Raw genomic sequence first — 57671 nt, forward strand, 5'->3', positions numbered from 1 at the left:
GCGCACCAAAATCTTTAAATGCCAACGTTGGGCCGTGGAACAATTCGAGGCAAGCGCGCTGCTCGTCAACAGCAATCAAAGGTAAATCAAAGTTAAAGGCGCGCTCAACCAATTTATCGACCGCATCTTGCCCTAACTCTGAGGCGAGCCATGCGCCGAGCACTTTTTTACTGCGCTCAACAAATGGCAGCGCCAGTAACCCTTCAATATCATCTAAGACCGGTATTTGGGTTGGAAAAAACAAACCTCTGTCTTTACCTAACCCTAATTGCACCGCTTCTTTAAAGCTCACTTTTTGTGAAGGATGTTTTAAATTATATAGTTCCATACTCACTCAACCTTTTGATGCTAATACTTAAACACTGATTTTTGATATTTAACCGTGATATTTAGTCTTAATGCTAAAACAAGCATTAATCGACTCTACGCGTGCCTTGCTCATCAAGGCGACACACATGGGCAAAGCCACCCGCTTCGGTTAAATAATGCTGTTCTAACCAAGCTTTAGCGGCATTGGCTGTGGTTAAATCGTCAGTAATCGAAAACAGTGTTGGGCCGCTGCCCGAAATACCCGTAGTCAACATACCTAAATCGGCTAAGGCAGCTCTAGCATTGTCGTAACCTGGAATGGCAGCAGCGCGATAAGGCTCGGCTAGTACATCCTTTAATACGCTGATGGCCAGCTTAGCGTTTTGCTGATAAGACGCATGTACAAAAGCACTTAAATAACGTCCAAAATCAATAGTGACACTTTTATCGTATTGATTAGGCATGAGTTTACGCATCATCGCCGTTGAAAGTGAAATCCCTGGATAGGCCACTACCCAATACCAGTCTTTAAAACTCGGTATCGCTTCACAAATTGTGCCTGGCACATTAAGCATCAATTGCATGCCACCCAAATAACAAGGGGCCACATTGTCGTAATGCACACTGCCGCTAATTTTACCTTCAAACTCACCCATCAACTCAAGCAATGCTTGCTCGTTATAGGGCCGATTAAAATGTTCATTCAAGGCATATAACGCCGCTACGACAGAGCTTGCACTCGACCCCAAGCCACTACCGACGGGCAGGTTCTTTTCCAGTGTGAGTGCCACGCCTTCATCTGCTTTACCCTGCGCCGTTAAAAACTCTCGACTAAGAGCTTTTAAGAAAAACTCGGCACACTGAAACACTATATTGTCTTGCGGATTTTCAGGAAGTTTATGGGCCCAAGCGCCAGTTTGCGCCAAACTCACACCCGATTTTGCTGCAGCAATCGTCACTCTGTCACCAAGTAAACTGCCATCGATAGGCGCCAATGCCGCGCCCAGCAAATCAAATCCTACGCCCACATTACCCATAGAGGCTGGTGCGTAAACAGTCAAACTCATACGCTCACCTCACGAGTCCAATTCAAGGTTCTTAACACATCGGCAAACGCACCGGCGGCGGTCACCTCCGTTCCAGCGCCGTAGCCGCGCAGCACAAAGGGGATTGGTTGGTAATAACGACTATAAAATGCCAAGGCATTTTCGCCGCCTTTAACGCTATATAGCGGATCTTGTGCATCGACTGCTGCGATCCGTACACGGCACACATCATCCTCAATTTGCCCCACATAACGCAATACTTTACCTTGCGCCTTGGCCTGCGCCACTTTAGCGGCAATCGCAGCATCAACCTCTGGCAAACGCGCCATAAAGCTTTCAACATCGCCTGAATCATCAAACTCGGCTGGCAATACAGACTCAACCTGCACATCACTGAGCTCTAACTTTAATCCCACTTCACGGGCAAGAATTAACACTTTACGCGCCACATCCATACCGCTCAAATCATCACGAGGATCGGGTTCTGTAAAACATTTATCCCTTGCAAGACCAGTTGCTTCTGACAGCATCATACCCTCATCGAGCATGCCGAAAATAAAGGATAAAGAGCCCGATAAAATACCGTTAAACTTATGCAGTTTATCACCTGCAAATAATAGTTTTTTCAGGTTATCGATAACAGGTAATCCAGCGCCAACCGTGGTTTCGTATAAAAACTGGCGACGCTGTTTTAATGCCGTTTGGCGCAGCGCTTGATAATAAGCATAATCGCGAGTGTTAGACTTTTTGTTCGGCGTGACCACATGTAAACCTGAATTCATCACCTCTAAATACAGATCCGATACTTGCTCACTTGAAGTGCAATCTACCAGCACAGGGTTGAGTAATTGTTGTTCTTGCGCCCATGCGAGTAACGCTGGAATATCACAGGCTTGCTGGCTATCGGCAAGCAAGCTAGACCAGTTATTTAAATCGATACCCGCACTATTAAGTAACATCTTGTTTGAATTGACGATACCGCAAACACGAATGCTGATGTGCTGTTCTTTGAGCATGGAAGATTGTTGTTTTATCTGCTCAAGCAGGCCAGCGCCCACGTTGCCGCAACCGACTAAAAACACATCTAAATATTGCTGCACATCGAAAAAACCTTGATGACAGGCCGCAACTGCATGCTTAGTTTTACGCTGCTCGATGACCGTCGAAATCGACCGTTCAGACGATCCTTGGGCAATGGCAATAATGTTCACGTTTGCCTGTGCTAAAGCTTGGAAAAAACGTGCCGCAACGCCTTTGTGGGTACGCATACCATCGCCAATTAACGAGATTATGGCCAGATCGTGTCGCATTTTAATTGGCTCAAGTAAGTCACTTTTTATTTCTAATTCAAACTCTTGCTCTAAGGCCCATTGCACTTTTTCCGCCTCAGTGGTGGCAACACAAAAACAGATACTGTATTCCGAAGAACTTTGAGTGATTAAAGACACCGACACGCCGCTGCGGGAAATTGCCGCTAAGGTACGGCTCGCCATACCGACCATGCCTTTCATGCCGGGGCCTGAAATATCAAACATGGTTTGATTATCAAGATTAGAAATCGCTTTAACCTGCAGGCCACTCTCATCGGCTTTATCGGATACGAGCGTGCCCGGCGCTTTAGGATTAAAACTATTTTTGATGTAACAAGGAATATGAAACTGGGCGATAGGTGCGATTGTTTTAGGGTGTAATACCTTTGCACCAAAATAAGACAGCTCCATCGCTTCTTGATAACTCAGTTGTGATAATAATTTAGCATCGGCCACAACGCGTGGATCAATATTATAAACCCCATCAACGTCGGTCCAAATCTCACAACTAGAGGCATCTAAACACGCAGCGAGCACAGCGGCAGAGTAATCAGAGCCATTACGTCCTAAAGTAACGACCTTACCGTGAGCGTCTGCAGCAGTAAAACCTGGCATCACCCATACCCGTTTTTGGTCTAGCGGTAATACTTTAAACCTGGGTTTACTCAGCCCAATATCAACCACAGATTCAAGGGGGCTGCCACGACCTAAAAATAAAGCGCGAGGATCAAGCTGAGCCGAAGCGATCCCTTTAGATAGCATGATTTGTTCCATTAAGGCTGCAGATAAACGCTCACCAGCGACCACAATTTCAGCACGGATGCCATCGGGACATTCTTGCAGTAATGCAACACCCCGTAATCTGTCTTGCCAGATGACTAATTGGGCATTGAGCCCTGAGAAAAGCAGCTCGCTTTGCTCACTCGATAACACTGAGTTAACCGCATCTTGGTACAAAGTCGTAAATACTCGCTCGACATGCTGCAAGACTGGCGCATAGTTTTCACCTTTAACCGCAACATCCACCATTTCTAACAACGCATTAGTCACGGTTGCCGGGGCAGATAAAACAGTCGCCACCGACTCAAGTTGGGATGATTGGGCGATGATATCCGCCGACATAGAGAATCGCTGCCAATTTGCAAGCGAGGTACCACCAAATTTCATTACTTTCATCTTATTCTCCTGCACCACGCCCGCCTAGAAACAAAAAAGCCCGCTTCTTTGTGGGAAGCGGGCTCATTATTAAAATTCTTTAGGGTGTATCAGCCCGCCCCCACTATCGTTGTAGTGGTGGTTGTAATAATGGTAGTTACTACGAAACCGAGGCTATTCATACGTTTGGGCTAATCCATGTTAATTTCTGATAAACAGAATTGCTTTTTTTACCTACACTTGTCAACCCCTTAAATTAATTATTTATTAACAATTTACTGCGTTCGATGAAATAACCATTCAAGATTAGATATTGTGAGGTTTTCTAGGGGTAAAAATGCGATTTATTCAATAGTAAACTTTTAACGTCAACGTCAATAAGAGCGAAAAGATCAAGATAAACCCATGCTTTTAAACAACTTATATTTATCACCTTGATTAAGGCCACATAATTTGTTCTACATCATGATTCCGTTAAAATCTATAGGCTAAGTGTCAAAAATCACATTCATTATATTGTCGTATACGCAGCGCTATTTAATTCAAGGATAATAAAGCTGTGCTGTATCTAACATAAGCGACTTCAACTTATCGCCAGCGCTAAGAAAGCACGTTATTATGCGCGCACATTCTGAACCGGAGGCGATATGAAGATCACTCAACACAGCGCGGTAACTATTCATTACCGTTTATCAGATGAAGAAGGCAGACTATTAGAAGACTCTTTCGACTCTGAACCTATGCTATATCTGCACGGCACTGAAAACCTGATCCCAGGTTTAGAAGCCGCATTAGATGGTAAAACTAAAGGCGAAAAACTCGACGTTACTATTAGCGCCGAAGAAGCCTATGGCCCTTACCACGATGGCTTACGCCAAGCAGTACCATTAGAAGCCTTTGGCGATATCGAAGATATCGTTCCAGGTATGCGCTTTATTGCCGAAACTGAAATGGGTCAACGCCCTGTTCAAGTCATGGAAATTAAAGACGATGTGGTTATCGTCGATGGTAACCATCCTTTAGCTGGCCAAGCATTGAATTTCAGCGTTGAAATTATTGACGTTCGTGAAGCGAGTGCAGAAGAAATCTCACACGGTCACATTCATGCAAAAGGCGGTTGTGGAAGTCATGGCCATGATCACGATCATGGTGGTGGATGCTGTGGTGGTTCAGGTAAAGAAGAAGCTGGCGGCTGTTGTGGCGGTTCAGAGCACGATCATGGGCATCACCATGAAGAACACGAAGCCTGCGAAACACCTAAAACAGGTTGTGACGGCAATGGCGGCTGTGGTTGCCGCGGCTAGACAAGGGTTGGTGCAAAGGTTAACTAGAAATAGTGTATCCCTGAGCGATTAAATTGCCATTGTTTAACATTTTAAGATGCATGCCCTTAATCTAAGGTCGTGCATTTTTTATACAAAAAACTGTGTGGTAATGGAAAATGACTAACGGATATAGTGAGTTTTGACTGGAAACTTTCACTCGGACATTAGCTAATCAACTTTTTAATTCTTGATCTATATTCTGGTGACATATTTTTTAGATAATTAGAACAACGTGTAATGGTTGCGATACTCACCTTATATTCAGCCGCTATATGTCTTTGGCTCATGTCACCACTAAGTAACAACTGAAATACCTTTAAACGTCCGGCAACGGCACTACGTTCTTCTTCGGTTAACAATAAATGAAACAACACAGAAAGATCTTCATAATTGCTGTGACTCAAAATCTTTTCTAATACTTGATCCCAATTTGCTCGCATAATAACCCTCCTAAGTACTGCCCAAGCATTACGTTGGGTAGTTTAACAGATTTAGCCTCTATACAAATAACTTGTTACGTTTAGATACTTAACTAGACAAAAACTGACAAGAATGCTTCTAGTACATCAAGTTAATTTGTGTACAATAGCAAGACAATGTCACACTTCAACGCTAATTTGTGAGAATACAATGAAAAAACTACTACTTACTCTCGTTGCCAGTGCTCTATTCGCTTCAGCTGCGCAGGCACACAATTTCGAAGAACCAAAAGATGCGATTGAATACCGCCAATCAGCATTTGGTCTTATTGCCTATAACTTCGGTGATATGGCAGCCATGATGAAAGGTAAAAAACCTTTTGAAGCAGAAACTTTCGCAATGCGTGCAACCAACGTTGCTGCCCTATCAAAAATTCCATTTGAAGGTTTTATTGATGGCTCAGACAAAGGCAACACAGAAGCCTTAGCCAAAATTTGGCAAGACAGAGCAGATTTCGATGCGAAAATGAAAACCTTCCAAGAAAATGCAGCCATTCTTGCTACTGTAGCCCAAAAAGGTGACCAAGCCGAAATCAAGCAAGCCTTTGCGGATACAGGAAAAAGCTGTAAAGGCTGTCACGACGTATATAAGAAAGACTAATTTAATTCTGTTTTTGTCTAACAAAAAGCCTTCTATTAGCAGGCTTTTTGTTGCTTTAGATTAAGTGTAAATTTACAACACTTGCACTATGGGCCAGATTAAATACACAAAGACCACGGCCGCTAATACAGTCAATAGTGCTAAAGCGAGCCACTCTGATTTAAACGTAAGATCGCTTTTCGAGCTTGATGACAATGCCATCTTAGATACCTTTTTATAACCACTGAACATAGCACTAACTAACTTATCTCCTTTTATGGCATGAATAACCACTGCCAGTATATGAATGGCACTTAACAAGAGGATAAGGTTAAAGTTCATTTTGTGTAGCCAGGTCAATAATCCACTGGTATCAGAACTCACATAACTATAGAGCGGACCTTCGGTAAAAATATCATCAGTCGCAAACAAGCCTGTGACTAACTGAAGGCTAATAATCCCAATCAACGCGATAACCATGTAGCCACCAATAGGATTGTGCCCAAGTACAACAGACATACCTTTCGTCTTAACCGCTTTTAAATAGTCCAACACGACTCTTGGATGATGCACAAAATGGTTAAACCTTGCGGTATCACTACCAATTATCCCCCAGAGGATCCTAAATCCAATAAGGATCAATAAACTATAAGCAAAAATCTGGTGCCACTGCATTTCGCCAGCGTCAGCACTCCACCATAAAAGTGCTAATAGACACACCATGCCCCAATGGAAAATTCGCGTGGGTAAATCCCAAACTTTAATTTTAACGTGTTCAGTATTCATAAAATGGGCAAGCTCAACATAAACGAGTGAAATAAGTTCAAGTATTTTATCGGAGTTAAGGGGGGAACTTAAAGTAAATATAAGTAAATAAGGGCAAAGACTGCGGAGTTATCCCATCGAATATGACTCTATTTAGCAGGCAATACAAGGCTTTTGGGCTAAGAATTATTGATATTTGCCTAAGCGATCAAATATCCAGCGAACGATATCTAATCAGCACAAAAATGTGACCAAGGTCTCGTTTTATAGCGTGAACCTTGGTAACCTGAAATCCAAGGAAACAGCAGAGGGTTCGAAATATGCTAAAGATCACTAGCAAACAACTTGAAGTTACAACTCCTATTCGTGAACGTATTGAAAGTCGTTTCGAAAAACTTTCAAGACATGATGTGCAAATGATAAATCCCCATGTGACCATTACAGAGGAGAAACCAGGTTTCAAAATAGAAGCATCGGTTGGCATCCCAAATGGTGAACTCTTCGCTCAAGCAAAACATGAAAATTTATATACTGCGATTAATGCTATGGGTCAAAAATTAGAGAAACAACTCAATCGCATAACACACAAACCTGAAGCTCTGCGCTTCACATCACTAGCACCAACTAATAATATTATTGAAGTTGACGACGAACAAAATGAATATGAGGAGGAAGATGTAATATAGTTTAAGTCCACTTAATACAATAAATGTGTCATCTTGGAAAAATAAAGTAGAAATTTTAATTAGATCACAGTTTTTACAAGTACATAGTGAAATTATATTTAGTAACAAAATGCACATTAACTAAATGGCCACCACACTAAGGGGGAAGTGGTGAAGTATTAAAACGATAAAAAATAAAATCATTTTAAATACGTTAAACCTCAACAATCTAATTCAGGCTTATAACGTAATTTTATATAGCCACTTTTAGATATAACTAAGGAGCAGTGACAATTTATCATCAACGTTCAACTTTTACAGTAAAAAATATATAATTTAAAGTTTAATACACACTACTTAAGAAGGTTAACTAAAAAATGGAGGCTGACATAACTTAACGCTAATACAAGCTAATTACGTTCACTCTCGAATAAGAACAAGGAGTTAAGCGCCACTTTGGTATATGTAAAAATGCTCTATCAATATAAATGTAGATGCAGGAGGTTTTCACAACATAAAAGTCTTTATTACAAATTATCATTGTTACGTAAGGTTAATTGGAATTTAGGTCTAAGCTTTAGTTTTAAACACTTGCAGTTTAAGCACTTGAAAACTGAGGCTGCATTAGTAATATTTTAATTGGGTATCGAAGCTAAACTAACATAGTGACGATCTTAATGAGAGGTAATCTAGCCAAATTATTTATCACACAACAACAGAGTATAATTTACTATAAATTTCAATGAAATAAACACACATCATTCAATTTTTAATTTTAATTTTAATTTTTTACTTGATATTTCAAATGTAAGCATCTATATAATAGTTAACCAACACAAAAAGAGGAGGACATCTAGACTTGATAAAAAATGCAATAGCTACAAATGAAATAGATTTACATGTTCTATGTTTTAATACGTTAGATTTAAATGTAAAGAGCAATAATTTTATAACGTAAGTAACAACACATTAAACGCATGACAAGGCTACGCTGTCTTTTACAGCAAAATGTACTGAGTACAATCAATGAGCCGTAAATCGTTTATTTTAAAATATTCCTTTTGTAAGTGTTATTTTTTAATATTTGTGTAAGTGTTAGTTTTTAATATTGATGTTATAGAAATATGTAAGTGTAAAAATATAAATGTAAGTATGTCAACGTAAGTTCGCTGGTACTGCAAACAGCATAGTTTAAAGGTTATACACTATGCAGCTTAAAGTACTTATTAATGTTCATTGTAAATGCAAATCGTTATCTAGTTAGTTGTTAACGTTTTACTGTTACACGTAAATGTAAGATAAACGAGTGTTTTACCTTGTCCCATATTGACCATAAGGAGGATAAACTCGCTTGACCATATATAATAATCAAACCAGCGCACCCTCGGGTGCGCTTTCTTTTTGGACGTATTTAAGAAAGTTTTGATTGACAGCTAAGCCCCAGCCCTTTAGCTTTAAGACCATGAAAATAATAACTACAATTTTTTTTACTTTCTTTTTTATACCCTCACTTTAGGAGGCGGATTTACTGTGTAAAAACGAAAGTAAAAATCCAAAGCCTCCCAACTGGGGGGCTTTTTTGTATTTAACGATTAATAAAACACATGGCGGCAATTGAGGTCAGAATGCATACACCACAGCCTTTAAATCAAACCCGAGAGCAGATCACCAATCTGGATAATGAACTGCTGGCATTACTCGCAGAGCGTCGTCGTTTAAGTTTAGAAGTCGCTCGTAGTAAAGAGGTCGATATCAGGCCAATCAGAGATACTCAAAGGGAAAAAGAACTGCTCGCTCGACTCGTAAAAGAAGGACGAGAAAAGGGATTAGATGCCCACTATGTCATCTCCCTTTACCAGAGCATTATCGAGGATTCAGTATTGAATCAGCAAGCTTACCTTCACGGTCGTGCCAACCCTGAAATACAGAAACAACAGTATTGTATTGCCTACCTCGGTGCTAGAGGCTCTTACTCATATCTCGCCGCGAGCCGCTACTGCCAACGTCGCCAAGTTGAAATGCTGGATTTAGGATGCCAAAGCTTTGATGAAATAGTGCAAGCTGTTGAGTCTGGGCATGCCGATTATGGCTTTCTCCCGATTGAGAATACATCTTCAGGTTCGATCAACGAAGTCTATGACGTACTACAACATACAAGCCTTTCTATCGTCGGTGAAACGACAATAGAAGTCAGTCACTGCTTATTAGGAAAATCTGGCAGTAAATTAGCAGACATCAAAACAGTCTACGCTCACCCGCAACCTATTAGCCAATGCAGCAGGTATTTAAGTCAACACAAAGACTTGAGGCTGGAATATTGCTCAAGCAGCGCAGAAGCGATGGAGAGAGTAAACCAAAGCGCAGATAATAGTGCTGCAGCGATTGGCAGCGCCGAAGGTGGTGCACTTTATCAGCTAGAGTCTATAGAAGCCAGCTTAGCAAATCAGAAGATCAACCAAAGCCGCTTTATCGTGGTTGCCCGCAAAGCCGTTGCCGTGCCTGAACAGTTACCCGCTAAGACCACATTGATTATGGCGACAAGCCAAAAGGCGGGAGCTTTGGTTGAAGCCCTGCTGGTACTCAAAGCACATCAGTTAAACATGAGTAAATTAGAGTCACGCCCTATTCCAGGAACGCCATGGGAAGAGATGTTCTATTTGGATATCGACGCGAATATCTCCAGTGAATCAATGCAGGCGGGATTAAAGCAACTTGAGCAGATCACGCGCTTTATCAAGGTATTAGGTTGTTATCCTTGCGAAACAGTCAAACCAACACAGTTGAGCAACCGCCAGTTACTGATTGAACCTAGCACATCTAAGGGGCAAATAATTAGTGAGAATGAGGCAAACACTAACCCTATTAGATATAGCAAAGCCTATAAAGACCAAGCGAGTGAGATTAACTGCGGCTCTATGTCCATCGGAGCAGGCCACATAGGTTCCATTGCCCAAATGACGTTGAATAATGAAATTTCACATTTAGCATTATCAGCGTTTGAACAGCATGTGAAACAGCTTAAAGAAGCAGGATTCCAAGCTGTTTTGCTCAATACGATTAATCAAATCGCAATGCCAGAAGTGACGCTAGCTAAATTACGCCAAATCCTTCATCAATATGATTTAGTGTGTATTATCGCTATAGAGCAAGAAGCTGATATGCCGTTAGCCATTCAACACGCTGATATGCTGTTTCTCGCTGGCAAGCAGATGTTTAATCAAACCTTACTCACTCAAGCGGGCACCTTACCTGTACCTTTAATACTTGAACGTAACGAGATGGCAAGTTTTGAAGAATGGCTTACAGCGACTGAAGTGATCTTAAGCCAAGGCAATCAGCAGCTGATCCTCTGTGATTCGGGTATTAGAACCTTAAATAACGCCAATAGCACCTCACTCGATTTAGCAAGCCTGATCCAAATTAAAGCTACCAGTCATTTACCCATTTTGATCAACCCTAGTTATGCCGTAGCTGATGATGCATTGCTCGTGCAAACGCAAGGTATTAAGCAGCTTAAAGTCGATGGATTGATACTCAATTGCCCACTCGATAGCGGTAATGAAAATGAGTCGCTTAACTTAATTAGCACTGTAGTACGGGAACTATATCGGGTTGACTAAAACTTTTATCTTGAGTTAAATGTAGTGAATTCGAAGTCTGTTAGGGGATAAATAATATTTATTTTATCCCTGATTGGCTAAGACAAGCCTGCTAGTTAGCGTGATAACTAACAGGCTTAATATCGTTTAATACCGCAGCCTAATCATCCTTTATGCACTTTTAGAAGAGCCGGCAGCTGTCGATGGTTCGGTAACTGCATTACTTTTACGGATAAGCCCCGTCATAGTGGAGCCCTGCACTAGAATCGAAAATACGACGACGGCATAAGTCATCACTAACAACAATTCCCTCAGCTCCACACCACCAATAGCATCGATAACAATCCCCTCAGGTAAACTCATCGCCATTGCAAGGGCTAACCCTCCCCTTAACCCACCCCAAATAAGAATGGTCTCTGCATAGGGGTTATATGATTTGAACAATCTAAAGCTCAAATAGGGTAATAATACGCTCAAGGCACGTGCCAGCAACACAAGAGGAATAGCCACAAACATAAACCACCACAATGGCGCCTTAAAAGTGACGAGCAAGAGTAATAAACCCAGTAACAGGAAGAGTAAAGCATTGAAGAAAGATTCAATCAGCGACCAAAATGTCAGTAGCTTTACTCGCTCGTGGCGGGTAAAAAACTTAGGCACACTAAAATTACCTATGATGATCCCCGCACTCACCATAGCCAAAGGCCCAGAAACTCCAAACACCTCTGCCATTACATATCCTGCGGTTGGAATCAGCAGCGTGACCAGCATCAATTGTGTTTCTTCTTCACAATAGCGGAAAAAATGATGCAGTAAAAAACCCAGTATGCCGCCATAAATGACCCCGCCAACAGCCTCTTGAATAAATAACTCCGAGATATGGATAAACGTTAGCGGTTCAGTGGAGAAGGCTAATTGCGATATCGCCACAAAAATCACTAATCCGATGCCATCGTTAAATAAAGATTCACCTTCCACTTGAATAGCAATATCTTCTGGTGCGCCCATTTTCTTTAAAATAGCCAAAACGGCGATAGGATCGGTAGGTGAAATTAATGCGCCAAACAGCAAGCAATGGCTGAGTAATAACGGTAAATCCAGCATAGGTGCAAACCAAAATAACAGCCCGCCGACAATAAAGGTTGATAATAATGTGCTTACAAAAGCGAGGATTAAAATCTCCCACTTTTGTTGCCTCAGTATTTTTAAGCGGATCTGTAATGCACCAGCAAAAAGTAAAAAACCTAGCATGCCATTGAGCAACAAGGCTTGAAAATCAAGCTTCTCTAATCCTGAAACAAAATACAGGTAAACGTCACCGCCTAATGCTTTTCCCCCAAGGAGTAACAACAAACTCACTCCGAGGGCGATAGCCGTAATGGCAACGGTTTCTTGCAGTTTATGGACGCGCGAAGAGATAACTGAAGTGACTAACGCCAGGGCGCAGAGGATACACAGAATTTGGTAACTAGACATAGGAGCCTCTAAATATTATCAATTTAGAGACTCTAGCATAAGTTTAGATTTCTAAACCATCCAATAGACTGAGCCACCCTTTAATGATCCTATGGCAAAACCAAATAATTCCAAAGAAGTAAATCGAAAGACTGAGCCAAGTTTGCGGCACACAATAACCGAGCACTAATAACCCTAAAAAGGCGATATTAGAATGCCGTTGCCAACGCAAATGTGATGTTAACAATGGATCACTATGGGATTGGCGTTGGGAAAAATTAATAAACAGACTTAGCAGTACGGGAAGTAATAATAAAGGAAAACCCGACATCAAGGCGTACAACAAATGCCCAAGAGTACGATCTTCAATTTTTGTGGCATAAGTGGTTGTCATTGTCATTGAGAAACTCCAGCCAGACTAATGGACTGGGCGCAAACATCCTACGCCCTTGTCATTAACCTTACGTTCTCACTGAGATAAGCGCAACTAAGGATTAGAAATATTTCCATCCATTTAAAAACGACACAAATAAGCACTGTACTACTGGCACAATTTCACCAGCAAATTAGAGTTTAAGTGTCACATTGGAGGTTAACGTTGTAGAACAAGCCAGTACAAATCCAGCCTCAATTTCAGCAGCGGTAAGAGTCATCACACTCGTCGATGCGGTTTCGCCCGCTAATACTTGGCATTTACATGCACCGCAAACTCCCGAACGACAAGCAGCAATAATCGGTAATCCTTCAGCCTCAATCCCTTCCAGTAAACTTTGTCCTTGTTTTAGCGTTGTACTGTGTTCGCCAATAGACAAGGTAAAAGCCATTTGTTCTGAATTTGCATTGGTTTCATCTGAAGACTTATCTTGCATAAGCTGACTACGCGCGGCGATCGAAGCGGTAGCAAAGCTTTCATGGTGTAACTGACGCATATTGAAACTGAGTTCATCCAATAATGCTTTTACTGCCTTCATATAGGGCTCTGGCCCGCATAAATAGATGGTCCTATCCGCAAAGTCAGGTACTGCAGTTTGTAGCATCTGCGCCGTTAACCGCCCAAAATCAAAGCTTATCATGGGCGAATGGCTGGTAACGGTTTCAGTGACAGTCTCTAATGCATAACTAAGTTTGAAAGTATTAAAGCGATTCGCCATAGTATCTAGTGACGATTTAAAAATAATATCGGCCTCTGATCTCGCACTATGCACAAAGGCTATATCGGCATTGATTTGAGTGTCTGTCAAATAACGAGACATAGAATACATGGGGGTAATGCCACAGCCTGCACTCAAAAAAAGATATTTCTGTGCAGGAATATCAATTAAGTTAAATTGTCCCGTTGGCGGTAGCACTCTTACGCTCTGCCCAGGAATAAGATTATCGATCAGATAGTTAGATACCAGCCCACCCTCGACACGTTTTATCGTCACCATCAAAGAATAGGGCCGTGAAGGCGATGAAGATAAAGTATAGCTACGGCATACTTGCTCGCCGTTGATCTCGAGTACAAAAGTCATAAACTGACCGGGTTTGTAATCGAACTTCATCGGTTCACCCGCTTGAAAACGAAAACTGACCACATCCGCGGTTTCATTCCAGCGCTCAACGCACACCAGTTGATTGACACTTTCTGATCTTTGAGGCGCAACTGATAATGCCCCAGTCCCCGCCATCACGTTCATATTCATAGCATTCTTATCCATACAACACTGCGGTTTTATTAAACAACCTAAAACCGCAGTTAAACAAGATTTCTCAGTTGATTTAAGCCACGTTTAACATGGTTTTTAAATCGGCCTCGACAGTCGTAGTATTACGTAAGCCAAATTTATCTTCCAAAATTTTAGCTAAATTCGCTGTTAAAAATGCAGGGGGGGTTGGGCCTGTACGGATATTTTTAACACCCAATGACAATAACGTCAGTAGAACTACAATGGCTTTTTGTTCGAACCAAGAAAGCACTAAGCTCAGTGGCAACTCATTGATATCACATTCAAACACTTCCGATAACGCAATCGCTAACTGAATAGCCGAATAAGCATCGTTGCATTGGCCCACATCGAGTAAACGTGGAATACCGTTAATCTCACCAAACTCAAGCTTGTTAAATTTATACTTACCGCAACCTAAAGTGAGAATGAGTGAATCTTTAGGTGTCGATTTAGCAAGATCTGTAAAGTAGCTCCTGTCTGCTTTATCACCATCACAACCACCCACGAGGAAGAAATGCTTAATTGCACCGCTCTTAACGTTTTCAACTACGGCGGGCGCTGCTGCCATCAAAGCATTGCGGGCAAAACCTATGGTGATTTGATGTGGGATTTCATCATAGCTAAATCCGTCTAAAGCGAGCGCCTTATCAATTACAGCTGAAAAATCATCGCCTTCAATATGAATAACACCAGGCCAGCCAACAATGCTACGAGTAAAGATACGGTCGCTATAACTGCCCACATTAGGATCGATAATACAGTTAGATGTCATCACTACTGCACCGGGGAAATTGGCAAACTCTTTCTGTTGGTTCTGCCAAGCACTGCCGTAGTTACCAACTAAATGTGCATACTTTTTAAAGGCGGGATACGCTAACGCAGGCAGCATTTCGCCATGGGTAAACACATTAATACCCTTACCGACCGTCTGCTCGAGGATCAGCTCTAGATCCTTCATATCATGGCCAGAAACAAGAATCGCTTTTCCCTTAACCGCTTTAGTATTGACTACTGTTGGCTCTGGGTGACCAAAAGCTTGAGTCTCGCCGGCATCAAGCATCGCCATAATGCGATAGTTCAGCTGACCTATGTCCATCGCGGTGGTAAATAGCTTGTCAGCATCGACACTCGGCTCACCCAAGAAAGACATGATTTCATGAAAACGCCCCGCCACTTCTGCATCGGTCTGACCGAGCACGTGGGCATGTTCCATATAGGCTGCCGCCCCTTTAAGACCATATAAACATAATAATCTAAGCCCCATAATATCTTCATGCACTTCATGCTTATCTTTATTCAGCAGTGCAATCGGTGCCTGTGCCAGCATTTCAATTTTATTGGTTCCTAGCACTAACTGAGCCACTTCTGGTACCTGTTCAGCAGTAATACCAGCTTGTGCACATGCGGCCTCGTAAGATGCCTTCAGCTGAGCGCGATATTTGGCCGCTTGCTGGGCATAGGCCATGATGCGCTCGTCATCAAAATTAACGTTCGTTAGAGTAGAGAAAAAAGCTTTAGGCACAAAACTATCAATTTCGGCATCAATAATGCCCATTTCGCGGGCTTTAACCGCATATACAGAAACACCTTGCAGCATATAAATCAGCAAGTCTTGCAGATCGGACGTTGCCGCCAACTTGCCACACATACCTTGGGAATAACTACAACCATTGCCAGCGGGTGTACGAATGGTTTGCTCACACTGAATACAGAACATGGATAGACTCCTAATTTAAATTCATGCTTTATTTTTGCATGTTTAAAACTAGTCTACCTAAACACAGCATAAGCGACAGCCATTTTTAAGACGGAATGTTAAATATTAGAGAGCGATCACCTTAAGTAATTGCTAATTAAAAACAAAGATATTTATCTGATAGGTATAAAAAACGCCCATTAATAATGAGCGTTTTATGGGAGGGAATATTAATAAACTAGTTTATTTTCATATCATTAACTGATTGCAGCATGAGACGACTTTCGCGCTGAAACTGAGGGGCAAAATCTCCAAACCATTTAGCAACGGTTTCAAATTGTTTAATAAACTCATTTCTATCGCCACGCTTAAGCAGGGCTAATGCTTCACGGTAGTTATCTAAATAGTCACTGATTGCATGTTGGCTGTCTTGCTGTGCAAAAATAATATCAGCATAAAGTTCGGGGCTTTGAGCAAATAAACGCCCTACCATCGCTAACTCTAATCGGTAAATAGGTGAGCTAAATTGCAACAAGGTTTCAATATCAGCCTCTTCTTTACATAAGTTCAAGCCATAAACAAAAGTCGAAAAATGGCGCATCGCCTGCACTAATTGCATCGCATTATCGTGACGCTCAGGTTCTGCTTCTACAATGCGCGCGCCCCAAATAGCAATCTGCTCCAGCAGCCATTGGTACTTTTCCGGTGAGCGGCCGTGGCAAACAACTATAACTTGTTTTGCGAGGCTACCAACATCAGGGCCAAACATTGGGTGAAAGCCAACAACAGGGCCAGAATGTGCCTCGAGCATGGCTTTTACCGGCTCAGTTTTAATCGAAGTCAAATCCGCTAAAATACAGTCTTTAGGTAACTTAGTTAACTTTTCACGGATAAGCTCGCAAGTGATGGCAATCGGCACAGTCACCAGCACCATACCCGCATCGGAAAATAAGCTATCAGCCTGTTGCCAATCGTCTTTATCAAGAATGTTAACCTGATAACCCGACAACTTAAGCATCTGTTGAAACAAGCCGCCCAATTGACCTTTACCACCCACTATGACGACAGAGCCTAAATCAGTTTTGATTTGCTTAAAGCCAACATCTTTCTCATTGAGATAAGATTCACGCATCAGGCGGCGTAAAATATCTTCAATTAATTGCGGGGCTATGCCCATTTTTTTCGCTTCATCACGGCGTTTAGCCAGCATAGCGGCTTCACGCTGAGGCGCATAAATAGGTAGTCCAGCGGCGTGTTTTACGGTGCCAACCTGCGCCACTAAATCCAAACGTTTGCGCAGTAAATGCAATAACTGTTGGTCGGTACCATCAATCAAACCGCGTAAGTGTTCTAAGTCGGCGGTGGTTTTTTCGTTCATCGATTAAGTCCATTAGGCTGTGGCTAATTTAAGCTACGGCGGCGTTAAGTACCACAAAGCGTGTAGGGAGTACTGAAGATAACTTTGATGCCCCGTTACGTAAAATAGTTTCTGTTTTTTGCCAGTTAATACAGGAGTCTGTCACAGAAACACCATACGCTAGCTCATGTAGTGGTTTATCACAACTTTGATTGCCTTCATTTAAATGGCTTTCAAGCATTACGCCGATAATCGATTTATTGCCGTTGTAAATTTGTGCAAACACATCTTCGCATACGCTCTTTTGTCGGCTGTAGTCTTTGGATGAATTACCGTGGCTACAGTCAATAATCAAGCGTGCATTGAGCTTAGCTTTATGTAATTGAAGCTCGCATTCTGCTACGCTGGCGGCATCATAGTTAGGCGTTATGCCGCCCCGCAAAATAACGTGACCATCAGGATTGCCCGCCGTTTGTAATAAGGCCACTTGGCCCTGCTGATTAATACCCATAAACCTGTGGCTGCTGGCGGCAGATTTTAGCGCGTTAATCGCGACCTCGAGCTTACCATCAGTACCATTTTTAAAACCAACAGGCATAGACAAACCAGACGCCATCTCTCTGTGAGTTTGCGATTCTGTGGTGCGTGCACCAATTGCCGACCAAGTCACTAATTCAGATATATACTGCGGGCTGATAGGGTCAAGCGCTTCGGTTGCGACAGGTAGCCCCAACTCCGCAAGCCAAATCATCAACTCTCGCGCCATTTTTAAGCCCTTTTCTACATCAAAGGATTCATCCATATCAGGATCGTTAATCATGCCCTTCCAACCGACGGTAGTGCGCGGTTTTTCAAAATAGACTCGCATCAAAATGTAAAACTCATCACTGAGCTCATCGTGTAGCGTTTTAAGCTTTAAGGCATATTCTTTGGCGGCGGCGATATCGTGGATAGAACAAGGGCCTGTGACGATTAATACGCGGTTATCACGTTTATGAACAATATCGGCAACGGTTTTACGGGCATTGAGGATATAGCGATAAGCATGCTCAGAGAGTGGCAAGGCATTCTTAAGCTCTTGCGGGGTAATTAATACTTTCTCTGAACTAATATGTACGTTGTTAATCGTATCTTGTTGCATGCTTACCACCTAGGACTTAGTGTTTAATCCATTGTTAACGGAAACTCAAATAATGGACTTCATTTCATATAACAAATAGCATCAGCCATCTGCAGCGGAATGGCGTAATGATACAGCATTACAACCGAATTAACACTATGCCTACACATTCCATTGAGAGCAAGCAAAAATACTCAAAAAATAGCAACAAAAAACCGCCACTAGGGCGGTTTTCTGTGCGAACACTACGTCTTTTTTTCTGTAGCGGTAACTATTACTTAGTTCCCAGCTTCTCACGGATACGTGCAGATTTACCTGAACGCTCACGTAGATAGTACAGTTTGGCACGACGAACGCGGCCACGACGCTTAACTTCAATGCTAGCGATCAGTGGGCTGTGCGTTTGGAAAGCACGCTCAACACCTTCGCCATTAGAGATTTTACGTACTGTGAATGCAGAGTGCAGACCACGGTTACGCTTAGCAATTACCACGCCTTCGAAAGCCTGTAAACGCTCTTTTTCACCTTCTTTAACACGAACCTGAACTACTACTGTATCACCAGCACCAAACGCAGGTACGTCTTGTTTCATTTGCTCATCGTTGAGCATTTTAATGATATTGTTCATAACTTACTCCGTTCTAGAATTAACTGAGCTACGACTAAGCATGCTTGTCCATTGCTTCAACGAACTGCGCTAATTGAGTCGTTTGTTCGTCAGTCAGAGCTAGATTTTGCAATAATTCTGGCCGTCTCAGTAAAGTCCTACCAAGGCTTTGCTGTAAACGCCAGAGTCTAATTTGTTCGTGGTTGCCACTTAGCAGCACTGCAGGTACGTCAAGACCATCAAGGCTTTCAGGGCGAGTGTAATGTGGGCAATCCAGTAGACCGTCGGAGAAAGAATCTTGCTCCGCCGAAGCTTGTTTTCCTAGCACGCCAGGAACCAATCGCGATACTGAATCTATCAGAGTCATCGCCGGTAATTCACCGCCCGAAAGCACGTAATCCCCAATCGACCACTCTTCATCCACTTCCGTTTGAATAATGCGCTCATCAATACCTTCGTATCGACCACACACCAGAATCAAACGTGATGATTGAGCCAACTCACTGACGCCTTGCTGATCCAGCTTACGTCCTTGAGGTGACAAGTAAATCACCTTCGCACCGTCACCCGCTGCAGCTTTCGCCGCATGGATGGCATCACGCAAGGGCTGCACCATCATTAACATTCCGGGACCACCGCCGTAAGGTCGGTCATCTACCGTATTATGTCTATCGTGGGTGAAATCACGGGGATTCCACGTGTGCAACTCTAGCAGGCCGTTTTTCACGGCTCGACCCGTAACTCCAAAGTCTGTCACGGCACGGAACATCTCTGGGAACAGGGTTATTACCCCTAACCACATCTGTTGTACCTCGACTTAGAAGTCAGGATCCCAATCCACTAAAATCTGTTTACCTTGCAGATCCACCGTTTTGATGAATTGCTCAGGGACAAAGGGGATCATACGTTCCACTTTGCCGAAACTATCTTTAGCGTTGGCTTTAACGAGTAGTACATCGTTTGATCCTGTTTCCACGATCTGATCGACGACACCCATGTTATAACCTGTTGTATTGACCACTTCGCAACCGATGAGATCGCGCCAGTAAAATTCATCTACTGGCAAGTCATTCATCTGTTCCGGCAAAATCGCAATCTCACAATTGGTGAGTATTTGCGCTTGCTCCCGTGTTTCTATGCCGTCAAGTAAAGCCACAACAGCCTTTCCTTGATGACGCCACTGGGTGACCTTAATTTCGCGCCATTCACCATTTTCTTTAATAAGCCAAGGCGAATAGTCAAAGATACCTTCAACAGAATCGGTATAGGCGGTGATTTTCAGCCAACCTTTAATGCCATGACAGGAGCCTAATTTCCCCAGTACGACTGGCTGTTGGTTACTGCTCATCAATCTATACCTTAACGCTATTAAGCTGTTGCTTTACGAGCGTCTTTAATCAATTTTGCTACACGTTCTGTAGCAGCTGCACCGTTAGAAACCCAGTGCTCAACGCGTGCTAGGTCTAAACGTAAAGTTTCTTCTTGGCCACGGGCCAATGGGTTGAAGAAGCCTACACGCTCAATGAAACGACCGTCACGAGCGTTACGGCTATCAGCAACAACGATATTGTAAAATGGACGCTTTTTTGCGCCGCCACGAGCTAAACGAATGGTAACCATGCGTTTTCAATCCTCTAATGATTTGCTTGAAGCAAAAATAAAAACTGGAACCCCGTGTTCGCGAAGAGTTCCAGATAGAAAGCCGAAAGATTTTACCTGAGTTTCCAACGAATGCAACCCAAGATGGCGATTATTAAACCTACCACCTTAGTACACTCATTGTCACAATCAGAATCTACCGACTGATAACGTATTTAATTCAACCAGAAATATATGATTAACGTCCAGGAAATTTCATTCCTGGTGGCATCATTCCGCGCATTCCGCGCATCATTTTTTGCATGCCACCCTTAGCCGACATTTTTTTCATCATTTTTTGCATTTGGGTAAACTGTTTGAGTAAACGGTTTACATCTTGGATTTGCGTGCCTGAACCTGCAGCAATACGACGTTTACGTGAGCCTTTGATTAAGTCAGGGTTCTTACGTTCCTTAGACGTCATCGAATTGATCATTGCTTCCATTTGGCCGGTCATTTTACCATCTTGGATTTGTGCTAAAGCTTCTGGGGGTAATTGACCTACGCCGGGCAGTTTTTCCAGCATATTCATCATGCCGCCCATGTTTTTCATTTGTTGTAACTGCTCACGGAAATCTTCTAAATCGAAACTGCCACCTTGCTTCACTTTCGAAGCAAGCTTCATGGCCTTTTCTTTATCTACGCCACGCTCCACTTCTTCAATAAGCGATAGCACATCGCCCATGCCCAAAATACGTGAAGCAATGCGATCAGGGTGAAATGGCTCTAAGGCATCAGTTTTTTCGCCCACACCGAGGAATTTAATCGGCTTGCCCGTGATGTGGCGAATCGATAACGCTGCACCACCACGCGCATCACCGTCGACTTTGGTTAAGATAACCCCGGTCAATGGTAATGCTTCGTTAAATGCTTTGGCCGTATTCGCCGCATCTTGACCTGTCATCGCATCAACAACGAATAAGGTTTCAATAGGCTTAACCGCAGCATGTAACGCTTTGATTTCGTCCATCATAGCTTCGTCAACATGCAGACGACCTGCTGTATCGACGATCACCACATCGATGAACTTCAATTTAGCATGAGCAATCGCGGCCTTAGCGATATCGATAGGCTTTTGGCTGACATCTGATGGGAAAAAGTTAACTTCAACTTCTTGTGCTAGGGTTTCAAGCTGTTTAATCGCCGCAGGGCGATAAACGTCGGCGCTGACAACTAATACTGATTTTTTATGACGCTCACGTAAAAACTTACCGAGTTTGGCAACACTGGTGGTTTTACCGGCGCCTTGCAGGCCCGCCATCATGATCACGGCTGGCGGCTGAGTCGCTAAATCTAAAGCTTCATTCGCCTCGCCCATAGACTTTTCAAGCTCGTTTTGAACGATCTTAATAAAGGCTTGACCAGGGCTTAAGCTTTTAGAGACTTCTTGGCCAACGGCACGTTCTTTTACGTTATTAACGAATTCGCGCACCACAGGCAGGGCAACATCGGCCTCCAGCAGTGCCATACGCACTTCGCGTAGGGTTTCCTTAACGTTTTCTTCAGTTAAGCGACCACGGCCACTGATGTTTTTCAGTGTGCGTGACAGTCTGTCGGTTAGGTTCTCAAACATCGTCCTGTTCTATACCTTTAAGAATCTCTATTGATGAGTGGTATTATAACGATGCATGCGCATTATGCTACTGCTGCACTCATCTTGATGGTGCTTACTTGATTGTGCTTAAGTGTTTTACTTGCGTTGAGTCATGTTTTATTGCCGATGACACATTATTTATGCATAACAATAAGAATCTGCTAAATTTTGCTGCTCATGTCACTGCCCATTTACCAACTGCTCATGTTATTCTAGGGAAAATATTGATCTGTATGCCCCGTTTTTAAGGCACCTTTAACTACACAAATAGGTTAATTTCCCATGGTCATTTTTTCTGCCTCAGCCATGTTTTTTTATTGCATTGCATTGGTACTAGTGACGAGTCGACTGTTCCATCCCGAAGGACCAAACCGCCGTGCTGTAGCAGGCTTTGCGGCTATTGCAGTTATATTGCATGCTGCAGCATTATCTCAGGTAATTTTCACCACAGATGGCCAAAACTTTAGCCTGACGAATGTGATTTCCTTAGTAAACTGGATTATCGCTTTTACCTTTACCATATTGATGTTTAGGTTAAAAGTGATTGTGGTCGTGCCCGTCGTTTATGCCTGTTCTGTGCTATCCGTTGCCCTACTTTGGCTGTTACCGCCTAAATTTATTATTCATTTTGAACTTTACCCTGAAGTGTTAGCTCATGTAGTGCTATCACTCATGGCTTACAGTGCCTTAATGATTGCGGCTTTATATGCGATACAATTGGCAATGATTCAAAATAAACTGAAGAAAAAACAGTTTATGTTGAGCCCAGGCATTCCACCACTGATGACAGTTGAAAAACAACTTTATCACTTGGTGATTATCGGCGTTATTCTGCTCAGTTTGTCACTTGCTACCGGGTTTATTTTCCTCGACGACATGTTTGCTGATGGCAAAGGTCACAAGGCAATTTTATCTATAATGGCATGGTTTGTTTATATAACTATGTTGTGGCAGCAATACTGGGTCGGCTGTAAAATTCGTACCGCCGTCATTTACACGCTCACTGGCGCAGGTTTACTTTCGCTCGCTTATTTTGGCGCGCGCATTGTCAAAGAGTTAATCCTCAACTAAACATTTAAGTCGGTAAAGGCAATTAATGCTGCTGCCGACTTGACACTTTTTTTTAATGTCGGTATTTAATTAAGTTTACTGGCTATATTGGAGCCTTTTTTGGACGCTATATCGACAAGCGCACTCCTGATCATTTTACTAGTGCTTATTCTATTCTCAGCCTATTTTTCAGGCTCAGAAACCGCCATGATGACACTCAATCGTTACCGTTTACGCCACTTAGCCAGTAATGGCCATAAGGGGGCGATTAGAGCCTTAAAATTACTTGAGCGTCCTGACCGCTTGATTGGCTTGATTTTAATCGGCAATAATTTAGTCAATATTTCAGCCTCTGCGATTGCTACCATCATTGGTATGCGTCTTTGGGGTGACTTAGGTGTGGCTATTGCCACTGGTGTGCTGACATTGGTTGTGCTCGTGTTTGCAGAGGTCACGCCAAAGACTATTGCAGCCCTCAATCCTGAGCGTATTGCTTTCCCTTCCAGCATACTGTTACTCATACTTTCAACGGTTTTCGCCTATGTTGTCTCAAGCGTTAACTTGATAACTACGGCTATTTTACGGTTGTTAGGGATAAAAACGGTCAATAGTAGCGATGCATTAAGCCAAGAAGAATTACGCACTGTCGTACATGAAGCTGGCGCGCTCATTCCCCAACGCCATCAAGAAATGCTGTTATCTATCCTAGATTTAGAAAAAGTCACCGTTGAAGATATTATGGTGCCGCGCTCTGATATTTACGCCATTAACATGAATGATGAATTTAAATATATCAACCGCCAGGTCATTCAAAGTCCGCACACCCGCGTGCTCATTTACCGCGACACCATAGACGATGCAGTGGGTTTTATTCATTTACGCGATGCCCTGCGCCTGCAATCTAAAAAGCAATTTAGCAAATCATCTTTACTACGGGCGGTGAAAGAACTGTATTTTATCCCCGAAGGCACGCCACTTAATGTACAACTGACTAACTTCCAACAAAATAAAGAACGTATCGGTTTAGTGGTCGATGAATATGGTGATATTCAAGGTTTAGTGACACTTGAAGATATTCTTGAAGAAATTGTCGGTGACTTTACCACTTCGATGGTAACTGCCCCGAGTGAAGACATTAAAGTGCAGCAAGATGGTAGCTATCTTGTCGATGCGAGTATTACCATCCGCGACTTGAATAAAGAAATGAAGTGGAATTTCCCAACCGATGGCCCTAAAACACTCAATGGTCTTATTCTGGAATATCTAGAAGAAATCCCTTCAGCCAATACTAGTTTGCGTTTGGCGGGTTATCCCTTAGAGATAGTCGATGTGGCAGAAAACATGATTAAAACTGTGCGTGTTATCCCACTGTATTATCACCCACCCAGAACTTAGCTTATGATTTAATAAATAAAAAATGGCTGAACCGCATGCTAATACGTGGTTCAGCCGACAGTTATCCGCGCAATACTGTTTTAAGCGCTATTTAAACGTTTAGTGCTTTTTCGCCTCAAGCGACCGACGCTTTTCAATGGCCATCGGCGTTATCTGCGCATGAAGTGTTTTTTCTAATCCCAGCATAAAGTACACTTCCGCCATCAAAAAAAATGGCCCAATTAACAACTGATTCAAATCATCTACAAAGGCAGGCTTGGCTTTTTCATATTGATGACCAATTAACTGTAACACCCAGCCCACCACAAAGACGCCTAAAGCAAGCCAGGTCGCACCGTTAATATGTGCAACCCATTGTGTCGTCACGAGTACTGGTATCATAAATAGTATGAGTCCTAGTGAAAGCCTTATGTGCAAACGGACATAATAAGCCAACACGCCCACACCCACGATCACCGCTAAGCTGGTTTCACCAATACTCCCCAGCGGAATACGCACGGTGGCCAGTAACAAAAAAGCTGACCAGATAATCAATGGAATTCCAATAAAATGGGTTTGAATATTACGTTGGTTTAAATGCACACTTTTATAGGTTGATAACTGCTCTACGGCGGATTTCATTTTGGGTTCCTTTAAATTTACAGCTGCTATTACCAGCATCCAATAAGGATATGCTGAAGCACCAAGCTAACGTAAAACAACTAGGCTGAACAGTAAAAGTAAATAAATTGTTGTGCATTATTGTGGGTAAATTCTCGGGCCAATAAAAAAGGAACCCTAAGGTTCCCTTGCATATCAATAAATACACTCTGGCACTTATCGAGATTCGATAATAACTGTAGCTATCGCGTAAGACTGTTCGTCGGCAATGGAGATATGCCCTACCACAGCGTTAAGCTGTTGCAAGCGTGCTAAAGCACCATCAGTAAAATACACTGTCGGCGCGCCATCGTCATTGTTGCCAATGTGGATATGCTGAAACGACACGCCGCGGCCAATACCGGTGCCGAGCGCCTTAGCTGCGGCTTCTTTTGCGGCAAAACGCTTGGCAAGATAACGACTCGGCTGCTTGTGAACAGTATAAATCGCCAATTCGGCCTCAGTCAGCACACGTTTAGCCAGCTTATCGCCTGCACGCACCACATGCGCTTCTATCCGCGCAATTTCAACGATATCGGTACCTAGGCCAACAATCGCCATTACTCGCCTCGACGCCCTTCAAGCATTAGCACTTTCATGTCTTTTACTGCTGTCGCTAAACCATCAATAGCAGCACGTGCAATAATCGCATGACCGATATTAAGTTCATATAATTCAGGAATTGCCGCAATAGGTTTAACGTTGTGGTAATGCAAACCATGGCCGGCGTTCACCACCAAGCCTTTGCCATGGGCGTATTTTGCCATCTCGCTAATACGCGCTAACTCAATGGCTTCTTCCGCTTCTGTTTTAGCATCAGCATAGCAACCCGTGTGGATTTCGATAAGCGGAGCACCTGATGCAACCGCGGCATCAATTTGGCTTTTATCGGCATCGATAAATAAGGAGACCTGAATGCCCTCAGCGGCTAAACGCGTCACAGCGGCAGTGATTTTATCCAGTTGTCCTGCCACATCTAAACCGCCTTCAGTGGTCACTTCTTGGCGTTTTTCGGGCACTAAACAAACATAAGTCGGCTTAATTTCACAGGCGATATTGAGCATTTCTTCGGTTACCGCACATTCAAAATTCATGCGGGTTTTTAATGTTTTTGCGAGTAGATACACATCACGATCGATGATGTGGCGCCTGTCTTCACGTAAATGGATAGTAATACCATCGGCGCCAGCGTGTTCAGCCACCGCTGCGGCATGCACTGGATCAGGATAGCTAGTACCACGGGCTTGGCGCAGGGTCGCAATATGGTCGATATTCACGCCCAATAGGATACGGCTCATCGGGAACTCCTTAATTATTAACGATGATATTGCGGCCTATTGTACTTAGGCTTGCGCTAAAAAACAGGCGTTAAGGCGAATTATTCGCATCAATTTTAGTCGGTGTGACAGAGCTGATAAACAATTCTCGACTGAGTAAGGGTTTTGCTCCCAGTAAGGGCTTTAACAACGACCGCATCAATAACTTCGCACTCAAAAACTGATCAACATTGAGCTGATTATCATTTAAAGCCAAGAGCATGGCGCCCTGATAGGCATTGCGGGCACGGGAGTTAAGCACAAATTGAAAGCCTAACTCAGGCACTAATTGATAGTAATCTTCAGGGTTCAGCGGCTCAGCTTGGGTATCACGGCCAAGCGAAGGCATAGCACCCAACTCTTGCAGTAAGGCGAGTTCAATATAACGCAATTGGGATTGACAAAATTTTGCGGCAAGACCGACTAAAGCTTGATGATAAATGAGGAATAATGCTTCGGCATTATGCTGCACAGACAAAGTACGGACCAGTAACTCATTGATATACATGCCAGCAAATAAACTATGGCCGGTAAGCGGCACCGCGGGTGCCGCGGCTTCAACTTGGGTTAAGGTTTTTAATTCAGATCTGCCGCTAAATTCAAAAATCAGTGGTTGGAAGGGCTGGAGAATACTCTTAATTGAGCGCTTACCGCTGCCCGTTCGGGCAACCACATCAACCCGTCCAATGCCGTCAACTAAAAGGTTAACTAACACACTGGACTCTCGATATGGTCGATGATGCAGAACATAACCACGTTTCATCGGTAAGCACACTCAATAGAATTAATACTAGTCGTCGCCGTAACCTAAGCTACGTAGGGCGCGTTCATCATCAGCCCAACCTGATTTGACTTTCACCCACACTTCAAGGAAAACTTTATTATCAAACATGGTTTCCATGTCTAAGCGAGCTTGAGTCGCGATAGTACGAATACGCTCACCCTTGCTACCAATTACCATCCGCTTTTGGCCTTCGCGCTCGACAAGGATTAGGGCATTAATTTGATAAACACCGTTCTCCATCATCTTAAACTGTTCGATTTCAACCGTGGCATCATAGGGCAATTCATCACCGAGGAAACGCATCAGTTTTTCACGCACAATTTCCGATGCCATAAAACGTTGCGAGCGATCGGTAACATAATCCTCAGGGAAGAAGAATGGTCCTTCAGGAATTGATGCCGCCGCCAGCTCTAAAATTCGCTGGACGTTGGTGCCTTTACTGGCAGAAATGGGTAATATTTCGTCGAACGGATATTTTTTGGCCACTTCTTCCAAATATGGGAATAGTGATTCTTTATCTTTGATATTGTCGACTTTGTTGATTGCCAGAATCGTCTGACGCTCTTCGCCGCCACGGCGTAATTTACTCAGCACCATCTCGTCATCGGCGGTCCACGTCATGCCGTCGACCACAAAAATCACCATTGCTACATCGGCAAGCGAACTGGCTGCGGCGCGGTTCATCAGGCGGTTAATCGCCCGTTGCTCTTCAATGTGCAAACCTGGAGTATCGATAAACACGATTTGCTTAGGGCCATCGGTATGAATACCCATGATACGGTGACGCGTCGTTTGCGGCTTTTTAGAAGTAATACTCACCTTCTGTCCAAGCAAACGGTTAATCAACGTCGATTTACCAACGTTAGGGCGACCAATGATTGCCACCATGCCGCAATAAGTGACATCGTATTGGGCTGACGGCGTTGGCGCAGCCGCATTCATCCTTGCCAGTAATTCATCTAAACTCGGCTCAGTGGCCATATTGGCAGCATCCTTACCTGACAAGTCTGTTTTTTTGATCATTTCTTTAGTAACTCCAATACTTGAGCCGCCGCGATTTGCTCGGCTTTACGGCGTGAGCTGGCAACACCAATCACGCTTTGGCTCAAATCTTCAATACGACATTCAACGGTAAATGTCTGATCGTGGGCATCGCCTTCGATGTTGATGACTTGATAGTCAGGTAATGGCTTTTTAAACCCTTGTAAATGCTCTTGCAGTATCGTTTTAGCATCTTTCTGGCTGATACCCGGCTGGATTTCGGCCAAACGTTCAGCATACCATTTCAATAATAATGCTCGGCAAATTTCGAGATTTGAATCGAGGTAAACCGCGCCAATTATGGCTTCGACCGCATCGGCAAGAATCGACTCGCGTCTAAAACCGCCACTTTTTAGTTCACCAGGACCCAAATATAAATAGTCACCGAGCTTAAATTCTTGGGCGATAACCGTTAACATATCACCGCGCACTAAGGTGGCGCGCATCCGGCTTAAATCGCCTTCGGTCGCCTTCGGAAACTGATGATATAACGCATCAGAAATCACGATAGATAAAATTGAATCACCTAAAAACTCTAAGCGCTCATTGTGTTTATTTGCCGCACTTCTGTGGGTCAGCGCTTGCGTCAACAGCTCAATATTTTTGAACTCATAACCTAAAGTACGACACAAACGTGGCAAATTTTTAATCGGTTCCATGCTATTTAATTCCACCTACACGCTCAAAACGTACACCGCTTGGTACCCAAGTTGGGATGAAGTCGGCTTTTGAACGATCAAATTCAAAACTAATCCAAATCGCTACCGCTTTACCAACAAGATTTGCTTCTGGCACAAAGCCCCAGAAACGACTGTCGGTACTGTTATCGCGGTTATCACCCATGGCAAAATACTGGCCTTCTGGCACTAAAAACTCACCCGCGGGTAAATTACCTTCACGCTTAAAATAAGCCAGCATGTCGGGGCGACTCGGGTTGATCAAAATATCATGAGCCACCTCGCCTAACTGTTCGGTATAACGCAGTAATGGCACACCATCTTGGTTGTACTCACCACGGCTAACTTCAGTGCGGGCGATAACCTGTGGTTCGGGGCAATCGATTTGCTCAACACCGCAAGCACTTTGAATCATCAACTGTTTATTACGATAAATAATTTTATCGCCCGGTAAACCAACGACACGTTTAATGTAATCTATGGCAGGGTTTTCGGGGTATTTAAACACGATCACATCGCCTCGTTTAGGCTCGCCCGTTTCAATCAGTTTATTACGCCACACAGGATCTTTAAGACCATAACTAAATTTTTCCACCAGAATAAAGTCACCCACGAGCAGGGTTGGCATCATAGAGCCCGATGGAATTTGAAATGGTTCATAAATGAATGAACGCAGGATCAGCACGAACGCAATCACAGGGAAAATAGAATGCGCCGTTTCGACAATGGTCGATTCGCGAATGATTTGGTACTCAGCCTCTTCGGTCAAGTTGGCTTGAGAAGCTTTTGCTAACACTAAGTTTTCACGACGCTTAGGGGCAAAAAAAAGTACATCGACTAACCAAATAATCCCTGAAAACAGGGTGATGATTACTAGAGTAATTGAAAAATACGCTGCCATTGATGATTGAACTCCTGCTTTAAAAATAATTAATCTGTCTTAACTCAGCGAATATCAAACTTTAGTTAACTTACCGCATTTTTCCTTGATAAATCCAAGGCCATAAATCAACACGATAACCTAACTAAAGCGCCGCAAACAGCGGCGCAATAGTCAACTAAATTGTCACGTTCTTATGCTAACGATTACTCGTTTAGCTTAAGTACCGCTAAGAATGCCTCTTGCGGCACCTCAACGTTACCGACTTGCTTCATACGTTTCTTACCCTCTTTTTGTTTATTTAAGAGTTTTTTCTTACGAGAAACGTCGCCGCCATAACATTTAGCCGTTACATCTTTACGAAGCGCTTTAACGGTTGAACGAGCAATAACTTGACTGCCCACTGCCGCTTGAATCGCAATATCAAACATCTGACGTGGGATCAGTTCTTTCATCTTATCCACTAAAGCTAAGCCACGATGACGAATGTTTGATCTATGGATAACCATAGCTAAAGCATCGACTCTGTCACCGTTAATCAGAATATCTAAACGCACCATGTCTGCAGGTTCAAAACGAATAAAGTTATATTCGAGTGATGCATAACCACGGCTAGTCGATTTTAAACGGTCAAAGAAGTCCATGACCACTTCCGCCATCGGCAGATGATATGTCACAGCCACTTGGTTACCGTGATAAACCATGTTGACCTGTGTGCCGCGTTTTTCAATACAGAGGGTAATCACGTTACCTAGGTATTCTTTTGGCACTAAAATGTTGGCTTCAACGATCGGCTCACGCATTTCTTCAATATTATTAAGCGCTGGTAAATCAGACGGATTATCGACATAAATTGTCTCACCACTGGTCATCACCACTTCGTACACTACGGTTGGCGCTGTGGTGATCAACTCTAGGTTGTATTCACGCTCTAAACGCTCTTGCACGATTTCCATGTGCAGTAGGCCTAAATAGCCAATCCGGAAACCAAAACCCAGTGCCGATGAACTTTCAGGTTCAAAGAATAATGAAGCATCGTTCAAGCTGAGTTTATTCAGCGCATCACGGAAGTTTTCATATTCATCGGTAGAAATAGGGAATACGCCAGCGTATACCTGTGGCTTAACTTTCTTAAAGCCAGGTAACGGTTTTTCGGCACCGTTTTTAGCTAACGTCAAAGTGTCGCCCACGGGAGCACCGTGAATTTCCTTAAGACCCGCAATAACAAAGCCGACTTCACCGGTTTTAAGCTCGGTTTTATCGGTTTGTTTTGGCGTAAAAATACCTACACGATCTGCTGTGTGGTTTTGCCCTGTCGACATCACCTTAAACTTGTCGCCTTTTTTCAGGCTACCGTGTTTAATCCGCACTAAAGACACTACGCCTAAGTAGTTATCAAACCAAGAATCAATAATCAAGGCTTGCAATGGTGCGTCAGGATCGCCTTCTGGCGGAGGAATTTTAGCCACAATGACTTCTAAAACTTCGTCGATACCGACACCCGTTTTAGCCGAGCAACGCACAGCATCCATCGCATCAATACCGACGATATCTTCAATCTCGGCAGCAACACGTTCAGGATCGGCTTGAGGTAAGTCAATCTTGTTTAAAATGGGTACCACATCCAGATTCATATCCAGAGCGGTATAACAGTTTGCGAGTGTCTGAGCTTCAACGCCCTGACCCGCATCAACCACCAGTAAAGCGCCTTCACAGGCCGCTAATGAACGCGAAACCTCATAGGAGAAGTCAACGTGACCAGGGGTATCAATAAAGTTAAGTTGATAGACGAGGCCATCTTTGGCTTTGTAATCCAAAGTGACACTTTGTGCCTTAATCGTAATACCACGCTCACGTTCTAGATCCATAGAATCTAAAACTTGAGTATCCATTTCACGGTCGGTTAACCCGCCACAAACCTGAATAAGACGATCTGATAGCGTCGATTTACCATGGTCGATATGGGCAATAATTGAGAAGTTTCTAATTTGTTTCATTATGCTGCAATGACTAATACTGAAAATGGATACGGTTTAAAGGAGCGAAATTGTACCTGATTGCGGTTTCAATACCAATCACATTCACTCTTACTTAGGACGGTTAGATAAAACCAGGCCTAAAACCGCAGTTAGCTGTTATTTAACACGAGATAAAAGATTGAAATTATTGCGCTATTTTTTGTAAATTGAGACTCATACCTAAATAAGCCAAAATCACAGGCTGAGCATCAGCTTCTAAACGTTTGGCCTGTTGTTTACCCAAAGTCCACGCCAATAAAGCACCCAGCACCGCAAAACCCATAGCACTAAGGTTAGGATTAAACTCAAATAGCTGGCCTAAATACTGCCCTAACGCCGCGCCAACAAACAAACCAAGCAGCGGCATCAAATAAATTAATGCCGCTGCTTTTAGAATCACACTCTCGGGAAGTCCCAGTTTAAGCAGTTCACCTGCATCGCAGCGACGCTCGCTTTGGATAGAGAATTGCTGAGTTTTCGAAGAAAAAGCCTGTGCTATGGCTGAGGTTCCGCAAGACTCACTGCTAGAACAACTCTTACAAGTGCTTTTAAGCTCAACTTCAACCGTCAACCAACCTTGATTATCGCTGGCGACGACCCTAGCCACTTCTTCCATCATAATCTTTGTCCTATTTTAGCGTCAGACTTTTAGCAATACGCGCCAAGGTTTCTGTAGGCACTTTACCCACTGCAACCACTTCTGCATTACCTACGGTTTCTGATACTAACGATAAACCATTACGGGTAATCAATTCTTCGGGTAATTTGCTGGTCCCTGCCCTCGCCACATAAACTGAAATATTCGCCAATCCATCGGTTAGTGCAATATATTCCACTGTTTCATGGCTGCCAATCAATCTATGGTGGTCACGAACAACCACTATAAAGCCAGCAGGAAGCCAAGAAAACTGCCAGTTTTGGCCATCTTGACGCTCGGCTTGATCTATCACTGCTGGCCACTCTTGCTTATAGGCTTCGAGTAAAATAGCCGGTGGTTCACTGAGTTCGATAAGTTCAATCACCATGATTTGTTCAAGTAATTGCTTATCTTGGGTCAGCATGTCATATCTAAGCGGCAAATAGGTTTCCATGTCGATCCAAACCTGAAAGCCATAGCGAAACTCATCATTTGGCAGCAGGCGGATCATTTGACCTGGACGACCAGCAATACGGCTTCGACCACCTAGCACAAATTGATAACCGATTTCTAAATCAGCCATGTTAGCGGAAAAAGCAGCGGGCCATACACCTTGAATATGATCGGAAACAATGCTGTAAGCTGGCTCATCGTGCTCTATAAACGTGACTCGATTACCAACACGAACCGCATTTTTAGGCGGCCCGTTAAGATATTCAAGAAAGGCAACCTCTTGATTATTAACCTTACCGTGCAGATAAACCAAAGGCCGAATATGATCGGCCTGAAGTTGAATAATCGATGCTTTAAATTCTTTTTCTTTTAAAGCCTGACTCATTTTATCGAGCCAGACTTTGGCTGCCATGTCTTCTTGCGCCATCGCAGGGAAGACCAAGGCTAATAAAGCCAACAGGATTAGACGCAAGCTAACTCCTCATTATTAATTAGGAACAGGTACAACGTCGTTATTGTCCTCTACAACCGCACCCGTGTTCAATCGTTGTTGCAACATATGGTCCTGAATATAAGTATTAATCCGGTGCCGCTGTTCGCTCACCTGATCGCTACTATGACCTTGGTTCTGTTGTACTGGTCCCGTTTGCAAACTCACTGGAGACGCGCTACCTATCAGAGGTCGGGTTATTAATACTGGAGACGGCGATGCGGCATCATCAGCAGTTTGATTGTAATTTTGCACACCCACAATCGCAAACATGGCAACGGTTGCTGCGATAGCATATTGACCAAATTGTTTGAACAAAGGCACAACGCGGCTTTGTTCGCTATTAGCGGCAATTTGTGGTGCAGCTGACGCACGACTCTTGGGCGCAACAATGGCTGGCTCAAGCTCAATGGCGGCGGCAATACTAGCAGACAGATCTAACATAATATTTTGAGGTAACTCACCCCGCATTGCATCGCCTATCATATGATAGTTATGCCATTTATCATGTGAATGTGTATCAGCAGCTAAATCTGCCATGGTCTGCGCATCAGTCTCTCCATCGACAGTGGCAGATACCCATTCTTGACCTAATTTATCCATTTTTCACCTGTCTAAATATAAGGATGTCATTCTTCCAGCAAGGGCTGGAGTTTTTTATCTATCGCTTCTCGAGCACGAAAGATACGCGATCTTACTGTGCCTACGGGACATTCCATGACGATGGCGATATCTTCGTAACTCATACCGTCGAGTTCACGCAACGAAATAGCCATACGCAATTCATCTGGCAAGGTTTCTAATGTATCGAAGATCACTTTTTTGATTTCATCCGATAACATTAACCGCTCAGGGGAGGCAAACTCCTTTAACGCGTCACTGCCTTCATAATATTCGGCATCTTCTACATCAACATCATTAGCGGGCGTTCTACGCCCCTGTGATACGAGATAATTTTTCGCAGTGTTTACTGCGATGCGGTACAACCAAGTATAAAATGCACTTTCACCGCGAAAGTTTGGCAAAGCTCGATAAGCTTTGATAAACGCTTCCTGCGCTACATCGGCAACGTCTGCTTGGTTCCGTACATAACGGGAAATCAAGCTAATGACTTTGCTTTGATATTTAAGCACTAACAGGTTAAAAGCGTTTTTATCACCTTGTTGTACGCGCTCAACTAATTGTTGATCACTTAATTGTCCACTCATCCGAGCCGACTTCTCCTAAATCTAAAAGGCTGATTTCTCAGTCGCTCGAATCATATTCACTTATGTAGACTCGCGTACTTTGAAAAAGTTCTGAATATTATATAAATAAAGTAAGGTAAAAAGGAAAGTACCCATAATCCGTGAGTTGGTTTACCATAGTTGGCACTCTTCAATCACATCATGATACCCGATGAAACAAGTAGTTGAACACCAATCTGACATATTAGTCATAGGTAGCGGTGCCGCAGGTCTGACACTAGCTTTGCATCTTGCTGAAAAAGCAAAAGTAATTTTGCTTTCAAAAGGCCCACTCTCGGAAGGATCAACTTACTACGCCCAGGGCGGTATTGCTTCCGTTTTCGACGAAAGTGATACTATCGAATCCCATGTTGCCGATACGCTCATCGCTGGGGCAGGGTTATGTGACAAAGATGTTGTAACCTTTACCGCCGAAAATGCTAAAAGCGCCATGCAATGGCTAATTGAATGTGGTGTTGCCTTCGATAAAGAAGAAACCACAGACGGCAATGCAAAAGACGCACCTTACCATTTAACCCGTGAAGGCGGCCATAGCCACAGGCGTATTTTGCACGCCGCCGATGCTACAGGTAAAGAAGTCCAAACCACATTACAAGAACGCGCACTCGCCCACCCCAATATTCAAGTATTAGAACGCTATAACGCCATCGACCTCATCACCACCCGTAAATTAAATCGCCCAGGTAATCGTGTATTAGGTGCTTACGTGTGGAATCGCAACGAAGAGCACGTTGAAACCGTTAAAGCCAAGTTTGTTGCGTTAGCAACGGGCGGCAGCTCTAAGGTCTATCAATATACCTCAAACCCTGATGTGGCTAGCGGCGATGGTATTGCTATGGCATGGCGTGCTGGTTGCCGTGTAGCAAATATGGAGTTCAATCAATTCCATCCGACATGTCTGTACCACGCCGATGCCCGCAATTTTTTACTCACCGAAGCGCTACGCGGTGAAGGTGCTTATTTACGTCGTCCAGACGGCAGTCGTTTTATGCCAGACTTTGATGAACGCGCCGAATTAGCTCCAAGAGATATTGTTGCCCGCGCCATTGATTATGAGATGAAGCGTCTTGGCGCCGATTGCGTGTATCTTGATATCAGCCATAAAGAGGCTGACTTTGTGATGAAACACTTCCCGACCATCTATAGCCGCTGCTTAGAACTGGGCATAGATATCACGAAGGATCCAATCCCTGTGGTTCCCGCTGCGCACTATACCTGCGGTGGCGTAATGACGGATATGCACGGTCAAACAGATCTGAATGGCCTCTATGCTATTGGTGAAGTCGCTTATACGGGACTCCATGGTGCGAATCGTCTTGCAAGTAACTCGTTACTCGAATGTTTGGTTTTTGCTCGCGCCGCGTCGCAAGATATTGAGAGCCAACTGAATAAAATTAAAATGCCGGGGCACATCCCCGCATGGGATGAAAGCCAAGTATCGAACTCTGATGAAGAGGTCGTTATTGCCCATAACTGGCATGAATTACGGCTATTTATGTGGGATTATGTCGGTATTGTGCGTTCAGATAAACGTCTGGAGCGCGCACTGCGCCGTTGTATGATGTTGCAGCAAGAAATCCAAGAGTATTATAGTAATTTCAGAGTCAGTAATAACTTGCTCGAGTTACGTAATTTAGTACAAGTAGCGGAGTTGATTATTCGCTGTGCTATGGATAGGAAAGAAAGTCGTGGGCTACATTTTAATATCGATCATCCCGAAAAAGTAGACTCTCCCCAGCCCACCATTTTACTGCCTGAAAAATAAGGTTTTTACAGTAGTTTGTTTTACTATCGTTTGATTATAGGCAGACTAAATCTTGGAAGAAGATTTAGTCTGTTGTATTTTAGCCCGCAGTAACAGTCGACATAAATGTCGATAATCAGTATCCACTAACATATCCGCCCAAACCATCAACAGCCGCTGCTCGGCATCCGCTTCAATATAAATCAAGCAAACAAAGGGCGTGACCCACGTTCGTTTCAGCACTTTAAAATGTTTCCCCGTAGACAAACGTCCCTCACCTTTATCATTAAGCATAAAATCTAAACGCCAATGCTGTAGTCGCCACAACTGCGACAGCAAGAAAATACAGACCAGTGCGATAAAAAAATATTTAAGCAAGGATAAGGCGATAGTGTCGCTTTGGGGCCAAAGTAGGAAAGCACTAGAACAGACACAAACAAAAACGACCAACGAGAGTCGTTGGTCGAGGGAGGCTTTTACACTAAAACTAGGGTGCTGGTCTGCCACGGACTTTAACGACTATGCGCGCCAGTTCAGCATCTGGACACACTTCATGGCCCATAAACCAAGCAAATAACTCAGGATCTTCACATTCCAATAAACGAATAAATGTGGTTTTATCTTCATCGCACATTTCTTGATAAAAATTTTCAACAAATGGTTGAAACAAAACGTCTAATTCCAACATCCCACGTCGACATGCCCAGCGAACCCTTGCTATGTTCATTAATTCCAAGGTATTTCTCCCAACACAAATTTGGTGTTAGTCTACCAGTTCACAGGCTAAAGTGTCGATCATCCCTTTGTGACTGAATGATTAAATCAACATTGCTGCAGTTGCGTATCGAGCCCAGCAAAAAGATCACTAAAATCGGTATCTAACAAGCGTTTTACTGCGGGGTGTTGGATCATTCTCTCGGCAAACATCACATGATATTCCTCTTTTACATCAATAGTTTCACCAAGTAAATGCATGCCGTGGGAAGTGACCTCTTGGCGGTAAATCGATGGAGTGACAAAAATGCCGCGCTTAAGATAACCAAAAGCTTTCATCATCGCCGCATCATCAAATTCCCCTAAAATGCTCACCTTAAGATTTTGTTCATCAAACCAGCGATATAACTGCTGTCCGAGTGAGGTTCTACGACTGGGGATTAATAATTGGCCTTGTTCTAAACAAGCAGGAAAATCAGCACTGTAGGTGTCAGCAGAAAAAAAGCTCACACCGCACTCCCCTAATTTTTTAGACAATATTTCAGGATATTTCAATGATTCACCCGCACAATCAGAGAGGATCATATCCAATTTATGCTCACGTAACCGCGCCATTAGGCTCTCATGGGTCGCTTCATAGCAAGCCAAATGTATAGAGCTATCAGTGGGGACCACTGATAGCAAAACACGACTAACCAATGCCTTAGACAAGGCGTCAGCAATACCCACTTCAAAAAGCATCGCATCCGCTTTTTGATAATTAAGCAAGTCGAGCATTTCGTAGCTGAGGCTAAACATTTTATCAGCATAGCGAAACACCAGCTCCCCCATCTCAGTGGCCTCTAATGAACGACCTACGCGCTTAAATAAACTGCCGCTAAGCCTATCCTCTAAAGCACGAATTTGACCTGTGACTGTTTGTGGCGTTAAACATAGTGCTTCAGCCGCCTTAGCGACCGAGCCCTTTTTCTTAATCATCCAAAAATAATACAGATGGTTGTAATTTAAATGCATGCTGATCCATTGTTCACCCCTAATATCTAAGACATTAAAGGATTTGCCGCGTTATTGTAACCGTTGACAGTCGAGTAAGTTCGTCACTACGCCTTGCAACTGCTCTAAATCTGTAGCATTGCCCAAACTTACCGCTTCGGTCACGCCAGACACCAAAACATCACGTTCGGGAATACGGCCAGCGCAGTAAACCCGATTGGCCTCTTGGAAACGTTTACCACCACGGTATTTAAGTGCCCTTGATTCATAGCCATTCGTCTCTAGCCTTACCCCTAATGCATCAGACTTAAACATTAGAGCCCCATCGATAATTCCTTCAAGGTAACTTTGACACGTTGCTGAACTGGCATCTTTATTACAATCTAATATTTGCGAGGCACTCACTGTTGAAGAGAGGCATAAGAGTGTTGCCACTGTCATAAATTTCATATTGATCATAGTCATACTCCTTTTTTAGGTAATACTTTTGATAACCAGAAATAACCAATTAACGCCGCCATCATAGACCCCATTAAAGTACCAAGACGTGCTAAATCGCCGTACATAGGGTCTGCGCGCTCAAAGGCGAGTGATGCGATAAACATCGACATCGTAAAACCAATACCACACATGGCTGCGACTGGGGCAATTTGCATCCACCCCACACCATCGGGTAATCGAGCTAGCTTAAGCTTCACCGCAATGAAACTAAACAACATGACACCAATAGGCTTACCCAGCATGAGGCCCAATGCAATGCCAACCGGCACAGGAGAGATTAACGTCTCTAAGTTCATGTTACCTAAATACACACCAGCATTAGCAAAGGCGAATACAGGTAAGATTAAAAAGGTGCTCCATGGATGCAGGCTATGCTCTAAACCTTCAGCAGGTGAGCTACCATCTTTGGCTCGCATTGGGATACAAAACGCAATAATAACGCCGGCAAGAGTAGCGTGAACACCTGACTTAAGTACGGCGACCCAAAGGATTAATCCTAAAATGCCATAGGGTAAAAGTGAGGTGACACCTTTTCGGTTTAATCCAACTAACCCTACTATCGCTAAACTGGCAACCACTAAACTGATGGTCGAAAGGTCACTACTGTAAAACAAAGCGATAATCACGATGACACCTAAATCATCAATAATTGCCAGCGCTAACAAGAAGACTTTTAGAGACACAGGAACGCGGCTACCCAGTAATGCCATGATCCCCAAAGCAAACGCGATATCCGTGGCAGCAGGAATTGCCCAACCCGCTTGCGTGACTGGATCGCCATAGTTAAACAACAAATAGACTCCGGCAGGGACTATCATGCCGCCAATTGCCGCGAAAGTAGGTAAAGACGCTTGAGCGACACTCGATAAAGCGCCTTCGAGTAACTCACGTTTAACTTCAAGACCAATCAATAAAAAGAATATGGCCATTAGACCGTCATTGATCCATAAAAGAAGGGGCTTATGAATATTAAGTACGCCAATTTTGATTTGCACGTCAGTGCTAAGAAAACCTTGATAAAGTGAAGCTAAGGGGGAATTTGCCATCAACATGGCTAAGGCAACAGCAACAAGTAACAGGATACCGCCAGCGGACTCTTGACTCAAAAAATTTCTGATTGCTTTTTCCATCGTACACTCCTAAAAAACATAATGAATTGAGTGTAGACGAATAATAACAACAAATAAAATCGTCATTTTCGACTAAAAACCTCGGTTATTCCGAGGTTTCTATTAAAAATGAGCATTTATACGGCGACAGGCGCTTTGATATGAGGATGAGGATCGTAGTTTGTCAGTTCAAAATCATCGAATTGATAATCAAAAATTGATTCAGGTAAACGTCGAATCGTCATCGTGGGTAGCGGTTTGGGTTCACGGCCAAGTTGCAATGCCGTTTGTTCCATATGATTGGAATAAAGATGAGTGTCGCCACCTGTCCAAACAAAATCACCTAAAGCCAAATTACATTGCTGGGCAACCATCATAGTGAGCAGAGCGTAACTGGCAATATTAAAGGGTAGACCTAAAAATACATCGCAGCTACGTTGGTAAAGTTGGCAAGATAACTTACCATCAGCCACATAAAACTGGAAAAATGCATGGCATGGTGCCAACGCCATTTTATCTAACTCGCCCACATTCCATGCAGAAACTATAAGACGACGAGAATCAGGTTGAGTTTTTATCTGTGCAATTACTTGTGAGATCTGATCGATAGCATCACCACTTTGCGTTGGCCAGCTGCGCCACTGGGCACCATAAACAGGGCCTAAATTGCCATTTTCATCAGCCCATTCATCCCAAATACGGACTTTATTCTCGCGTAGATAGGCAATATTAGTTTCGCCTTTTAGGAACCACAGCAGCTCATGAATAATAGATCGCATATGGCATTTTTTGGTACTCACCAAAGGGAAGCCTTTGCTCAAATCAAAGCGCATTTGATAGCCAAATACTGAGCGAGTTCCTGTGCCCGTGCGATCCGATTTATCGACGCCTTCGGCCAAAATGTGCTTCATTAAGTCTATATATTGTTTCATTGCTGCTTATCCTGCTTACTAAAAATCAAATACATACCGATTAACACCATAGGTACTGAGAGTATCTGCCCCATGGTTATAAATCCCCAATAGAGTCCAAGCTGCGCATCAGGTTGCCTTACCGTTTCAACCACTATACGGAAAACACCGTAACCGACTAAAAACATCCCCGACACCGCACCCACTTTATTTGTGCGTTTACTAAACCAATAAAGCAGTAGGAATAGCGCCACACCTTCAAGTACAAATTGGTACAACTGCGAAGGATGACGAGCATCTAATCCACCCGTTGGAAATACCATACCCCAAGGCATATCAGTGGTGCGTCCCCAGAGCTCGCCATTGATAAAGTTACCAATACGCCCTGCCCCTAAACCGATAGGCACCACAGGCGCCACCATATCTGCAACGGCAAAGAAAGGTCGCTTTTGTTGCCACGCGATATAAATCATGGCGGTGATTACGCCTATCAACCCACCATGAAACGACATGCCTCCTTCAGATATTTTAAACAAATACATCGGGCTAGCCAGAAAATAATCAAAATGATAAAAAAGCACGTAACCAATACGTCCGCCTAATATCACCCCTAGAAAACTATAAAATAGCAGATCGGAAACTTGATCACGCGTCCATAATCCCTTGGAGCGATCCGCTTGACGGTTAAGCAACCACATCGCCGCCACAAAGCCAACTAAATAGGTAAAACCATACCAGCGCAGTGCAGGCTCAAAGCTTTCGCCAAAAAGATTAAACGGTCCAAATGAGACGATCACAGGATCGATATTGGGAAAACTCAGTGCCATAACATATCCATTAACCACCTCAAATAGAGGTAAAAATCAGGTCAGCATTAACTTCAAACCGACACACAAAAGTAACAGTGCAAATATTTTCTTAAGCACTGGGGTAGGCCAAGAGCTGGCCGCGTTTACCCCCACTGGTGCCATCGACACTGACGTTATTACTAAACCAAACAATGCAGGTAAATAGATAAAACCTAAGGTGCCATAGGGCAGTTCAGACGCATTAAAGCCTGCAATGACATACCCTAAACTGCCTGACAATGAAATTAATAAACCTGTCGCAGCCGAAAAACCAATAGCGTAACGCATCTGCAGGCCAAAGAAGGTTAAAAACGGCACTAATAAAACGCCACCACCAATACCCATTAGTCCTGCAATCATGGCGATAAAGGTTCCGACAATGAATAACACTGGCGCACTGGGTAACTGACGGCTCGACTCTGTTTTAAAGGGATAAGCCATTTGAATCGACATGAGCACCACAAATATCGCAAAACCCTTCTGTAGTGTTACTGCTGAAATTTGTTCTGCAATAAATGCTGAAGTTAACGCCCCTAGCATGATCCCCGGCAACATAGTTCTAAATAACGGCCAAGGAACATTACCGCGTTGATGGTGTGCTCGTGCTGACGAAATCGACGTCAGAATAATCGCCGCCAGTGACGTCGCTATTGCAATATGGGGTAATTGAGCGGAATGGATACCAACCGATGGCAGAATATAAAGTAGCGCCGGCACCACAATCAAGCCACCACCAATACCGAGTAGTCCGGCCATAAAACCGACAAAAGCGCCTAGGGCTAAGCAGATTAAGAATACCGACAACAAACTATCCACAGAAACACACCGAGCTAATGCTAAATCGAGGGCATCAGCTTAAAGCAAAAGGCAGCATTAGTTAAGAATGCTCTCAAGGTCTTGCTGACTTAAATACTCTTTAACTAATTCACGCACTTGGAAACCGTTGGATAGACGCAGCGCTTTGGCAAGCAATTGATCTAAATCGGTGCGCGCAACACGACGTAGTAAATAATTAATTCGCGCTAAACTGCCCTGATTCATGCTCAATTGAGCATATCCCATCGCAACCAACAAAATGGCTCCCATAGGCTCACCCGCTAACTCGCCACAAATGCTAATGTCGAGCTTATGATGTCGGCAATCGAGGAGTGCTTGATGCAACGCCCGCAAAATGCCCGGATGAAAACTATCAAATAACGAACTCACCCGCGGGTTATTTCGGTCGACCGCAAGTAAATACTGCGTTAAATCATTACTACCAACGGAGACAAAATCGACTCTTTTGGCCACATCATTGAGCTGATATAACATGGCAGGCACTTCGAGCATAATGCCAACTCTGGGCATAACAATATCGATATTTACATCATTTTTTAATTCAATATAAGCTTGCTGCAGATACGCCAAAGATTGATCGATTTCATCTAAGTTACTCACCATAGGCAATAAAATACTCAGCTGCTTACCGTCGCCTCCAGCTTGTAACATGGCCCGTAACTGCACTAAAAATAATTCAGGATGATCCAGTGACAAACGGATCCCGCGCCATCCCAGAAAAGGATTGTCTTCTTTAATCGGAAAATAAGGTAGAGGTTTATCGCCCCCCACATCCAAGGTACGCATCACCACAGGTCGGCCCGATGCAGCCAATAACACCTGTTGATACACTTTAACTTGCTCAGATTCACTCGGAAAACGTTGCTGCAGCATAAAAGGGATTTCAGTACGGTAAAGCCCAATCCCATCGGCTCCGGTGGCAATTTCAGAAGCTACACCGCTGAGTAATCCGGCGTTTAAATACAAACGAATACGCGAGCCATCGAGCGTGACTGAAGGTAAGGCTAGCTCCTGAGCGTATTGACGTTGCAACGCTTTTTGCGCCGAAATTAAGCTGCGATACTCACCAACAACAGCTGGGGATGGCGACACTAATAACTGACCACGGCTCGCATTCACCACTAAGAGTTTCTGGTCAATATTGGCAGATAATAATTGCTCAACGCCAGTAATGGCCGGCACACCTAAGGCGCGGGCTAAAATAGCGGCATGGGAGTTCACGCCACCAAGTTCAGTAACAATCCCAGCAAGCTTTTGCCTTGGAAACTCAGCCAACATAGTCGCATCGGCTTCACGGGTAATAAGGATCACCGGTTTGTCAGGCTCAAGCTCAAGCCGCTCCGGCTCAATTAACTGGCGCAATACCTTTTGACCTAAGTCGCGGATATCACTCGCGCGCTCTTTAAGATAAGGGTCTTCCATTGCTAAAAACTGTTGGATATAACGTAAAGACACTCGGCTCACCGCCGACTCCGCCGCCCAACCTAATTGCACTTCACGGGCGTATTCGCCACCTAAACTGGCATCATCAAGCAGTAACTGCAATGCATTGAAAATAGAGACAACTTCTTCATCCTGCTCACGATCAAACCGCTGCGACAAGGCGCCAATGGCTTCTTTACAGCGCGCCATTGCTGCCGTTAAGCGACTGGACTCATGGATAATATTGTCACTACGTACATCGGGCTGTTCGAGGGCTATTTCGCCACCCAGCACAAATGCGTAAGCGATAGCGATACCATTCGATGCAGAGGTACCTTGAAACACTATTTGATGTTGATGGGAACTGACCTGTGCTTTCTGTTTTAAACCGCGCACTGCCATTGCTAACTGAGCAGCTAAGGTCATCAAGAAGGCTTCTTCACCTTCGCTGAATTGACGCGCACTCGCTTGCTGCACCACGATAACGCCAACGACCGCTTTCTGGTAGATGATAGGCACGGCTAAAAAAGCACGGTATTCTTCTTCAGCAACTTCAGGAAAGAGTTTGAATCGTGGATGAAGCCTTGCGTCTGCTAAGTTAACCGCTTCTTCTCGCTGGGCAGCGAGTCCAACTAACCCTTCACTCAACGGCATGCGCACACGACCAACAGCGCTCTTTTTAAGGCCATCCGTTGCAGATAACACCAATTCTTGCTCCTCTAAGATATAGATGGAACAACATTGAGTAGCCATTGCCGCTTTCGTTGAGGTCACTAAAGTTTCTAGTGCGGTCTCTAGGCTGTTGGCTGATGCCACGGCCTGCGTAATATCCCTGAGTGTATTTAACACTGTTTTCAATCCTATTTTGAAAATCAGTCCGTTGTTTTTTGTCTTCCCCGTTTTCTCGGTATTTCCTGAATTTGGAATGACAATGCCGTTGCTGCGAACTCTTTCATCACTTTACGATAAACATCTCGTTTAAATGAGACAACTTGCCGCACAGGATACCAATAACTGACCCAACGCCAATCGTCAAATTCAGGATGCCCTGATAAGCTTAAATTAATCGCACTGTCTTGGCTTTTCAATTGTAACAGAAACCACTTTTGTTTTTGGCCAATACACACAGGTTTACTGTCTTGCCTCACTAAACGTTTTGGCAAACGATAACGTAACCAAGAACGCGTTGAAGTTAAGATATCCACATGCTCGGGTCTAAGGCCAACTTCTTCATATAATTCACGGTACATCGCTTCTTCGGCCGTCTCGCCATCGTCAACACCGCCCTGAGGAAACTGCCATGAATGTTGACCGAAGCGTCTGGCCCACATGACTTGGCCATATCTGTTACAAATTATAATGCCCACATTTGCGCGAAAGCCGTCGCTATCAATCACATGGACTCCAAATTACATTAAATTTTAATAAACTGATTGTTTCATAAAGCTAGTCTCTCAGCAAACCTCTATTTCACTCTACGCCTTGGATAAAATCGGTCTCGCAAGACATTTATCAACAAGGCAGCACCATAAAACCGTGGGATATCCACATTTTCTGTGGATATCTCTGTTTGAAACTCCAGTAAACTTGTTATAACGCTCAAAAAACATCAGTTTCATGCTATTTAAAAAACAGGCAAAAAAACAATTAAACCATTTAAATTCAATGAATTAATTAACCATTAAATTTTATTAAAATTACTAAAACCATCAGAGCTCATTATTTAGTCAGCCAAAGAGATTTCTATTACTGTTACGCCACAAGTCAATTTTATACACAAAATGGGTTAAACCTTGCCCATAAAAGCACGAATAAAGACGCTTTTTACGCATTGACTTGGAGATTTCATTAGGTTAAGCAAACTAATTCACTGACTTATCCCTAATATCTGTGGATAAGTATGTGGGGAACACAGGGGAAAGCAGAGAGTAACTTTGAACACTTTTTTACAAAACGGTGGTTAACTCACATATGGAATTTAAAATCAGTTACTTAGAATAAAAAAAAGGGGGACAAGTTTATCCAAATATCATAGCTCACATTTTAACCACCATTGCTAAGCCGTTATTTTTAAGTAAAATCCAACCATGAATAAAATCATCCCCCCCGAAAACCTCCCTGAATTACTTGAACGCGCTTATTTAATGGCTGGCGTAAATTTGGCGCACATTGCCATTCAAAGAGGTATGCCAATTCCTAAGGATCTTAAGCGCGATAAAGGCTGGGTCGGTCAATTAATCGAAATGGAGCTGGGTGCAACTGCAGGCTCTAAACCTGAGCAAGATTTTCTGCATTTAGGGGTCGAGCTTAAAACTATCCCGATTGATTCACGGGGACATCCACTAGAAACCACTTATGTGTGCGTAGCGCCGCTGCATAATATCCAAGGCTTAACTTGGCAAAACAGCTTAGTCTGCCACAAGCTACAACGCGTACTGTGGGTGCCAATAGAAGGTGAGCGGCAGATTCCTGTAGGAGAGCGCCGAATTGGTACCCCCATATTGTGGGAACCCACTCCCCATGAGTTACAGTTATTGCAACAAGATTGGGAAGAAATTATGGAGTTCATCGCCTTGGGCAAAGTTGATAAAGTGACGGCACGCCACGGTGAAGTGCTGCAATTACGCCCCAAAGCAGCAAACAGTAAGGCACTTACACAAAGTATCGCTGAAGATGGCAGTCTAAAAATGACTAACCCTAGAGGCTTTTATTTAAAAAAAACCTTCACAGCCAACATACTCAAGCGGATTTTTGGTTAATTTTACGTAACGATATAGACTTGGATTGATCCAGATCACAAATATCACTGGCACTTAGGTGACACTTTTCTATAAACTACGGCATCCTGAAAGCACAGTCGTATTCGGACATCCATCAAGCAGTGAGAGCACGTAGACAAGCGAAAAAACTCCTTTTTGCGATTTTAGCTTGGGCGATAGCCATGGCTGCATTCGTGTTTTTTCGATATGCCCAATCACCAGACTTACCTCAATGGGCGGTAGGCTCGGCCGATCTTGCGACACTCGCGATTTATATGGGCATTATTTTTGGCAGTCTACATTGGATGTCAAACGTCATCGCAGATTTCAGTGCCATAAATCGACTCCCCTATATGTTTTCTGTCATTTTTAAGGGGCTATTTTTATTTCTTGGCGCAACAACATTAGCTTACATGACTCAGTTTTTAAATATGTGGGCTATCGAAAACCACATGTCAACGCTCAGGCAAATGTTAACGGCCCACATACTCTATAGCCCTTCATTTCAAGCATTGATCGTTTATCTGGTGGTCGTACGCGTTAGCTTAGCCTTCGTAGAACAAATGGCGCTGTTAGTTGGGCCACGCATCTTACTCAACATTGGCCTAGGTAAATATCATAAGCCCAGATATGAACAGCAGTTATTTCTGTATTTAGACATGGTCGCCTCAACCACACATGCTGAATCACTGGGCGATTATCGTTTTAGCCGCTTGATCCAAGATAGCTTTAGCTTACTGTCGGATACCGTCACCAATAACGAAGCTGAGATTTATCGCTATATGGGCGATGCTGTGTTGATCCATTGGCCATTAGAAGAAGGGATTGTGCATGACCGCTGTCTGAATATTTATTTTGAATTCAGCCAACAGCTTAATTGGCAAAGACATTATTTTGAAAAACACTACGGTTTTGTACCCAAATTTAAAGCCGCGGCACATTGTGGCCAAGTTGTCGCAGCAGTAGTTGGGGTGCAGAAACAAGAAATTAGTTTCTTTAGTGATGTGATCAACACCCTTGCTAGGTTGCAAGATCAGTGTAATCCACTAGGACAGCGTATGTTGATTTCGGGTGCATTGGCGGGACGTTTAGATAACCCTAATACCTTGTATCATCTATCGAACTTAGGCCCAATCAAACTGAAAGGGAAACAACACTCAATCGAAGTGTTTGGTGTTTCCCCGCTATAATGTAACGTCAATAATCGCTATAACATTATTTGGCCGTCAGCTTTATTCAGGCTCTTTAACCAGCAGCTTTTGGATCATCAAACCTAAAGTACGGAAGGTTAAAATCCGACTGGTTGTTTGGCGCCAAACAAGGCCGATATCACGATAAGGCGCTTCACCTGGCGGCGTCATCACCACTAAATCTGTATCATTTAAAATACCCGCATCAATCGCCATTTGCGGCAAAAATGTAGTACCCAGTTTACTGTTCACCATTTGTACTAAAGTATGCAAACTGGTCGCAGCAAAAGGATTAACTTTTGCGCTGTCGCCTAACTGGCATGCAGTAATCGCATGGCCTGTGATGCAATGCTCACTTTGCAGAAGAAAAATACTCTCGTCCGGCAGAGTTTGATAATCAATAGGTTGATGTATGCCACCCGCTAAATCTTTGTGGGCCACCATTTTGAAAGGATCTATGCCCACTTTCATGCTGTGGTAGCCGCTGGTGTTGACGGGTAAAGCCAGAATCAATAAATCTAACTCACCTTTACCTAAAGCCTCTAACAAACGCTCAGTAGTATCTTCCTTCAATAATAAACTCATCGTTGGATAAGATTGTTGACACTGGCGGATCACGCGGCTCAATAGGAAAGGCGCAATCGTAGGGATACAACCTAAACGTATATCGCCCGTCATCGGCTCACCTTGATTTTTCACTAATTCCACCAAATCATCCACATCTGTGAGAATTTTACGGGCGCGCTGCACCACTTCTTCACCAATGGCGGTAAACATAAAAGACTTATGGTCTCGCTCAATCAACTGGTGACCTAATTGCTCCTCCAAATTTTGAATCCCACTAGAAAGCGTTGACTGACTCACAAAACACACCTTAGCGGCGCGGTTAAAATTCTGCTCTTGATAGAGATTCACCAAATAAAATAAGTTTTTTAAGCTAGGTAAACTTTTCATTTTCTCGATTGCCATTAAGGTTATGAATTAATAAATTAAATCTACTTTAGCATAACTGATTAATAATAACGTGGCACAAGATACCAAGAGTGTGACCGAAATCGATATTCAATTCAGGCAACATAGCACGAAGAGCGAGTAGGAAATAAAAGCGATGTAAGGTTAAGCAGATTAAAAAGAGGGGGAAACTATCAACAACATTAACCCTTAAGGCACAACAACTCACCAAATTGCTGCGCCTTACATACTATATGGTTATGACTATGCTTTTGCTTGCAAAAAGAGTTTTAGCTGTTGTAAATCAGCACTCGCATGTTCAACAATTTGTGCAACCCAAGTCGCATGTTCAGCATCCCATTGTGGCTCTTCACCATGTTGTAATAGCTGGGCAATTTGCTGAATACGTTTTAAGCCCACCGAACCAGCCGCACCTTTAAATTTATGCGCTTCTGAGCATAACGTCTCTTTGTCTGCAGCGTCGTTAGCCTTAATTAGATTTCCCACATATTCAGGCATTAGCTGCTCAAATAACACCACACTCTTGAGCAAGGTACCGGCACCAATAGCGCTGCAGTATTGTTCGAGAGTATTGAGATCAAGTATTGCTTCTAATTCAACTGTGGCCATGAGGCCTCCCTTAAGTGGTTCAATGCTTAAAACGAATTTATCACATAATACTCACTAAAATTGACTGTGCAACTTATAGCGATATTCTGGGTCTAGTAAACGTCATTTTTAACAGAATAGACACTCAACGCTGACAAATCCTGCCCATGAAATGATAACAATAACAGTGTACTTTGAAGAAATCCCTCACTCCACTAGCATTACGCCAATACATGTCCTTGTCCACCATAACGCTGCAAATTATCCACAATTGCGACTAATCCATTCCAACGATAGGCGCACCAATCAGGTGCTAGTAACATTGGTTTTTTAGCATAAGCGGTGACACGGTGGTAAATCACAGCCTGCGGTGTATGCCGGATCATCTCGCCAACACTGTAAGCATAATCTTCAAGACTCAATAAAGGTAAGCGTCCACTTCGCCACGATTTTGCCATAGTGCTCCCTTCAACAATATGTAAAGGATGCAGCTTCAAACCATCAACGCCCTGCTGTAACACAGCGGCGAGGGTCATCATATAATCGTGATGGGTTTCATCGGGTAAGCCAAGAATAAGATGAGTACACACCTTAAGTCCGCGAGCCCTTGCTCGAGAAACTGTATCGCAATAACACGCAAAATCATGGCCACGGTTAATTTTACGCAAGGTTTCATCTTTAGCAGTTTGCAATCCAAGCTCTAACCACACATCAATGCCATTTGCCTGATAACTCGCCAGCAAATCTAATACCTTATCTGGTACACAATCGGGGCGAGTACCAACACACAGCCCCACAATATCGCCATCTTTGACCGCCTCATCGTACTTGGCCATTAACACCTGATATTCATCATAAGTGCTGGTATAAGCCTGAAAATAAGCAATAAATTTATCGGCTTGTGCCCGAGGTTTTGCCTCACGATAACGGTTTTTACCCTGCTCAAGTTGCTCAGTAATACTCAGCACATCAGCAGTTTGATGGCTAAATGACGCCACATTGCAGAAAGTACAACCTCCACGCCCCAAGGTTCCGTCACGATTGGGGCAGGTAAACTTAGCATCAATGGTAAGCTTTCGTAAGCGAGTGCCATATTGCGCCTTACAAACAGCACCAAAAGTATTAACATATGCATCAAGCCCCATCAGAGCACCAATCTAATTTCATATCGTTTCATTAACAATAGCCAAGGTAAATTCACCAATAGATAAGAAAAACGTCAACCCATTGAATAAAAAAACTTAGTATAAACAAGGCAGAAAACGGTTTCACTGCGCTACGTCAAGTTCCCATCTTATACATAACCTTATAAGCATAAACGGGTGTATTCTCAAATACAGCAGAATCACACTAAGATTCGCCTCATACGTTAATGCATAAAAATTCAATAAAAATAGTTTTTTATTCAAATGCTGTGCTGATAATAAAAATCACTATGTTTAAATAAAAAATAATCCAGCCACAGTGTTACAACTTAGTGAACCTGCGGTTTTATTATTTTAAAAATTCTTTTTATTCATAATGTTATACGTATAAATTTACTGTTTACGTTAACGTAAGGCAATTGTGTTTTGTGTATGAAACATGGATAAACACCCACACTTTATGCAAAATTTTGGTTTGACCTTTAGTGAATCTCAGGCTAATTTGAGTGGTTCGGGTGCATATCTATAGAAAGTCCAACATTTTCTCCCCGAGTAGTAATTAGTTGAGGTCTAGGGAGGTTTTTGTATGAGCTTATATCATCCCAGTTTTGAGCGGGACAATTGTGGTTTTGGGTTGATAGCACAGATGGATGGCGAAGCCAGCCATCGTATTGTGCGCACGGCTATTCATGGACTCGATCGCATGAAGCACCGTGGCGGCATTGCCTCCGACGGTCGCACTGGCGATGGTTGTGGTTTATTGATGCAATTACCGGTGCAATTTTTTGAAGCGATTGCTGCAGAAAACGATTGGCATTTAAGCCGTAAATTTGCCGTCGGCATGTTGTTTTTAAGTCAAGATAATGAACTGGCTGAACAAGCAAAACATATACTTGAGCGTGAGCTTGAGCGTGAAACATTAAGCATTGCTGGCTGGCGCAAAGTGCCTATCAATGCAGATGTGTTAGGAGAAATAGGTAAAGCTAGCTTGCCGCAAATTTATCAAGTGCTGATTAACGCGCCAATCGGCTGGCGTGAAAAAGACTTAGAACGCCGTCTTTATATGGCTCGTCGTCGCTTAGAACAACAAATCATCGACGATAATGACTTCTATGTCGCGAGTTTATCTGGCCAAGTGATTGTCTATAAAGGCTTGATGATGCCAGTGGACTTGCCCGCGTTTTATCCCGATCTCGCGGACATTCGTTTAAAAAGCTCTATTTGTCTATTCCATCAACGTTTCTCTACTAATACTTCCCCTAAATGGCCATTAGCTCAGCCGTTTAGATATTTAGCCCATAACGGTGAAATCAATACTATTACGGGTAATCGTCAATGGGCCCGTGCCCGTGCTTATAAATTTAATTCACCACTATTACCTGATTTGCAGCAAGCCGCGCCCTTTGTTAATGAAACGGGCTCAGACTCTTCTTCTTTAGATAACATGCTAGAAATGTTGTTATCTGGTGGTATGGATTTATACCGCGCCATGCGTTTATTGATCCCGCCTGCTTGGCAAAGTAATCCAGAAATGGATGATGAATTAAAAGCCTTTTACGACTTTAACTCTATGCACATGGAACCCTGGGATGGCCCGGCTGGTATTGTAATGACCAATGGTCGCCATGCCGCTTGCGCCGTTGACCGTAATGGTTTGCGTCCATCACGTTATGTGATCACTAAAGATCGTATTTTGACCTTAGCCTCCGAAGTCGGCATTTGGGATTACTCCGCCGATGAGGTTATTGAAAAAGGTCGCGTTGGCCCAGGTGAACTGCTGGTATTAGATACGTTAAACGGCCGATTATATCAATCCTTTGAGATTGATAACGACCTTAAACGTCGTCACCCCTATAAAGAGTGGATGGCAAAAAACAGCCAAACTTTAACGCCCGCCGAAGACTTGGCCTCAGAGCAACATGGTGCAGGCGAGTTTACCCCTGAACTCTTGTTGCAATATCAAAAACTATTTGGCTATACCCGCGAAGAGTTAGAACACGTTATTTGGGTCATCGCCAAACAAGGCGAAGAAGCCACAGGCTCTATGGGTGACGATACGCCTATGGCGGTGTTGTCGAAAAAATCACGTTCACTATATGACTATTTCAGGCAAAAATTTGCGCAAGTGACTAACCCCCCCATCGACCCCTTACGTGAAAAACACGTGATGTCGTTGACCACTTGTATTGGCCGTGAGCAGAACCTGTTTAATGAAACAACGGGCCACGCCTATCGCGTGATGTTCAATTCGCCTATTTTATTATTCAGTGATTTTAATCAGTTATTAGGATTAGACAGCACTTACTATCGCGCCAATATTGTGGATTTGAATTACGAACCAAAGGAAGGCTTAGAAAGCGCCATTCGCCGTATTACTGCCGAAGCCGAACGCTTAGCGCGTAGCGGTACCACTTTGCTTATTCTCTCGGACAGAGCGATTGCTAAAACAGCGCAAGTGATCCCAGCGGCAATGGCGGTCGGTTCGGTACAACAAATGCTGGTGAATAAAAGCCTGCGCTGCGATACCAACATCATAGTTGAAACCGCATCGGCGCGAGATCCACACCACTTTGCTGTATTACTGGGCTTTGGTGCTACGGCGATTTATCCGTACCTTGTGTATGAATCAATTTCCGAGTTAGCCAAACGTCATCAGTTAACTGACACCACAGCACTGATGCTGAATTTTCGTTATGGTATCGAAAAAGGCCTGCGAAAAATCATGTCTAAAATGGGCATCAGCACGGTCGGCTCTTACCGTTGTAGTCAACAGTTTGAAGCTATCGGTATCGCCAGCGACGTCATTGAATTGTGCTTTAAAGGCGTAATCAGCCGCATCGAAGGTGCCGGATTTACTGACATTGCCCAAGATCAAGCCATTCTGCACAAAGCGGCCTACCGCGCCCATGTACCATTGCCGCAAGGTGGTCTGCTGAAATATGTTGAGGGTGGTGAGTATCACTGCTTTAACCCCGATGTGGTTAACACATTGCAAGCATCATTGATTGACAAAAACTTTGCCACCTACAAAAAATTTGCCGAGCTCGTCGATAATCGTCCGGTAGCAACACTGCGCGACTTAATTGGTATTAAGGGCGTACGCACACCGATTGATATGGCAAATGTTGAAGGTGCTGCTGGCTTGTATCAACGTTTTGACAGTGCAGCCATGAGTATCGGTGCCCTCAGCCCCGAAGCCCATGAAGCTCTGGCAATTGCCATGAACCGTTTAGGCGGCCGTTCTAACTCTGGTGAAGGTGGTGAAGATGCTCGCCGCTTTAATACTGAGCGCAACTCTGCCATTAAGCAGATTGCCTCGGCGCGTTTTGGCGTTACGGCGCACTACTTAGTTAATGCCGATGTGTTGCAGATCAAAGTCGCCCAGGGGGCAAAACCTGGTGAAGGTGGCCAGTTACCGGGTCATAAAGTAAGTGTGGAAATCGCCGGACTGCGACATGCGCGCCCGGGTGTCACCTTAATTTCACCGCCGCCGCACCACGATATTTACTCTATCGAAGATTTAGCCCAGCTTATTTTCGACTTGAAGCAAATCAATACTAAGGCACTGATTTCAGTCAAACTGGTATCAGAACCCGGTGTCGGTACTATCGCTACCGGTGTGGCTAAAGCCTATGCGGATATGATCACGATTTCAGGTTACGACGGCGGCACAGGTGCCAGCCCAATCACCTCAGTCAAGTATGCGGGCAGTCCTTGGGAGCTGGGTTTAGCGGAAGTGCATCAATCGCTAGTAGAGAACGGCCTGCGCCATAAAATTCGTTTGCAGGTCGATGGTGGTTTAAAAACCGGTACCGATGTGATTAAAGCGGCGCTCTTAGGGGCAGAGAGTTTTGGTTTTGGTACTGTGCCTATGATCGCACTTGGCTGTAAATACCTGCGTATTTGTCACCTGAACAACTGCGCCACAGGGGTGGCAACGCAAGATAAAAATCTGCGCGACAACCATTACCACGGCCTGCCAGAGCGAGTGATGACTTACTTTGAGTTTGTCGCAGAAGAAGTGCGTCAATGGATGGCAACCTTAGGAGTGGGCAAATTTGAAGATTTAGTCGGCCGCAGCGAATGGTTATATGCCTTAGAAGGTAAAACCGCAAAGCAGCAAGGCTTAGATTTGTCGCCAATTTTGTATCAACCCAAAGTCCCTGCAACTTCGTCACGCACATGGCAAGAAACCAATCCACCAGCGGATTTAGGCCAACTAAACCAACACCTACTAAATGAGTGCAAAGGCGCTGTCGATAACGGTGAGGGTTTTGATGCAACTTACAGCATCAACAACACCGACCGCTCCGTTGGCGCGACCTTGTCTGGCTATATCGCAAGCACGCTCGGCGTAAAAGGCACTAAAGCACCGATAAAACTGAACTTTAACGGCAGTGCAGGCCAAAGCTTTGGCGTGTGGAACAGCCCGGGCCTTGAGTTAAAACTCTGCGGCGATGCTAACGACTATGTCGGTAAAGGCATGTCTGGCGGTCAAATCGTCATTTATCCTCCGATTGGCAGCCCGTTCCAAAGTGAGCGCAGTGCCATTGTCGGTAACACTTGTCTTTACGGCGCGACTGGCGGCAAGTTCTTTGCTGCAGGTCAAGCGGGCGAGCGTTTTGCCGTACGTAACTCAGGTGCGATAGCTATAGTTGAAGGCTTAGGTGATAACGGTTGTGAATACATGACCAGCGGCATTGTGGTCGTCCTTGGTAAAACCGGGGTGAACTTTGGCGCGGGTATGACGGGCGGCTTTGCCTATGTTTTCGATCAATTCGGCCGCTTTCATCGCCGTGTGAATAATGAATTAGTCGATACGCAAAAACTCGAATCCACTATTCATCAACAACATTTGAAAGGCCTGATTGAAGCCCACGTGGCTGAGACGGGTAGTGAACATGCCAAGATGATCTTAAGTGATTTTGATAACTGGTTAGATTGTTTTGTATTAATAAAACCTAAAAACATTGCTGTAGCCGATTTACTCAAATTAGAAAAATCGAGTCCAGAATTAGTTGTCAAGGCGGGGTAATGGCGTATGAGTAACGATTTTCAATTTATCGAAGTGGGTCGTAAAGACCCCATCAAACACCCTGCAGCAAAACGTGCAACTCAATTTATTGAGATTTATCAGCCGTTTGTTCAGGCTCAAGTCGCTGAGCAAGCAGACCGTTGTTTAGATTGTGGTAATCCCTATTGTGAATGGAAATGCCCACTACACAATTATATCCCCAACTGGCTCAAGCTGGCCGAGCAAGGCCGCATCATGGAAGCGGCAGATTTAGTGCATGAGACGAATACTCTGCCCGAAATTTGTGGCCGCGTTTGTCCGCAAGATAGACTCTGTGAAGGCGCTTGTACTCTCAATGATGACTTTGGCGCTGTCACTATCGGTAATGTCGAAAAATACATTACTGATACCGCTATCGCCCAAGGCTGGCGCCCCGATATGAGCAAGGTAACACCGCGCCCTGAACGGGTGGCGATTGTGGGGGCGGGCCCTGCAGGCTTAGGCTGCGCGGATATTCTGTCCCGTAATGGCGTTAAAGCGGTGGTCTTTGATAAATATCCACAAATTGGTGGCCTACTCACCTACGGCATTCCCTCTTTTAAACTCGACAAGGCCGTTATGGCAACCCGTCGTAGTGTGTTAGAAGGTATGGGTATTGAGTTCAAACTCGGTGTCACTGTGGGCAAAGACATCCCATTTACACAGCTGCTTGAAGAATACGATGCGGTTTTCCTTGGCATGGGTACTTACACCGCCATGAAAGCCAACCTTGAAGGCGAAGATGCTCAAGGCGTATATCAAGCTCTGCCCTATTTAGTGGCTAATACTCATCATTTAATGGGCACAAAAAATGCTGAAACGCCCTACCTGAACCTTGAAGGTAAACGTGTAGTGGTATTAGGCGGCGGTGATACCGCGATGGATTGCGTGCGCACCGCAATACGCCAAGGTGCTAGCAGCGTAGTGTGTGCTTACCGCCGTGATGAGGTCAATATGCCGGGCTCACGCCGCGAAGTGCAAAATGCGCGCGAAGAAGGCGTTAATTTCCTGTTTAACCGCCAACCTGTGGCAATTAAAACCCAAGATGGCAAGGTTGTTGGCATTGAGTGTATCGAAACAGCCATGGGCAAAGCCGATGCAAGTGGTCGCCAATCTGCACAAGCTATTGCGGGTAGCGAGCAGTTACTTGAGGCAGATGCGATTATTATCGCCTTTGGTTTTCAACCTAGCCCAGCGCCTTGGTTTGCCGACCATGGTATCGAACTTGATCAATGGGGCCGAGTTAAAGCAGATAAGTTAACCGACAATCCATTCCAAACTACTAATCTAAAAGTGTTTGCTGGTGGTGATATGGTGCGCGGATCTGACTTAGTGGTGACCGCCATTGCCGAAGGTCGCGATGCCGCCCAAGGTATTTTGAACTACTTAGACTAAGCACTGACTTGCTTCGTTGAGCACTAAGGTGTTTGTTTAAAAATTAGATATTTTTTAGCTGTAAAACCATTTTGCCGCTATCCATTTACCGTTAGCGCTTTAACCCCGCGCATTTTAGGATGCGCGTTTTTTACCCCCCATTATCAACCAAATCACGCAATCCAAATCACGCCATAACGACTGCACAAAACAGTGTGGTATATTAGCCATTATTATTGTGTCCCACTCTTACGTGTTGAATAAAAAAGGTCTCCCATGAAAATTGGAATTATTGGTGCAATGGAGCCAGAAGTTGCTCATTTAATTGCCGCTATGACAAATGCAACATCGCAAACTATTGCAGGTATTGAATTTATTGCAGGTACTCTCGCGGGTAAAGACGTTGTCGTGACGCGCTCTGGTATAGGTAAAGTTGCCGCCAGTATCGCAACAACGCTGCTTATTGAAAAGTACG

The 57671-nt window shown here is 43.8% G+C and carries 53 protein-coding genes and 1 other annotated feature (2 of these 54 running past the window's edge); of the genes, 12 read left to right on the top strand and 41 right to left on the bottom strand.

From position 1 onward, the window contains the following. The 3 genes from thrC to thrA all read right to left on the bottom strand — a co-directional run. On the bottom strand, positions 1 to 328 hold the start of the coding sequence (gene thrC / locus L2717_RS02475) for a threonine synthase (protein WP_220773717.1). It extends 956 nt beyond the left edge of the window; 328 of the gene's 1284 nt are visible here — the first part of the coding sequence; it begins with the start codon at positions 326 to 328; its stop codon lies off the left edge, out of view. Between the two features lie 85 nt (positions 329 to 413). Then, entirely contained in the window at positions 414 to 1376 is a 963-nt protein-coding gene (gene thrB, locus L2717_RS02480; protein WP_220773718.1) for a homoserine kinase, read from the bottom strand. Beyond that, on the bottom strand, positions 1373 to 3841 hold the full coding sequence (thrA, locus tag L2717_RS02485) for a bifunctional aspartate kinase/homoserine dehydrogenase I (protein WP_220773719.1): 2469 nt from the start codon (positions 3839 to 3841) through the stop codon (positions 1373 to 1375). Before thrA ends, thrB begins: the two co-directional genes overlap by 4 nt. 626 nt (positions 3842 to 4467) lie before the next feature. Between thrA and slyD the strand changes: the two genes are divergently transcribed. Next, complete coding sequence (gene slyD, locus L2717_RS02490; protein ID WP_220775150.1) at positions 4468 to 5124, top strand: peptidylprolyl isomerase; 657 nt, start codon at positions 4468 to 4470, stop codon at positions 5122 to 5124. A 185-nt stretch (positions 5125 to 5309) separates the two neighbouring features. On the opposite strand, the gene trpR is transcribed toward slyD, so the two are convergent. After that, positions 5310 to 5585, bottom strand: coding sequence for a trp operon repressor (gene trpR / locus L2717_RS02495; protein WP_220775151.1), 276 nt, complete (start codon positions 5583 to 5585; stop codon positions 5310 to 5312). A gap of 190 nt (positions 5586 to 5775) precedes the next feature. On the opposite strand from trpR, the gene L2717_RS02500 reads away from it, so the two are divergent. Next, entirely contained in the window at positions 5776 to 6225 is a 450-nt protein-coding gene (locus L2717_RS02500; RefSeq protein ID WP_220775123.1) for a c-type cytochrome, read from the top strand. A 72-nt stretch (positions 6226 to 6297) separates the two neighbouring features. Here L2717_RS02500 and L2717_RS02505 read toward each other — a convergent pair whose 3' ends face one another. After that, positions 6298 to 6990: a cytochrome b/b6 domain-containing protein gene (locus tag L2717_RS02505; RefSeq protein ID WP_220775122.1), complete on the bottom strand. Its 693-nt coding sequence runs from the start codon at positions 6988 to 6990 to the stop codon at positions 6298 to 6300. Positions 6991 to 7289: 299 nt separating this feature from the next. Here L2717_RS02505 and hpf point away from each other — a divergent pair, with 299 nt between their 5' ends. Both hpf and L2717_RS02515 read left to right on the top strand, forming a co-directional pair. Beyond that, positions 7290 to 7655, top strand: coding sequence for a ribosome hibernation-promoting factor, HPF/YfiA family (gene hpf, locus L2717_RS02510; RefSeq protein WP_220775121.1), 366 nt, complete (start codon positions 7290 to 7292; stop codon positions 7653 to 7655). 1446 nt (positions 7656 to 9101) lie between these two features. Then, positions 9102 to 9218: a sequence feature (Phe leader region), on the top strand. A gap of 41 nt (positions 9219 to 9259) precedes the next feature. Then, positions 9260 to 11254, top strand: a complete 1995-nt coding sequence (locus L2717_RS02515) for a chorismate mutase (RefSeq protein WP_220773354.1) — start codon at positions 9260 to 9262, stop codon at positions 11252 to 11254. 150 nt (positions 11255 to 11404) lie between these two features. Here the strand turns inward: L2717_RS02515 and L2717_RS02520 are convergent, their stop codons facing one another. From L2717_RS02520 to ffh, 11 genes are all read right to left on the bottom strand, one after another. Further along, positions 11405 to 12709 carry a cation:proton antiporter gene (locus tag L2717_RS02520; protein ID WP_220773355.1) on the bottom strand — a complete coding sequence of 435 codons (1305 nt, stop codon included), beginning with the start codon at positions 12707 to 12709 and terminating at the stop codon, positions 11405 to 11407. Positions 12710 to 12752: 43 nt separating this feature from the next. Next, on the bottom strand, positions 12753 to 13088 hold the full coding sequence (locus L2717_RS02525; RefSeq protein ID WP_220773356.1) for a hypothetical protein: 336 nt from the start codon (positions 13086 to 13088) through the stop codon (positions 12753 to 12755). A gap of 166 nt (positions 13089 to 13254) precedes the next feature. Beyond that, positions 13255 to 14388, bottom strand: a complete 1134-nt coding sequence (locus L2717_RS02530; protein WP_246611750.1) for an FAD-binding oxidoreductase — start codon at positions 14386 to 14388, stop codon at positions 13255 to 13257. Positions 14389 to 14449: 61 nt separating this feature from the next. Then, a complete protein-coding gene (hcp, locus tag L2717_RS02535; RefSeq protein ID WP_220773357.1) occupies positions 14450 to 16114 on the bottom strand; it encodes a hydroxylamine reductase in 1665 nt (554 codons plus the stop codon). A gap of 217 nt (positions 16115 to 16331) precedes the next feature. Continuing rightward, complete coding sequence (tyrA, locus tag L2717_RS02540; RefSeq protein WP_220773358.1) at positions 16332 to 17471, bottom strand: bifunctional chorismate mutase/prephenate dehydrogenase; 1140 nt, start codon at positions 17469 to 17471, stop codon at positions 16332 to 16334. Between the two features lie 28 nt (positions 17472 to 17499). Next, entirely contained in the window at positions 17500 to 18591 is a 1092-nt protein-coding gene (locus tag L2717_RS02545; protein WP_220773359.1) for a 3-deoxy-7-phosphoheptulonate synthase, read from the bottom strand. A gap of 253 nt (positions 18592 to 18844) precedes the next feature. Beyond that, entirely contained in the window at positions 18845 to 19198 is a 354-nt protein-coding gene (gene rplS, locus L2717_RS02550; protein ID WP_076496925.1) for a 50S ribosomal protein L19, read from the bottom strand. A gap of 34 nt (positions 19199 to 19232) precedes the next feature. Further along, on the bottom strand, positions 19233 to 19979 hold the full coding sequence (gene trmD, locus L2717_RS02555) for a tRNA (guanosine(37)-N1)-methyltransferase TrmD (protein ID WP_220773360.1): 747 nt from the start codon (positions 19977 to 19979) through the stop codon (positions 19233 to 19235). Between the two features lie 15 nt (positions 19980 to 19994). Further along, positions 19995 to 20525 (bottom strand): ribosome maturation factor RimM, encoded by a 531-nt coding sequence (rimM, locus tag L2717_RS02560; RefSeq protein WP_220773361.1) that lies wholly within the window; start codon positions 20523 to 20525, stop codon positions 19995 to 19997. 20 nt (positions 20526 to 20545) lie between these two features. Beyond that, a complete protein-coding gene (gene rpsP, locus L2717_RS02565) occupies positions 20546 to 20797 on the bottom strand; it encodes a 30S ribosomal protein S16 (protein WP_006080788.1) in 252 nt (83 codons plus the stop codon). 217 nt (positions 20798 to 21014) lie between these two features. Beyond that, complete coding sequence (gene ffh / locus L2717_RS02570) at positions 21015 to 22388, bottom strand: signal recognition particle protein (protein WP_220773362.1); 1374 nt, start codon at positions 22386 to 22388, stop codon at positions 21015 to 21017. Between the two features lie 303 nt (positions 22389 to 22691). On the opposite strand from ffh, the gene L2717_RS02575 reads away from it, so the two are divergent. After that, complete coding sequence (locus L2717_RS02575; RefSeq protein WP_220773363.1) at positions 22692 to 23480, top strand: cytochrome C assembly family protein; 789 nt, start codon at positions 22692 to 22694, stop codon at positions 23478 to 23480. Between the two features lie 99 nt (positions 23481 to 23579). Then, positions 23580 to 24854: an HlyC/CorC family transporter gene (locus tag L2717_RS02580; protein WP_220773364.1), complete on the top strand. Its 1275-nt coding sequence runs from the start codon at positions 23580 to 23582 to the stop codon at positions 24852 to 24854. A 99-nt stretch (positions 24855 to 24953) separates the two neighbouring features. On the opposite strand, the gene L2717_RS02585 is transcribed toward L2717_RS02580, so the two are convergent. From L2717_RS02585 to rpoE, 12 genes are all read right to left on the bottom strand, one after another. Continuing rightward, the gene (locus L2717_RS02585) at positions 24954 to 25475 is read right to left on the bottom strand and encodes an Mpo1 family 2-hydroxy fatty acid dioxygenase (protein ID WP_220773365.1); all 522 of its coding nucleotides are present in this window, start codon (positions 25473 to 25475) and stop codon (positions 24954 to 24956) included. A 195-nt stretch (positions 25476 to 25670) separates the two neighbouring features. Further along, positions 25671 to 26054, bottom strand: coding sequence for a holo-ACP synthase (acpS, locus tag L2717_RS02590; protein WP_220773366.1), 384 nt, complete (start codon positions 26052 to 26054; stop codon positions 25671 to 25673). Next, on the bottom strand, positions 26054 to 26791 hold the full coding sequence (gene pdxJ / locus L2717_RS02595; RefSeq protein ID WP_220773367.1) for a pyridoxine 5'-phosphate synthase: 738 nt from the start codon (positions 26789 to 26791) through the stop codon (positions 26054 to 26056). Before pdxJ ends, acpS begins: the two co-directional genes overlap by 1 nt. Positions 26792 to 26861: 70 nt before the next feature. Next, on the bottom strand, positions 26862 to 27572 hold the full coding sequence (gene recO / locus L2717_RS02600) for a DNA repair protein RecO (RefSeq protein WP_220773368.1): 711 nt from the start codon (positions 27570 to 27572) through the stop codon (positions 26862 to 26864). Between the two features lie 27 nt (positions 27573 to 27599). Next, entirely contained in the window at positions 27600 to 28616 is a 1017-nt protein-coding gene (gene era / locus L2717_RS02605) for a GTPase Era (protein WP_220773369.1), read from the bottom strand. Next, the gene (rnc, locus tag L2717_RS02610; protein WP_220773370.1) at positions 28613 to 29293 is read right to left on the bottom strand and encodes a ribonuclease III; all 681 of its coding nucleotides are present in this window, start codon (positions 29291 to 29293) and stop codon (positions 28613 to 28615) included. The genes era and rnc overlap by 4 nt, the downstream gene beginning before the upstream one ends. A 1-nt stretch (position 29294) precedes the next feature. Beyond that, positions 29295 to 30212 carry a signal peptidase I gene (lepB, locus tag L2717_RS02615; RefSeq protein WP_220773371.1) on the bottom strand — a complete coding sequence of 306 codons (918 nt, stop codon included), beginning with the start codon at positions 30210 to 30212 and terminating at the stop codon, positions 29295 to 29297. A gap of 185 nt (positions 30213 to 30397) precedes the next feature. Beyond that, positions 30398 to 32188, bottom strand: a complete 1791-nt coding sequence (gene lepA / locus L2717_RS02620) for a translation elongation factor 4 (protein ID WP_220773372.1) — start codon at positions 32186 to 32188, stop codon at positions 30398 to 30400. A gap of 166 nt (positions 32189 to 32354) precedes the next feature. Continuing rightward, positions 32355 to 32828, bottom strand: a complete 474-nt coding sequence (locus L2717_RS02625; RefSeq protein ID WP_220773373.1) for a SoxR reducing system RseC family protein — start codon at positions 32826 to 32828, stop codon at positions 32355 to 32357. 10 nt (positions 32829 to 32838) lie between these two features. Further along, positions 32839 to 33771 (bottom strand): MucB/RseB C-terminal domain-containing protein, encoded by a 933-nt coding sequence (locus L2717_RS02630; RefSeq protein WP_220773374.1) that lies wholly within the window; start codon positions 33769 to 33771, stop codon positions 32839 to 32841. Positions 33772 to 33786: 15 nt separating this feature from the next. Next, on the bottom strand, positions 33787 to 34392 hold the full coding sequence (locus L2717_RS02635; RefSeq protein ID WP_220773375.1) for a sigma-E factor negative regulatory protein: 606 nt from the start codon (positions 34390 to 34392) through the stop codon (positions 33787 to 33789). 26 nt (positions 34393 to 34418) lie between these two features. Next, positions 34419 to 34997, bottom strand: a complete 579-nt coding sequence (gene rpoE / locus L2717_RS02640; RefSeq protein ID WP_220773376.1) for an RNA polymerase sigma factor RpoE — start codon at positions 34995 to 34997, stop codon at positions 34419 to 34421. Positions 34998 to 35187: 190 nt separating this feature from the next. On the opposite strand from rpoE, the gene nadB reads away from it, so the two are divergent. Then, positions 35188 to 36801, top strand: a complete 1614-nt coding sequence (gene nadB, locus L2717_RS02645; protein ID WP_220774540.1) for an L-aspartate oxidase — start codon at positions 35188 to 35190, stop codon at positions 36799 to 36801. Positions 36802 to 36846: 45 nt separating this feature from the next. Here the strand turns inward: nadB and L2717_RS02650 are convergent, their stop codons facing one another. From L2717_RS02650 to rppH, 10 genes are all read right to left on the bottom strand, one after another. Beyond that, positions 36847 to 37287: a protein YgfX gene (locus L2717_RS02650; protein ID WP_220774539.1), complete on the bottom strand. Its 441-nt coding sequence runs from the start codon at positions 37285 to 37287 to the stop codon at positions 36847 to 36849. Beyond that, positions 37268 to 37516, bottom strand: a complete 249-nt coding sequence (locus tag L2717_RS02655) for an FAD assembly factor SdhE (protein WP_220774538.1) — start codon at positions 37514 to 37516, stop codon at positions 37268 to 37270. Before L2717_RS02655 ends, L2717_RS02650 begins: the two co-directional genes overlap by 20 nt. 86 nt (positions 37517 to 37602) lie before the next feature. Next, positions 37603 to 38508, bottom strand: coding sequence for a transcriptional activator NhaR (nhaR, locus tag L2717_RS02660; protein WP_220774537.1), 906 nt, complete (start codon positions 38506 to 38508; stop codon positions 37603 to 37605). Between the two features lie 51 nt (positions 38509 to 38559). After that, complete coding sequence (locus L2717_RS02665) at positions 38560 to 38946, bottom strand: hypothetical protein (RefSeq protein WP_220774536.1); 387 nt, start codon at positions 38944 to 38946, stop codon at positions 38560 to 38562. A 2-nt stretch (positions 38947 to 38948) separates the two neighbouring features. Further along, positions 38949 to 40118, bottom strand: coding sequence for a Na+/H+ antiporter NhaA (gene nhaA, locus L2717_RS02670; RefSeq protein WP_220774535.1), 1170 nt, complete (start codon positions 40116 to 40118; stop codon positions 38949 to 38951). Between the two features lie 116 nt (positions 40119 to 40234). Next, a complete protein-coding gene (thyA, locus tag L2717_RS02675; protein ID WP_220774534.1) occupies positions 40235 to 41029 on the bottom strand; it encodes a thymidylate synthase in 795 nt (264 codons plus the stop codon). Then, positions 41026 to 41835 carry a prolipoprotein diacylglyceryl transferase gene (gene lgt, locus L2717_RS02680; protein WP_220774533.1) on the bottom strand — a complete coding sequence of 270 codons (810 nt, stop codon included), beginning with the start codon at positions 41833 to 41835 and terminating at the stop codon, positions 41026 to 41028. The genes thyA and lgt overlap by 4 nt, the downstream gene beginning before the upstream one ends. Positions 41836 to 41871: 36 nt before the next feature. Next, complete coding sequence (locus L2717_RS02685; protein ID WP_220774532.1) at positions 41872 to 42672, bottom strand: sulfite exporter TauE/SafE family protein; 801 nt, start codon at positions 42670 to 42672, stop codon at positions 41872 to 41874. A gap of 57 nt (positions 42673 to 42729) precedes the next feature. Then, a complete protein-coding gene (ptsP, locus tag L2717_RS02690) occupies positions 42730 to 44964 on the bottom strand; it encodes a phosphoenolpyruvate--protein phosphotransferase (RefSeq protein ID WP_220774531.1) in 2235 nt (744 codons plus the stop codon). 23 nt (positions 44965 to 44987) lie between these two features. Further along, positions 44988 to 45512, bottom strand: a complete 525-nt coding sequence (rppH, locus tag L2717_RS02695) for an RNA pyrophosphohydrolase (RefSeq protein ID WP_220774530.1) — start codon at positions 45510 to 45512, stop codon at positions 44988 to 44990. 690 nt (positions 45513 to 46202) lie between these two features. Between rppH and mutH the strand changes: the two genes are divergently transcribed. Then, positions 46203 to 46874, top strand: coding sequence for a DNA mismatch repair endonuclease MutH (mutH, locus tag L2717_RS02700; protein ID WP_220774919.1), 672 nt, complete (start codon positions 46203 to 46205; stop codon positions 46872 to 46874). 122 nt (positions 46875 to 46996) lie between these two features. After that, the gene (locus L2717_RS02705; protein ID WP_220774920.1) at positions 46997 to 48064 is read left to right on the top strand and encodes an adenylate/guanylate cyclase domain-containing protein; all 1068 of its coding nucleotides are present in this window, start codon (positions 46997 to 46999) and stop codon (positions 48062 to 48064) included. Positions 48065 to 48106: 42 nt separating this feature from the next. Here the strand turns inward: L2717_RS02705 and oxyR are convergent, their stop codons facing one another. The 3 genes from oxyR to mnmL all read right to left on the bottom strand — a co-directional run bounded on the left by oxyR (position 48107) and on the right by mnmL (position 50769). Next, complete coding sequence (oxyR, locus tag L2717_RS02710) at positions 48107 to 49018, bottom strand: hydrogen peroxide-inducible genes transcriptional activator OxyR (RefSeq protein WP_220774921.1); 912 nt, start codon at positions 49016 to 49018, stop codon at positions 48107 to 48109. 261 nt (positions 49019 to 49279) lie between these two features. After that, on the bottom strand, positions 49280 to 49645 hold the full coding sequence (locus L2717_RS02715; RefSeq protein WP_220774922.1) for an Hpt domain-containing protein: 366 nt from the start codon (positions 49643 to 49645) through the stop codon (positions 49280 to 49282). 200 nt (positions 49646 to 49845) lie between these two features. Continuing rightward, the gene (gene mnmL / locus L2717_RS02720) at positions 49846 to 50769 is read right to left on the bottom strand and encodes a tRNA modification radical SAM protein MnmL/YtqA (protein ID WP_220774923.1); all 924 of its coding nucleotides are present in this window, start codon (positions 50767 to 50769) and stop codon (positions 49846 to 49848) included. A 586-nt stretch (positions 50770 to 51355) separates the two neighbouring features. Between mnmL and gltB the strand changes: the two genes are divergently transcribed. The 3 genes from gltB to L2717_RS02735 all read left to right on the top strand — a co-directional run. Next, the gene (gene gltB / locus L2717_RS02725) at positions 51356 to 55804 is read left to right on the top strand and encodes a glutamate synthase large subunit (protein ID WP_220774365.1); all 4449 of its coding nucleotides are present in this window, start codon (positions 51356 to 51358) and stop codon (positions 55802 to 55804) included. A gap of 6 nt (positions 55805 to 55810) precedes the next feature. Continuing rightward, positions 55811 to 57217: an FAD-dependent oxidoreductase gene (locus L2717_RS02730; RefSeq protein ID WP_220774364.1), complete on the top strand. Its 1407-nt coding sequence runs from the start codon at positions 55811 to 55813 to the stop codon at positions 57215 to 57217. Between the two features lie 255 nt (positions 57218 to 57472). Then, on the top strand, positions 57473 to 57671 hold the beginning of the coding sequence (locus tag L2717_RS02735; protein WP_076496960.1) for a 5'-methylthioadenosine/adenosylhomocysteine nucleosidase. Its footprint extends 506 nt past the window's final position; 199 of the gene's 705 nt are visible here — the first part of the coding sequence; its start codon is at positions 57473 to 57475; its stop codon lies off the right edge, out of view.

The sequence above is a fragment of the Shewanella glacialipiscicola genome (assembly GCF_023283485.1).
GTDB lineage: Bacteria > Pseudomonadota > Gammaproteobacteria > Enterobacterales > Shewanellaceae > Shewanella > Shewanella glacialipiscicola.

Excerpts from the sequence above, each read along its gene's own strand:
- rpsP (WP_006080788.1), bottom strand. The coding sequence starts at position 20,797 with ATGGTTACCATTCGTTTAGCTCGTGGCGGCGCAAAAAAGCGTCCATTT.
- thyA (WP_220774534.1), bottom strand. The coding sequence starts at position 41,029 with ATGAAACAATATATAGACTTAATGAAGCACATTTTGGCCGAAGGCGTC.
- slyD (WP_220775150.1), top strand. The coding sequence starts at position 4,468 with ATGAAGATCACTCAACACAGCGCGGTAACTATTCATTACCGTTTATCA.
- L2717_RS02635 (WP_220773375.1), bottom strand. The coding sequence starts at position 34,392 with ATGGATAAATTAGGTCAAGAATGGGTATCTGCCACTGTCGATGGAGAG.
- L2717_RS02505 (WP_220775122.1), bottom strand. The coding sequence starts at position 6,990 with ATGAATACTGAACACGTTAAAATTAAAGTTTGGGATTTACCCACGCGA.
- rpoE (WP_220773376.1), bottom strand. The coding sequence starts at position 34,997 with ATGAGTGGACAATTAAGTGATCAACAATTAGTTGAGCGCGTACAACAA.
- L2717_RS02665 (WP_220774536.1), bottom strand. The coding sequence starts at position 38,946 with ATGATCAATATGAAATTTATGACAGTGGCAACACTCTTATGCCTCTCT.
- thrA (WP_220773719.1), bottom strand. The coding sequence starts at position 3,841 with ATGAAAGTAATGAAATTTGGTGGTACCTCGCTTGCAAATTGGCAGCGA.
- L2717_RS02625 (WP_220773373.1), bottom strand. The coding sequence starts at position 32,828 with ATGATGGAAGAAGTGGCTAGGGTCGTCGCCAGCGATAATCAAGGTTGG.
- thrB (WP_220773718.1), bottom strand. The coding sequence starts at position 1,376 with ATGAGTTTGACTGTTTACGCACCAGCCTCTATGGGTAATGTGGGCGTA.
- mnmL (WP_220774923.1), bottom strand. The coding sequence starts at position 50,769 with ATGGGGCTTGATGCATATGTTAATACTTTTGGTGCTGTTTGTAAGGCG.
- mutH (WP_220774919.1), top strand. The coding sequence starts at position 46,203 with ATGAATAAAATCATCCCCCCCGAAAACCTCCCTGAATTACTTGAACGC.
- L2717_RS02545 (WP_220773359.1), bottom strand. The coding sequence starts at position 18,591 with ATGCAACAAGATACGATTAACAACGTACATATTAGTTCAGAGAAAGTA.
- rplS (WP_076496925.1), bottom strand. The coding sequence starts at position 19,198 with ATGAACAATATCATTAAAATGCTCAACGATGAGCAAATGAAACAAGAC.
- rnc (WP_220773370.1), bottom strand. The coding sequence starts at position 29,293 with ATGGAACCGATTAAAAATTTGCCACGTTTGTGTCGTACTTTAGGTTAT.
- L2717_RS02520 (WP_220773355.1), bottom strand. The coding sequence starts at position 12,709 with ATGTCTAGTTACCAAATTCTGTGTATCCTCTGCGCCCTGGCGTTAGTC.
- L2717_RS02730 (WP_220774364.1), top strand. The coding sequence starts at position 55,811 with ATGAGTAACGATTTTCAATTTATCGAAGTGGGTCGTAAAGACCCCATC.
- lepB (WP_220773371.1), bottom strand. The coding sequence starts at position 30,212 with ATGGCAGCGTATTTTTCAATTACTCTAGTAATCATCACCCTGTTTTCA.
- pdxJ (WP_220773367.1), bottom strand. The coding sequence starts at position 26,791 with ATGAGCCGTATCCTATTGGGCGTGAATATCGACCATATTGCGACCCTG.
- L2717_RS02525 (WP_220773356.1), bottom strand. The coding sequence starts at position 13,088 with ATGACAATGACAACCACTTATGCCACAAAAATTGAAGATCGTACTCTT.
- acpS (WP_220773366.1), bottom strand. The coding sequence starts at position 26,054 with ATGGCGATTGTTGGCCTAGGTACCGATATCGTTGAAATTGCGCGGATA.
- ffh (WP_220773362.1), bottom strand. The coding sequence starts at position 22,388 with ATGTTTGAGAACCTAACCGACAGACTGTCACGCACACTGAAAAACATC.
- L2717_RS02575 (WP_220773363.1), top strand. The coding sequence starts at position 22,692 with ATGGTCATTTTTTCTGCCTCAGCCATGTTTTTTTATTGCATTGCATTG.
- nhaA (WP_220774535.1), bottom strand. The coding sequence starts at position 40,118 with ATGGAAAAAGCAATCAGAAATTTTTTGAGTCAAGAGTCCGCTGGCGGT.
- tyrA (WP_220773358.1), bottom strand. The coding sequence starts at position 17,471 with ATGAACGAAAAAACCACCGCCGACTTAGAACACTTACGCGGTTTGATT.
- lgt (WP_220774533.1), bottom strand. The coding sequence starts at position 41,835 with ATGGCACTGAGTTTTCCCAATATCGATCCTGTGATCGTCTCATTTGGA.
- lepA (WP_220773372.1), bottom strand. The coding sequence starts at position 32,188 with ATGAAACAAATTAGAAACTTCTCAATTATTGCCCATATCGACCATGGT.
- rimM (WP_220773361.1), bottom strand. The coding sequence starts at position 20,525 with ATGAGCAGTAACCAACAGCCAGTCGTACTGGGGAAATTAGGCTCCTGT.
- era (WP_220773369.1), bottom strand. The coding sequence starts at position 28,616 with ATGATCAAAAAAACAGACTTGTCAGGTAAGGATGCTGCCAATATGGCC.
- nadB (WP_220774540.1), top strand. The coding sequence starts at position 35,188 with ATGAAACAAGTAGTTGAACACCAATCTGACATATTAGTCATAGGTAGC.
- L2717_RS02500 (WP_220775123.1), top strand. The coding sequence starts at position 5,776 with ATGAAAAAACTACTACTTACTCTCGTTGCCAGTGCTCTATTCGCTTCA.
- trmD (WP_220773360.1), bottom strand. The coding sequence starts at position 19,979 with ATGTGGTTAGGGGTAATAACCCTGTTCCCAGAGATGTTCCGTGCCGTG.
- L2717_RS02585 (WP_220773365.1), bottom strand. The coding sequence starts at position 25,475 with ATGAAATCCGCCGTAGAGCAGTTATCAACCTATAAAAGTGTGCATTTA.
- gltB (WP_220774365.1), top strand. The coding sequence starts at position 51,356 with ATGAGCTTATATCATCCCAGTTTTGAGCGGGACAATTGTGGTTTTGGG.
- L2717_RS02530 (WP_246611750.1), bottom strand. The coding sequence starts at position 14,388 with ATGGATAAGAATGCTATGAATATGAACGTGATGGCGGGGACTGGGGCA.
- L2717_RS02515 (WP_220773354.1), top strand. The coding sequence starts at position 9,260 with ATGCATACACCACAGCCTTTAAATCAAACCCGAGAGCAGATCACCAAT.
- L2717_RS02715 (WP_220774922.1), bottom strand. The coding sequence starts at position 49,645 with ATGGCCACAGTTGAATTAGAAGCAATACTTGATCTCAATACTCTCGAA.
- oxyR (WP_220774921.1), bottom strand. The coding sequence starts at position 49,018 with ATGAAAAGTTTACCTAGCTTAAAAAACTTATTTTATTTGGTGAATCTC.
- trpR (WP_220775151.1), bottom strand. The coding sequence starts at position 5,585 with ATGCGAGCAAATTGGGATCAAGTATTAGAAAAGATTTTGAGTCACAGC.
- hcp (WP_220773357.1), bottom strand. The coding sequence starts at position 16,114 with ATGTTCTGTATTCAGTGTGAGCAAACCATTCGTACACCCGCTGGCAAT.
- hpf (WP_220775121.1), top strand. The coding sequence starts at position 7,290 with ATGCTAAAGATCACTAGCAAACAACTTGAAGTTACAACTCCTATTCGT.
- recO (WP_220773368.1), bottom strand. The coding sequence starts at position 27,572 with ATGAAACGTGGTTATGTTCTGCATCATCGACCATATCGAGAGTCCAGT.
- nhaR (WP_220774537.1), bottom strand. The coding sequence starts at position 38,508 with ATGCATTTAAATTACAACCATCTGTATTATTTTTGGATGATTAAGAAA.